This window comes from Streptomyces sp. MST-110588, from assembly GCF_022695595.1.
In the GTDB taxonomy this organism is placed as follows: domain Bacteria; phylum Actinomycetota; class Actinomycetes; order Streptomycetales; family Streptomycetaceae; genus Streptomyces.
Genome location: NZ_CP074380.1, coordinates 5973612 through 6029921 on the forward strand (window position 1 = coordinate 5973612; position 56310 = coordinate 6029921).

At 73.1% G+C, this 56310-nt stretch carries 49 protein-coding genes, 1 other RNA gene and 4 pseudogenes (2 of these 54 running past the window's edge); 28 read left to right on the forward strand and 26 right to left on the reverse strand.

What is annotated here, in order from left to right; translation table 11 throughout:
• The 4 genes from lanKC to KGS77_RS26190 all read left to right on the forward strand — a co-directional run.
• A protein-coding gene (gene lanKC, locus KGS77_RS26175) for a class III lanthionine synthetase LanKC (RefSeq protein WP_242585559.1) crosses the window boundary here: on the forward strand, nt 1–1921 show its 3' portion. 1160 nt of this gene lie to the left of the window's left edge; only the last 1921 of its 3081 coding nucleotides appear in the window; its start codon lies off the left edge, out of view; the stop codon is at nt 1919–1921.
• Between the two features lie 17 nt (nt 1922–1938).
• Nucleotides 1939–2052, forward strand: a complete 114-nt coding sequence (locus KGS77_RS26180) for a SapB/AmfS family lanthipeptide (protein ID WP_242585561.1) — start codon at nt 1939–1941, stop codon at nt 2050–2052.
• Between the two features lie 297 nt (nt 2053–2349).
• On the forward strand, nt 2350–4128 hold the full coding sequence (locus tag KGS77_RS26185; RefSeq protein WP_242587691.1) for an ABC transporter ATP-binding protein: 1779 nt from the start codon (nt 2350–2352) through the stop codon (nt 4126–4128).
• On the forward strand, nt 4125–6137 hold the full coding sequence (locus tag KGS77_RS26190; RefSeq protein ID WP_242585562.1) for an ATP-binding cassette domain-containing protein: 2013 nt from the start codon (nt 4125–4127) through the stop codon (nt 6135–6137). Before KGS77_RS26185 ends, KGS77_RS26190 begins: the two co-directional genes overlap by 4 nt.
• Nucleotides 6138–6291: 154 nt before the next feature.
• On the opposite strand, the pseudogene KGS77_RS26195 reads toward KGS77_RS26190, so the two are convergent.
• Both KGS77_RS26195 and KGS77_RS26200 read right to left on the reverse strand, forming a co-directional pair.
• A pseudogene (locus KGS77_RS26195) lies at nt 6292–6989 on the reverse strand (response regulator transcription factor).
• Nucleotides 6990–7368: 379 nt separating this feature from the next.
• Complete coding sequence (locus KGS77_RS26200) at nt 7369–8037, reverse strand: TetR family transcriptional regulator (RefSeq protein ID WP_242585564.1); 669 nt, start codon at nt 8035–8037, stop codon at nt 7369–7371.
• 238 nt (nt 8038–8275) lie between these two features.
• Between KGS77_RS26200 and KGS77_RS26205 the strand changes: the two genes are divergently transcribed.
• From KGS77_RS26205 to KGS77_RS26220, 4 genes are all read left to right on the forward strand, one after another.
• The gene (locus KGS77_RS26205) at nt 8276–9661 is read left to right on the forward strand and encodes a glycosyltransferase family 4 protein (protein ID WP_242585566.1); all 1386 of its coding nucleotides are present in this window, start codon (nt 8276–8278) and stop codon (nt 9659–9661) included.
• Between the two features lie 67 nt (nt 9662–9728).
• Nucleotides 9729–10499, forward strand: coding sequence for a class I SAM-dependent methyltransferase (locus tag KGS77_RS26210; protein ID WP_242585568.1), 771 nt, complete (start codon nt 9729–9731; stop codon nt 10497–10499).
• On the forward strand, nt 10496–11566 hold the full coding sequence (locus KGS77_RS26215) for a prenyltransferase/squalene oxidase repeat-containing protein (RefSeq protein ID WP_242585570.1): 1071 nt from the start codon (nt 10496–10498) through the stop codon (nt 11564–11566). The genes KGS77_RS26210 and KGS77_RS26215 overlap by 4 nt, the downstream gene beginning before the upstream one ends.
• Nucleotides 11567–11714: 148 nt before the next feature.
• Nucleotides 11715–12326: a hypothetical protein gene (locus tag KGS77_RS26220; RefSeq protein WP_242585576.1), complete on the forward strand. Its 612-nt coding sequence runs from the start codon at nt 11715–11717 to the stop codon at nt 12324–12326.
• Nucleotides 12327–12400: 74 nt separating this feature from the next.
• On the opposite strand, the gene KGS77_RS26225 is transcribed toward KGS77_RS26220, so the two are convergent.
• Together KGS77_RS26225 and KGS77_RS26230 are read right to left on the reverse strand one after the other, a co-directional pair.
• On the reverse strand, nt 12401–13111 hold the full coding sequence (locus KGS77_RS26225) for a hypothetical protein (protein ID WP_242585578.1): 711 nt from the start codon (nt 13109–13111) through the stop codon (nt 12401–12403).
• Nucleotides 13112–13153: 42 nt separating this feature from the next.
• Entirely contained in the window at nt 13154–13453 is a 300-nt protein-coding gene (locus tag KGS77_RS26230; protein ID WP_242585580.1) for a hypothetical protein, read from the reverse strand.
• A 119-nt stretch (nt 13454–13572) separates the two neighbouring features.
• Here KGS77_RS26230 and KGS77_RS26235 point away from each other — a divergent pair, with 119 nt between their 5' ends.
• Nucleotides 13573–14376, forward strand: coding sequence for a maleylpyruvate isomerase family mycothiol-dependent enzyme (locus tag KGS77_RS26235; RefSeq protein ID WP_242585582.1), 804 nt, complete (start codon nt 13573–13575; stop codon nt 14374–14376).
• 113 nt (nt 14377–14489) lie between these two features.
• Here KGS77_RS26235 and KGS77_RS26240 read toward each other — a convergent pair whose 3' ends face one another.
• From KGS77_RS26240 to KGS77_RS26255, 4 genes and pseudogenes are all read right to left on the reverse strand, one after another.
• Nucleotides 14490–15500 (reverse strand): LLM class F420-dependent oxidoreductase, encoded by a 1011-nt coding sequence (locus KGS77_RS26240; protein WP_242585584.1) that lies wholly within the window; start codon nt 15498–15500, stop codon nt 14490–14492.
• 224 nt (nt 15501–15724) lie between these two features.
• Entirely contained in the window at nt 15725–16606 is an 882-nt protein-coding gene (locus KGS77_RS26245) for a DUF5336 domain-containing protein (protein ID WP_242585585.1), read from the reverse strand.
• Between the two features lie 189 nt (nt 16607–16795).
• Nucleotides 16796–17805 (reverse strand): annotated as a pseudogene (locus tag KGS77_RS26250) (N-acetylmuramoyl-L-alanine amidase).
• Nucleotides 17806–17825: 20 nt separating this feature from the next.
• Nucleotides 17826–18494: a class I SAM-dependent methyltransferase gene (locus KGS77_RS26255; protein ID WP_242585587.1), complete on the reverse strand. Its 669-nt coding sequence runs from the start codon at nt 18492–18494 to the stop codon at nt 17826–17828.
• Nucleotides 18495–19147: 653 nt separating this feature from the next.
• Here KGS77_RS26255 and KGS77_RS26260 point away from each other — a divergent pair.
• Both KGS77_RS26260 and KGS77_RS26265 read left to right on the forward strand, forming a co-directional pair.
• On the forward strand, nt 19148–20224 hold the full coding sequence (locus tag KGS77_RS26260; protein WP_242585588.1) for a hypothetical protein: 1077 nt from the start codon (nt 19148–19150) through the stop codon (nt 20222–20224).
• A gap of 231 nt (nt 20225–20455) precedes the next feature.
• Nucleotides 20456–21892, forward strand: coding sequence for an MFS transporter (locus tag KGS77_RS26265; protein WP_242585589.1), 1437 nt, complete (start codon nt 20456–20458; stop codon nt 21890–21892).
• 82 nt (nt 21893–21974) lie between these two features.
• On the opposite strand, the gene KGS77_RS26270 is transcribed toward KGS77_RS26265, so the two are convergent.
• Nucleotides 21975–22832 carry a maleylpyruvate isomerase family mycothiol-dependent enzyme gene (locus KGS77_RS26270; RefSeq protein ID WP_242585590.1) on the reverse strand — a complete coding sequence of 286 codons (858 nt, stop codon included), beginning with the start codon at nt 22830–22832 and terminating at the stop codon, nt 21975–21977.
• A gap of 107 nt (nt 22833–22939) precedes the next feature.
• Between KGS77_RS26270 and KGS77_RS26275 the strand changes: the two genes are divergently transcribed.
• On the forward strand, nt 22940–23881 hold the full coding sequence (locus KGS77_RS26275; RefSeq protein ID WP_242585592.1) for an NAD-dependent epimerase/dehydratase family protein: 942 nt from the start codon (nt 22940–22942) through the stop codon (nt 23879–23881).
• A gap of 67 nt (nt 23882–23948) precedes the next feature.
• Here KGS77_RS26275 and KGS77_RS26280 read toward each other — a convergent pair whose 3' ends face one another.
• On the reverse strand, nt 23949–24587 hold the full coding sequence (locus KGS77_RS26280; protein ID WP_242585594.1) for a response regulator transcription factor: 639 nt from the start codon (nt 24585–24587) through the stop codon (nt 23949–23951).
• Nucleotides 24588–24743: 156 nt separating this feature from the next.
• Complete coding sequence (locus tag KGS77_RS26285; RefSeq protein ID WP_242585595.1) at nt 24744–24947, reverse strand: hypothetical protein; 204 nt, start codon at nt 24945–24947, stop codon at nt 24744–24746.
• Between the two features lie 578 nt (nt 24948–25525).
• On the opposite strand from KGS77_RS26285, the gene KGS77_RS26290 reads away from it, so the two are divergent.
• The gene (locus KGS77_RS26290; RefSeq protein ID WP_242585597.1) at nt 25526–26365 is read left to right on the forward strand and encodes a helix-turn-helix transcriptional regulator; all 840 of its coding nucleotides are present in this window, start codon (nt 25526–25528) and stop codon (nt 26363–26365) included.
• Nucleotides 26337–26561 carry a DUF397 domain-containing protein gene (locus KGS77_RS26295; protein WP_242585599.1) on the forward strand — a complete coding sequence of 75 codons (225 nt, stop codon included), beginning with the start codon at nt 26337–26339 and terminating at the stop codon, nt 26559–26561. Before KGS77_RS26290 ends, KGS77_RS26295 begins: the two co-directional genes overlap by 29 nt.
• Nucleotide 26562: 1 nt before the next feature.
• Here KGS77_RS26295 and KGS77_RS26300 read toward each other — a convergent pair whose 3' ends face one another.
• The 4 genes from KGS77_RS26300 to KGS77_RS26315 all read right to left on the reverse strand — a co-directional run bounded on the left by KGS77_RS26300 (nt 26563) and on the right by KGS77_RS26315 (nt 30205).
• Nucleotides 26563–27000 carry a hypothetical protein gene (locus KGS77_RS26300; protein WP_242585601.1) on the reverse strand — a complete coding sequence of 146 codons (438 nt, stop codon included), beginning with the start codon at nt 26998–27000 and terminating at the stop codon, nt 26563–26565.
• Nucleotides 27001–27154: 154 nt separating this feature from the next.
• Entirely contained in the window at nt 27155–28306 is a 1152-nt protein-coding gene (locus KGS77_RS26305) for a histidine kinase (protein ID WP_242587692.1), read from the reverse strand.
• Nucleotides 28307–28541: 235 nt separating this feature from the next.
• Complete coding sequence (locus tag KGS77_RS26310) at nt 28542–29270, reverse strand: ABC transporter permease (protein ID WP_242585603.1); 729 nt, start codon at nt 29268–29270, stop codon at nt 28542–28544.
• Nucleotides 29270–30205, reverse strand: a complete 936-nt coding sequence (locus KGS77_RS26315) for an ABC transporter ATP-binding protein (RefSeq protein WP_242587693.1) — start codon at nt 30203–30205, stop codon at nt 29270–29272. Before KGS77_RS26315 ends, KGS77_RS26310 begins: the two co-directional genes overlap by 1 nt.
• Nucleotides 30206–30586: 381 nt before the next feature.
• Here KGS77_RS26315 and KGS77_RS26320 point away from each other — a divergent pair, with 381 nt between their 5' ends.
• The 3 genes and pseudogenes from KGS77_RS26320 (at nt 30587) to KGS77_RS26330 (ending at nt 33781) form a co-directional block, all read left to right on the forward strand.
• Nucleotides 30587–31465 (forward strand): MaoC/PaaZ C-terminal domain-containing protein, encoded by an 879-nt coding sequence (locus tag KGS77_RS26320; protein WP_242585604.1) that lies wholly within the window; start codon nt 30587–30589, stop codon nt 31463–31465.
• A gap of 166 nt (nt 31466–31631) precedes the next feature.
• Nucleotides 31632–32717, forward strand: a complete 1086-nt coding sequence (locus tag KGS77_RS26325) for a Zn-dependent alcohol dehydrogenase (RefSeq protein WP_242585605.1) — start codon at nt 31632–31634, stop codon at nt 32715–32717.
• Nucleotides 32718–32795: 78 nt separating this feature from the next.
• Nucleotides 32796–33781, forward strand: a pseudogene (locus KGS77_RS26330) (3-oxoacyl-ACP reductase).
• A 184-nt stretch (nt 33782–33965) separates the two neighbouring features.
• Here KGS77_RS26330 and KGS77_RS26335 read toward each other — a convergent pair.
• Together KGS77_RS26335 and KGS77_RS26340 are read right to left on the reverse strand one after the other, a co-directional pair.
• Entirely contained in the window at nt 33966–34133 is a 168-nt protein-coding gene (locus tag KGS77_RS26335; RefSeq protein ID WP_242585606.1) for a hypothetical protein, read from the reverse strand.
• Between the two features lie 150 nt (nt 34134–34283).
• Entirely contained in the window at nt 34284–35648 is a 1365-nt protein-coding gene (locus KGS77_RS26340; protein WP_242585610.1) for a hypothetical protein, read from the reverse strand.
• Nucleotides 35649–35915: 267 nt separating this feature from the next.
• Here KGS77_RS26340 and KGS77_RS26345 point away from each other — a divergent pair, with 267 nt between their 5' ends.
• The 4 genes from KGS77_RS26345 to KGS77_RS26360 all read left to right on the forward strand — a co-directional run bounded on the left by KGS77_RS26345 (nt 35916) and on the right by KGS77_RS26360 (nt 40031).
• Complete coding sequence (locus KGS77_RS26345; protein WP_242585612.1) at nt 35916–36950, forward strand: iron-siderophore ABC transporter substrate-binding protein; 1035 nt, start codon at nt 35916–35918, stop codon at nt 36948–36950.
• 215 nt (nt 36951–37165) lie between these two features.
• On the forward strand, nt 37166–38050 hold the full coding sequence (locus KGS77_RS26350) for a Nif3-like dinuclear metal center hexameric protein (RefSeq protein WP_242585619.1): 885 nt from the start codon (nt 37166–37168) through the stop codon (nt 38048–38050).
• Nucleotides 38047–38790 (forward strand): C4-type zinc ribbon domain-containing protein, encoded by a 744-nt coding sequence (locus KGS77_RS26355; RefSeq protein ID WP_242587694.1) that lies wholly within the window; start codon nt 38047–38049, stop codon nt 38788–38790. The genes KGS77_RS26350 and KGS77_RS26355 overlap by 4 nt, the downstream gene beginning before the upstream one ends.
• Before the next feature lie 2 nt (nt 38791–38792).
• Entirely contained in the window at nt 38793–40031 is a 1239-nt protein-coding gene (locus KGS77_RS26360) for a bifunctional RNase H/acid phosphatase (protein ID WP_242585621.1), read from the forward strand.
• A 178-nt stretch (nt 40032–40209) separates the two neighbouring features.
• Here the strand turns inward: KGS77_RS26360 and eda are convergent, their stop codons facing one another.
• On the reverse strand, nt 40210–40851 hold the full coding sequence (gene eda, locus KGS77_RS26365; protein ID WP_242585623.1) for a bifunctional 4-hydroxy-2-oxoglutarate aldolase/2-dehydro-3-deoxy-phosphogluconate aldolase: 642 nt from the start codon (nt 40849–40851) through the stop codon (nt 40210–40212).
• 153 nt (nt 40852–41004) lie between these two features.
• Nucleotides 41005–41226, reverse strand: a complete 222-nt coding sequence (locus tag KGS77_RS26370) for a hypothetical protein (RefSeq protein ID WP_242585625.1) — start codon at nt 41224–41226, stop codon at nt 41005–41007.
• Between the two features lie 254 nt (nt 41227–41480).
• Between KGS77_RS26370 and KGS77_RS26375 the strand changes: the two genes are divergently transcribed.
• On the forward strand, nt 41481–42098 hold the full coding sequence (locus tag KGS77_RS26375; protein WP_242585627.1) for a TetR/AcrR family transcriptional regulator: 618 nt from the start codon (nt 41481–41483) through the stop codon (nt 42096–42098).
• A gap of 116 nt (nt 42099–42214) precedes the next feature.
• Here KGS77_RS26375 and yaaA read toward each other — a convergent pair whose 3' ends face one another.
• Nucleotides 42215–43012 carry a peroxide stress protein YaaA gene (gene yaaA, locus KGS77_RS26380; RefSeq protein WP_242585629.1) on the reverse strand — a complete coding sequence of 266 codons (798 nt, stop codon included), beginning with the start codon at nt 43010–43012 and terminating at the stop codon, nt 42215–42217.
• Between the two features lie 175 nt (nt 43013–43187).
• On the opposite strand from yaaA, the gene KGS77_RS26385 reads away from it, so the two are divergent.
• Nucleotides 43188–44741, forward strand: coding sequence for an RNB domain-containing ribonuclease (locus KGS77_RS26385; RefSeq protein ID WP_242585631.1), 1554 nt, complete (start codon nt 43188–43190; stop codon nt 44739–44741).
• 19 nt (nt 44742–44760) lie between these two features.
• Here KGS77_RS26385 and KGS77_RS26390 read toward each other — a convergent pair whose 3' ends face one another.
• A complete protein-coding gene (locus tag KGS77_RS26390; protein ID WP_277994270.1) occupies nt 44761–45435 on the reverse strand; it encodes a hypothetical protein in 675 nt (224 codons plus the stop codon).
• Between the two features lie 23 nt (nt 45436–45458).
• Nucleotides 45459–45608, reverse strand: a pseudogene (locus KGS77_RS26395) (MerR family DNA-binding transcriptional regulator); the annotation flags it as partial.
• Nucleotides 45609–45716: 108 nt separating this feature from the next.
• On the opposite strand from KGS77_RS26395, the gene rnpB reads away from it, so the two are divergent.
• An RNA gene (rnpB, locus tag KGS77_RS26400) (RNase P RNA component class A) lies at nt 45717–46116 on the forward strand.
• Between the two features lie 694 nt (nt 46117–46810).
• On the opposite strand, the gene KGS77_RS26405 is transcribed toward rnpB, so the two are convergent.
• From KGS77_RS26405 to KGS77_RS26420, 4 genes are all read right to left on the reverse strand, one after another.
• Nucleotides 46811–46984 (reverse strand): CsbD family protein, encoded by a 174-nt coding sequence (locus KGS77_RS26405; RefSeq protein WP_242585633.1) that lies wholly within the window; start codon nt 46982–46984, stop codon nt 46811–46813.
• Between the two features lie 143 nt (nt 46985–47127).
• Nucleotides 47128–48162, reverse strand: a complete 1035-nt coding sequence (locus tag KGS77_RS26410) for a peptidase (protein WP_242587696.1) — start codon at nt 48160–48162, stop codon at nt 47128–47130.
• Nucleotides 48163–48589: 427 nt separating this feature from the next.
• On the reverse strand, nt 48590–49465 hold the full coding sequence (locus KGS77_RS26415) for a PhzF family phenazine biosynthesis isomerase (protein ID WP_242587697.1): 876 nt from the start codon (nt 49463–49465) through the stop codon (nt 48590–48592).
• 208 nt (nt 49466–49673) lie between these two features.
• Nucleotides 49674–50630, reverse strand: coding sequence for a DUF4429 domain-containing protein (locus KGS77_RS26420; protein ID WP_242585635.1), 957 nt, complete (start codon nt 50628–50630; stop codon nt 49674–49676).
• 309 nt (nt 50631–50939) lie between these two features.
• Here KGS77_RS26420 and KGS77_RS26425 point away from each other — a divergent pair, with 309 nt between their 5' ends.
• The 4 genes from KGS77_RS26425 to KGS77_RS26440 form a co-directional block, all read left to right on the forward strand.
• Nucleotides 50940–52589: an alkaline phosphatase D family protein gene (locus KGS77_RS26425; protein WP_242585637.1), complete on the forward strand. Its 1650-nt coding sequence runs from the start codon at nt 50940–50942 to the stop codon at nt 52587–52589.
• Between the two features lie 170 nt (nt 52590–52759).
• Nucleotides 52760–54199, forward strand: a complete 1440-nt coding sequence (locus tag KGS77_RS26430) for a multidrug effflux MFS transporter (protein ID WP_242585639.1) — start codon at nt 52760–52762, stop codon at nt 54197–54199.
• A gap of 38 nt (nt 54200–54237) precedes the next feature.
• Nucleotides 54238–55368, forward strand: coding sequence for a serine hydrolase domain-containing protein (locus KGS77_RS26435; RefSeq protein ID WP_242585641.1), 1131 nt, complete (start codon nt 54238–54240; stop codon nt 55366–55368).
• 36 nt (nt 55369–55404) lie between these two features.
• Nucleotides 55405–56310 carry the 5' portion of a small ribosomal subunit Rsm22 family protein gene (locus tag KGS77_RS26440; protein WP_242585643.1) on the forward strand. 123 nt of this gene lie beyond the right edge of the window, so only the first 906 of its 1029 coding nucleotides appear in the window; the start codon lies at nt 55405–55407; its stop codon lies beyond the right edge, outside the window.

Sequence of the window (56310 nt, forward strand, 5' to 3'; positions counted from 1 at the left end):
CCACGCCGCCGTCCAGGAGACCGTCGCCGCCGTGCACAGCCGGGGCGTGGTCTTCAACGACCTGCACATGTTCAACATCATGGTGGCGCCGGACGAGCGGAGCGTGCGGCTGCTGGACTTCGAGGCCGCCGCGGACATCGGCGAAAACCACCGCCAGGCGCTGGCCCACCCGGGTTTCATCGCCCCGGCGGACCGCTCGGGCTTCGACGTCGACCACTACGCCCTGGCGTGTCTGCGCCTGGCGCTGTTCCTGCCGATGACGACGCTGCTCGTCATCGACCGCGCCAAGGCGGCGCATCTCGCGGAGATCATCGGCGAACAGTTCCCGGACGTGCCGCGGGACTTCCTCGCGGAGGCGGTACGGGTCATCTGCGCGCCGGGTCGTACGGAGACGCCAGGTCGTACGGAGACGGCGGGGCGCAGCGAACCGGTGGCGCGTACGGAACCGGTGGCGCGTGCGGAGGGTGCGCAGCGCTCGGTACGGACCGGGCCGGCGGGGCGGCGCGAGCGGCGCCCGTACCTGCCCTGCGAGCCCGGCGACTGGCCGCGCAGCCGCGACTCCATGGTCCGCGGCATCCTCGCCGCCGCCTCGCCCGGCCGCGGCGACCGGCTCTTCCCCGGAGACATCGCGCAGTTCACCACCGGCGGCGGACTGGGCGTCGCCCACGGCGCGGCCGGTGTGCTGTACGCGTTCGCCGAGACCGGCGCCGGACGGTACGAGGAGGGCGAGGAGTGGCTGCTGCGGCACACCGCCCCGCCGCCCTCCGGCACCCCCCTGGGCTTCTACGACGGACTGACGGGCGTGGCCTGCGTACTGGACCGGCTGGGCCATCGCGAGCGCGCGCGGCAACTGATCGACCTCGTCCTCGCCGAGAAGTGGCAGCGGCTGGCGCCCGACCTGCACGGCGGCCTGTCCGGACTCGGCCTGGCGCTGGACCACCTGGCGCGTGCCTGGGACGAACCGGAGCTGCGCGAGCGGGCGGGGGAAGCGGCGCGGCACACGGCCGACCGGCTCGACGCGGACGGCGGCAAGGACAGCGGCAGCATGACGGCGGGCGGAACGGCGAGCGGGAGGGGGAGCGGCGGCAAGGGCGGGGGCAGGCGCGTCGGCCTGCTGCGTGGCGCTACCGGGCCCGCACTGCTCTTCCTGCGGCTGTACGAGTCCACCGGCGACACCGGGCTCCTGGACCTGGCCGCCGGGGCGCTGCGGCGCGATCTCGCGCGGTGCGTACGGGACGCGAGCGGCGCCCTGGTCGTGGACGAGGGCTGGCGCACCATGCCGTACCTGGGGGCGGGCAGCGTCGGTATCGCGGCCGTCCTGGACGACTACCTCGCGCACCGGGCCGACGAGGAGTTCGAACAGGCGCGGGCCGCCATCCTGCCGGCCGCCACCTCGCGCTACTACGCCCAGCCCGGCCTCTTCCGTGGACGCGCCGGGATGATCTGGCACCTGGCCCGTACGACGGCCCGTACGACGACTCCCGTGCCCGGCGCGGAGGGCAGGCAGGGCACGCAGGACAGGCGGCAGGGCACGGAGGACAGGCAGGACACGGAGGGTACGGGCGAAGGCGGCGGAGCCGGAGCCGGGGCCGCGCCGCAGAGGCCGCAGGGAGCCGGTACGGGCGAGGCCGCCCTGGCCGCGCAGATCAGGTACCTGGGGTGGTACGCCGTGCCGTACCGGCAGCACCTGGCCTACCCCGGAGACCAGATGCTGCGGCTGTCGACGGACCTGGCCACCGGCGCCGCCGGCTGTCTGCTGGCGCTCGGCGCGGCCCTCCACGACCGGCCCGTCGAACTGCCCTTCCTCCCGCCGCCGGTGCACGGCACCGGTGGCCACCGAGCCGGCCCCGGCCACCGTGCCGGAGCCGTAGCAGGAGAAACAACCGGAATTCCGGAAACCGCACAACACGTCCCCGAATGAGTGGAAAGGACAGTGACATGGCACTTCTCGACCTGCAGATGATGGAGTCCTCCGAATACGGCGGTGGCGGCGGCAGCGTCATCAGCCTCCTCCTCTGCAACAGCCACGCGAGCGTCACCCTGTGCCTGTGACCGGTCCTTGGACGATCGGTCCCGGCACGTCGCAGCCGGACGCCGTGATCCGGGCGGCATGACCCGGTGGCGCGGCCGGCCCGGGCGTCATGAACCGGGCGCCGCGATCCGGGAGCCCTGATCCGGCATTCGCGAACCGGCCGTGCGTGCGGTCCCTCCGGGGGCCGCACGCACTCCGTATGGGAGCCTTCGTTGACCGCCCGCCCCCCGTTGACCACCCAGCCCGCCACGTCCCCGTCTCCGCGCCCCCGGCCCCGGCCCGGAGGTCGCCGTCTCCTCCCGGGAGGCGACCGGCTGCTGCTCGGCGCGCTGCGCCACAGCGCGGCACAGGCCGCCGCCGTCCTCCTGCTCGGCGTCGCCTCCACCGGCCTGAACCTGGCGCTGCCCGCCCTCCTGGCACACACCCTCGACCTGCTGCTGGCCCACCGTCCGGCCGCCGCCTGGCTCGCCGCCTGCGCGGCCCTGACCACCGCGCTGGTGGTCTGCGACGCACTGGAGGGGCTGTTCTCCGGCACCACCGACGCCCGGGCCGGCGCCTGGCTGCGGCGGCGGCTGCTGCACCACGTCCTCGCCGCCGGGCCGCGCGCGGCCGGCCGGTACGACACCGGCGACCTGGTCTCCCGGATCGTGGGGAACGCGGCCCAGGCAGGCGGGGCGCCCATCGCGCTGGCGGCCACCGGCGCCGCGGTCCTCACCCCCCTCGGCGCCCTGGCCGCCCTGGCCGTCCTGGACCCGTGGACCGCCGGCGCGTTCCTGCTGGGCATGCCGCTGCTGGCCCTGCTGCTGCGCGCCTTCGTACGGGATACCGGTGACTGCGTGGCCCGGTACCAGGAGCACCAAGGGGAGATGGCCGGTCGGCTCGTCGAGGCGGTCGGCGGGGCCCGTACGATCGCGGCGGCGGGCACCGGACGGCGCGAGACGGCCCGGGTGCTGGCCCCGCTGCCCGGACTCTCCCGCCAGGGCCACCGGATGTGGCACGTCCAGGGACGGTCCACCGCGCAGGCCGCCGTGCTCGTACCGCTGCTCCAGATCGCGGTGCTGACCGTGGCCGGAATTCGACTGTCCTACGGCGCGCTGACCGTCGGCGAACTGCTGGCCGTCTCCCGCTACGCCACACTGGCCACCGGAGTCGGCCAGCTCGTGGGACACCTCAACGGCCTCGTGCGCAGCAGGGCCGCCGCCCGCCGGCTCGCCGAGGTCCTCCAACTGCCCGCGGTACGTTACGGGCGCCGCCAACTGCCGCCCGGTGGCGGTGCGTTGTCCCTGCGCGGGGTCACCGTGCGGCACGGTGACCGCGCCGTCCTGAGCGGTCTGGACCTGACCGTGCCCGGCGGGAGGACCGTGGCGGTCGTCGGGCGCTCCGGCGCCGGCAAGACCGCGCTGGCCGCGCTGGCCGGACGGCTGGCCGACCCCGACGCGGGCAGCGTCACCCTCGACGGGGTCCCGCTGCCCGAACTGGACCACGACGCGCTGCGCCGCGCGGTCGGCTACGCCTTCGAGCGGCCCGCGCTCCTCGGCGGCACGATCCACGGCACGCTGGCCCTGGGAGCGTATGAACCGGGCCGTACGGAGGTGGTGGCCGCGGCCCGCGCCGCCTGCGCCGACCCCTTCGTCCGCCGCCTCCCGCAGGGGTACCGGACGCCGTGCGCGGCGGCCCCGCTCTCCGGCGGCGAAGCCCAACGCCTGGGCCTGGCCCGTGCGTTCGCCCACGCCGAGCGGCTGCTCGTGCTGGACGACGCCACCTCCAGCCTGGACACGGTCACGGAACTGAGCGTCGGCCGGGCCCTGGTGCGCGACGTACGGGCCACCACGCGCCTGATCGTCGCCCACCGCGCCTCGACGGCGGCCCGGGCCGATCTCGTCGCCTGGCTCGATGCCGGCCGCGTACGGGCGCTGGCGCCGCACGCGGAGCTGTGGCGAGTGCCGGAGTACCGCGCGCTGTTCGGCGCTCCGGGGGACGCCGGCGATGCGGCGGAGAGTGCGGCGGGCGGATCGGCGGACGGGGTGCCGGGTGACGGGCCTCAGGTGCCGGGTGACGGACCTGGCGACGTGCCGCGGAGGGGAGCCGCGTCATGACCGGCGGCCGTGCCGCTCGCGAAGTGACGGACGGTACGCGGGAGCGCGCGTCCGCCCGTACGGCGGTCCCGGCGGCCCCCGTACCGGACGTGCCGGACGCCACAGAAGCCCCACCCCGCCCCCGGCCGCCCGTACGGCTGCGGTCCGCGGGCGTGCGTTTCCTCCTGCGCCGGCGCCGGGTGCTGGCACGGCTGGCCGCATGGTCCGTGGTGGAGACCGGGCAGACCTTCGTCCTGGGCTACGCGCTGGCCCGCGCCCTGGACGACGGGTTCCTGCGCGGCGCGCCCGGCGTCGGCGCGGCCTGGCTGGCGGCTGCCGCCGTCTCCGTCGTCGCCGGGGCGTACGGCACGGGGCGGGTGTACCGGGCGGTGGCGGGTCTCGTGGAGCCGCTGCGGGACGTCCTGGTGCGCCGGGTCGTGGAACGGGGGCTGCGGGCGGCCGACGGCGCCGCAGTCTCCCGGCTGACGCACCAGGTGGAGATCGCCCGGGACACCTCCGCCGGTCTGGTGCTGGTCTCCCGGTCCTTCGTCTTCGTCGCGGCCGGCGCGCTGGCCGGGCTGCTGTCGCTGGCGCCCGTACTGCTGCTGGTGGTGCTGCCGCCGCTGGTGCTGGGGGTCGCGCTGTTCCTGGCGACGCTGGGGCCGATGGCCCGCCGCCAGGAGACCTTCCTCGCCGCGGACGAGGCCATCTCGCGCGAGACGGAAGGGCTGATCGGCGGCCTGCGGGACATCACCGCAGGCGGGGCCGAACGGTGGGCGGCCCGGACGGCGGGGGAGCGGTTCGACGCCGAACTGCGGGCGGCGCGCTCGCTCGCCCGCTGGAGCGTGTGGCGGGTGCTGGCCCTGGCCGTGAGCGGGCACCTGCCGCTCGTCCTGCTGCTGGTGACCGCGCCGTGGCTGCTGGAGCGGGGGGTGACGGCGGGCGCGTTGGTGGGGGCGCTGGCTTATCTGTCGCAGTCGCTGCTGCCCGCGCTGCACAGCCTGATGCACGGCCTGGGCACCTCGGGCACCCGCCTGGGGGTGGTCCTGCGCCGCCTCCTGGCCGCTGACAGCCCAACGGATGTACGGACTTCTGCTGGTATGTACGGTGATACCGGCCCCACATCCAGCCGCACATCCGACCCCACAACCAGCCGCACATCCGATCCCGCATCCGGCCCCGCGTCCCACCCCGCATCCGGTCCCGCGCCTGCCTCTGCTCCCGCTCCCGCTCCCGCCCCCGGGGTCGCCGTGGAGCTGCGGAACGTCAGCTTCGCGTACGGCCCGCACGCCGAGCCGGTCGTCCGCGACCTGGACCTGATCCTGCCGGCCGGCGCCCATCTGGCCGTGGTCGGCCCGAGCGGGATCGGCAAGTCCACCCTGGCCGCTCTGATGGCGGGCCTGCTGCCGCCCGGCCGGGGTGAGATCCGCACCGCTTTCCCGGGCCCGCGGGCGCGGGTGCTGCTGCCGCAGGAGGCGTACGTCTTCTCCGGGACCGTACGGGAGAACCTGCTGTACCTGTGCCCGGACACCTGGGGGTCACCCCCGCAGACGGACGCGGGGACGGACACCGACGCCGACACGGATGCGGACACCGGCGCAGGCGCCGACGCCGGCCTATGGGCCGCCGCCGAAGCCGTCGGCGCGGACCGGCTCATGGAGCGGCTGGGGGGACCGGCCGCGCGGGTCGTGCCCGCCGAACTGTCCGCCGGAGAACGGCAGTTGATCGCCCTGGCCCGTGCCTACCTCGCGCCCGCCCGGCTGGCGATCCTGGACGAGGCCACCTGTCACCTGGACCCGGCGGCCGAGGCGCGTGCCGAGCACGCCTTCGCCGGGCGTCCCGGCGGCACCCTCGTCGTCATCGCCCACCGCGTCAGCTCGGCGCTGCGTGCGAAGGAGGTGCTGATCATGGACGGCACCCACGCGCTGCACGGCCGGCACGACGAACTGCTGCGGCGCTCCCCGCTCTACCGCGACCTGGCAGGCAACTGGGCGGCCGGGGGCGCGCTGCCGCACGCCCGGCGCGCATAGGGCTGCCGCACGCCCGGCGCGCATAGGGCTGCCGCACGCCCGTCCGCACGCCTCTGCCTGTACGTACGCTCCCGTACGCGCCCCCAGGCCCCAGGCTCAGCCCCCAGGCAGCGGAGAACACCGAGCTTCGCCTGCGAGGTCGTAACCGGGCCCGTCATAGCCAGCCCTCCCCCTGGGAGATGCGGATGGCGTCGATACGGTTGCGGGCGCCGGTTTTACGGGTGATGGCGGACATGTAGTTGCGTACGGTGCCGGTGGCCAGATGGAGGATGGCCGCGATCTCCGGTACGGATGCGCCTTCCGCCGCCAGCGAGAGCACGGTCAGCTCCCTGCGCGTCAGCGGGATCTCCGCGGCCTGGAGGAAGCCGAAGCCCAGCGAGCCGTCGACGAAGCGTTTGCCCTCGGCGACCTGGCGGATGCCGGCGGTCAACTGTTCCGGGGGCCTTCCTTGTCGACGAAGCCCATGGCGTCGGCGTCGAAAGCCCTGCGCAGCGGGCCCGGTCTGCGGGCCGAACCCAGGACCAGGAGGGCCGGGCCATGGTGGCGCACCGGGGCCCGGCCGTCCTGCCCGGCGCGCGCGGCATCCGGGGCCCAAGGGACACGGGTGGTCCAGGAGGTCCGTGCGGGCCGGGCGATCCGGGACATCCGTGAGAGCTGGCGCAGCACGCCGAGCCCCACGGTGTCCGTACATTCCACATCCACCACACAGACGTCGGGCCGTAACGCCCGAGCCCGTTCCGGTGCTTTACGGGGCGTGGTCGCGGCCACTTCGATGTCGCTCTCCTTGCCCAGCACCTCTGACAGCGCCCATCGGAACAGACGGGTGTCGTGCACCAGCAGTACCCGGATCATCTCGCTCCTCCAGTCCCCCGTGTACCGGTTCCGTTCCCCCGTTCGCGCCCCAGCGGCCCCAGAGCCCTAGCAGTCCTTGCACCCCTGGCAGCTCCCTGGCAGCTCCCCGTCAAAGGTCTGTTCCTCGATTCATAGCGGGATTGCCGAGGGCACGGACCCGGAGAACTGGCCAACAGGGGGTGCGGGGGCGCACGCCAGCGCACTGTGCGCCCCGTACGCGCTGCGCGCTGTTCCGCACTGTGCGCGCTGCCCCAGGTACCCGCGATCCGGCGCGAGCAACGGGGACCGTACGGAAAGGGGCGCGCGGCGAAGCCCGTACGCAACGGCCGCGAACAGCGGGACCGATGTGTCTTCCGGTGAACGGGTACCGCGCCGGAACTCAGGCGTCGTGGCGGGGAGCGGTGATGTCGACGAGCCGGCAGGCCGTCTCGATGTCGATCTTCACCTGGGCGATGGAGGCTCGCCCGGACAGCCAGGTGATCAGGGCGGAGTGCCAGGTGTGCTCGATGACCCGGACCGCCGAGAGCTGCTCGGGGGTCGGCGCGGCCGGGCGCGCCGACTCCTGCGCGGGACGGCCGGCGGCGGGCGGCGCCATCGCGTCCAGGATGATCGCGGTCGTCAGCCGGGAGACGGTGTCCACCTCCGGGCTCACCGACCGGTCGGCGAACGTCAGGGCGCGCACCATGGCGTCCGCGAGCTGCGGCTCGCGCTGGAGCGCGCGGAAGGCGCGCATCAGGGTCTGTGCGACCCGTGCGCCGGGGGCCGGCGCGGTCGGCGGGCGCTTGCGCAGCGTCTCGTGCATGCGCTGGAGCTGGTCCTGCATGGTCGCGACGAGAAGGTGCACCTTGGAGGGGAAGTACCGGTAGAGCGTGCCGAGCGCGACATCCGAGGACTCGGCGACCGCACGCATCTGTACGGCGTCGAAGCCGCCCCGCCCGGCCAACTGGGCGGTGGTGTGCAGGATGCGGCGCCGCCGCGCCTCCTGACGCTCGGTCAGGGGAGGACTGGCGGGAAGCGCCGGCCCGGCCGCTCTGGGTTCCGTAGTCATATGTCCCGTTCCGTGGCAGTCCATCCGCGATGCGACGCGTACCGGTGGTGTGGTCGGCACAGCATGGCAGGGGCCGGGTCGTGGCGCGAATCACCTGGTGCGGCTCTTTTCGCCCGGTCCCCGGCCGGTAGATTCAAGGCTCCTCGAACTGATCGGTAGCCGATTGGTTCTGAAACTTGTTCTAGATTAGCGCCGGCGGTTACGCTCCGGCGAAAGTCCAGTCCGAAAGGGGCCGAGAGTGTCCGCCGAGGCCGTACAGGCAGCCGCGTCTCGCCCCTCCGGGGCCCCGCCGGCTCCCGCGGAGGCGAGCGGGGACCGCCCCCTGCGCATCGCGCTGCTGACGTACAAGGGCAACCCGTTCTGCGGCGGCCAGGGCGTCTACGTACGTCATCTCTCCCGGGAACTGGCCAAGCTCGGCCACCACGTCGAGGTCATCGGCGCACAGCCGTACCCGGTGCTGGACGAGGGCGTGCAGCTCACCGAACTCCCCAGCCTGGACCTGTACCGGCAGCCCGACCCCTTCCGCACCCCCAAGCGCGGCGAGTACCGGGACTGGATCGACGCCGTCGAGGTCGCCACGATGTGGACCGGCGGCTTCCCCGAGCCGCTCACCTTCTCACTGCGCGCCCGCCGCCACCTCGCCGCCCGGCGCGGCGAGTTCGACGTCGTCCACGACAACCAGACCCTCGGCTACGGGCTGCTGTCCGACCTGGGCGCGCCACTGGTCACGACCATTCACCACCCCATCACCGTCGACCGGCAACTGGACCTGGACGCCGCCGAGGGCTGGCAGCGCCGCGCCTCGGTCCGCCGCTGGTACGGCTTCACCCGGATGCAGAAGCGGGTCGCCCGCCGGCTGCCGTCCGTGCTGACCGTCTCCGGCTCCTCCCGCCAGGAGATCGTCGACCACCTGGGGGTGCGCCCGGACCGCATCCACGTCGTCCACATCGGCGCCGACACCGACCTCTTCTCGCCGGACCCGGCGGTCCCCGAGACCGAGGGCCGGATCGTGACCACCTCCAGCGCCGACGTCCCCCTCAAGGGCCTGATCCACCTCATCGAGGCGCTGGCCAAGGTCCGTACGGAGAACCCGCGGGCGCACCTGGTGGTGGTCGGCAAGCGCGCCGAGGACGGTCCGGTCGCCGCCGCCATCAGGCGCCACGGGCTCGGCGACGCGGTGGAATTCGTCAAGGGCATCAGTGACGCCGAACTCGTCGATCTGGTGCGCGGCGCCCAGGTCGCCTGCGTCCCCTCCCTGTACGAGGGCTTCTCGCTGCCCGCCGCCGAGGCCATGGCCACCGGCACCCCGCTGCTGGCCACCACCGGCGGCGCGATCCCCGAGGTCGCCGGGCCCGACGGCGAGACCTGTCTGGCCGTGCCCCCGGGGGACGCGGACGCGCTGGCCGCCGGGCTCATCCGGCTGCTGGGCGACGCCGACCTGCGCCGCCGGCTCGGCGCGGCGGGCCGGGAACGCGTACTGACCCGCTTCACCTGGCGCCAGGCCGCCATCGGTACCGCCGAGCGCTACCGGCAGGCCATCGCCCGCCGGGCCTCCACCGGCGGCACCGTCCGCGCCCGCTCCTCGGCCGCCGCGGTGGCGCGGACCCCGGCCGGACGCCCGTAGTGCACCACCGCCATGACCCGCCGCCCGCCCCCGGCGCGCGGACCCCCAGGACGAAAGCAGAGAGAACGTGCTGACCGTCGACTTTTCCCGATTCCCGCTGGCGCCGGGCGACCGCGTCCTCGACCTGGGCTGCGGCGCGGGCCGGCACGCCTTCGAGTGTTACCGGCGCGGCGCGCGGGTCGTCGCCCTCGACCGCAACGGCGAGGAGATCCGCGAGGTCGCCAAGTGGTTCGCCGCGATGAAGGAGGCGGGGGAGGCCCCGGCGGGTGCGAGCGCCACCGCCATGGAGGGGGACGCACTGGCCCTGCCTTTCCCCGACGAGAGCTTCGACGTCGTCATCATCTCCGAGGTCATGGAGCACATCCCTGACGACAAGGGCGTACTGGCGGAAATGGTACGAGTGCTGCGTCCCGGCGGCCGGATCGCGGTGACCGTGCCCCGTTACGGGCCCGAGAAGGTCTGCTGGGCGCTGAGTGACGCGTACCACGAGGTCGAGGGCGGCCACATCCGCATCTACAAGGCCGAGGAACTGCTCGCCAGGATGCGCGAGGCGGGCCTGAAGCCGTACGGCACCCACCACGCCCACGGCCTGCACAGCCCCTACTGGTGGCTCAAGTGCGCGTTCGGCGTCGACAACGACAAGGCGCTGCCGGTCAAGGCGTACCACAAGCTCCTGGTCTGGGACATCATGAAGAAACCGCTGGCCACCCGGCTGGCCGAGCGGGCCCTGAACCCGCTCATCGGCAAGAGCTTCGTCGCCTACGCCACCAAGCCGCACCTGCCGGCGCAGGCCGCGGCCACCCAGGTTCCCTCCGCCGCTGCCGAGGGCGCCAAGTGACGAGCCCGGGGCGTACCGAACGCCTGGTCCTGCCCGGCGTCCTGACCGCCGAACAAGCCGCCCGGACCGTCGCGGGCATCCTGGCCACCCAGCGCGAGGACGGCGCGATCCCCTGGTTCCGCGGCCACCACCTCGACCCGTGGGACCACACCGAGGCCGCCATGGCCCTGGACGCGGCCGGCGAGCACGAACGCGCCGAGGCCGCGTACGACTGGCTGGTGCGCCACCAGAACCCGGACGGCTCCTGGTACGCGGCGTACGCCGACGGGGACGCCGCCGTGCCCACCGACCGCGGGCGCGAGACGAACTTCTGCGCGTACATCGCCGTCGGCGTCTGGCACCACTACCTCTCCACCGGCGACGACACCTTCCTGGACCGCATGTGGCCCGCCGTGTACGCGGCCATCGAGTACGTGCTGGACCTCCAGCAGCCCGGCGGTGAGATCGGCTGGAAGCGCGAGGACGACGGGACGCCGCTCACCGAGGCCCTGCTGACCGGCTCCTCCTCCGTCCACCAGGCACTGCGCTGCGCCCTGGCCATGGCCGAACAGCGCGAGGAGCCGCAGCCCGACTGGGAACTGGCGCTGGGGCGGCTCGGCCACGCCATTCGCAGCCACCCCGAACGCTTCCTGGACAAGTCCCGCTACTCGATGGACTGGTACTACCCGGTCCTGGGCGGCGCGGTGCGCGGCCCGCAGGCCAAGGAGCGGATCGAGGCGGACTGGGACCGCTTCGTGGTGCCGGGCCTGGGCGTGCGCTGCGTGCTGCCCAACCCCTGGGTCACCGGGGGCGAGAGCGCCGAACTGGCGTTGGCGCTGTGGGCGATGGGCGAGTCCGAGCGCGCCGTACAGATCCTCAAATGGGTGCAGCACCTGCGCGCCGAGGACGGCATGTACTGGACCGGCTACGTCTTCGAGGACGACGCCGTCTGGCCGCGCGAGCTGACCTCCTGGACGGCGGGATCGATCCTGCTGGCCGTGGCGGCGCTCGGCGGCGACGAGGCCACCACGACCGTCTTCGGCGGCGACCGGCTGCCGGTGGGACTGGACCCGGACTGCTGCCGCTGACCGCCGGCCGGCGGGGCCGCCAGGGGTCCCGCCGGCCGGCGTGTCCGCTCCATATGGCGTACTCGGCCGTGCCCACGGCCGTCGGTGATGAGGTACTGGCCGGGTGGACCGACCGACCTGATCCCCGACGCCCCCGTAGGAGACCGCCATGCTCCCGCGCACGCCCTCTCGCCGTGGCGGCCGTACGCCGGCCGCCGTGGCCATCACTGCCACCGCCACTGCCGTCGTCGCCGTGACCGCCGTCGCTGCCCCCGCCCCTACCCCCGCCGCCGTACGGGCGAAGCCCGCGGTGAACGTCTCCTGCCGGGCCGGCGGCAGCGCCGCGTTCACCCCCGGCCTGCTGCCCGCCCCGGCCCCCCGGAACACGCGCGTACGGTTCGACGGCAGCTGTCACCCCTGCACCGGTGCCACCCCCACCGGCCGGCAGCTCACCGGCGCCCGGTTCACCGCCTCGTACAGCGCGCCGATGTCCTGCACGGTCGGCGGCTCCCGCAGACCGTCCACCGGCTCGGGAACCATCGAATGGCGGACCAGAGCCGGCCGGGTCCTGACGAGCACCCTGTCCCTGACCGTCACCGGCCCGCTGTTCCACACCGCCACGGTCAACGGCAAGGTGACCCGGGGCGCTTACACCGGCGGCACGCTGCACGGCGAGTTCGAGGCCGAAATCGTCAAGCAGGGCATCAACTGCCGGGCCCAGAGCCCCGGCGGCGGCCTGCGCGGGGCCGGCTACACCGGCCACTTCACCTTCAGGAAGTGACCGCGTTCAAGCGCTGACCGCATGCAAGCGCTGAACGCGTTCAGGCGGTGACCGTGTCCAGGCGGTGACCGTGTTCAGGCGCCCAGCACGCCGAGGGCGAGCTTGCGGGTGCGCACGGCCGCCTCGTCGACCGGTACGTGTGCTCCCGCCGGCGGGAAGAAGTCGACCACGCCGATCGCGCCGTAGTCGGCCCAGAAGCAGGTGGTCATGGGGAAGGTGTCGGTGACGTTCTGCTGGCACTTGAGCATCAGGTCGGCGGTGGTGAAGCTCTGCGGCGTACCGACCGGGTTACGGCCGTAGCCCTGGGCCAGGTGCATGGTCCGGGCGAAGACCTTGTCCAGGGCGCGGGCCGGGTCGGCGACCTTCCGGTACAGGGTCGTACGGGACGTCAGGTGCGGGACGGTCGCCCGCATGCCGCCCTTGCTGAGCGTGATGCGTGACGCGCCGAAGCACGAGATCTGGTCCTCTTCGGAGGTCTTGACCTGGGGAAGGCCGTCGTCACCGGCCACCATCAGGTCGCGGTCGCTGCCGAAGCGGAAGCCGCCGTCGCCCTTGTCGCACGTCATGCCGTCCAGTTGGGGCACCTTGAGGCTCGTGTACCGTTTGCCCGGGTCGGCGGCGAGCTTGTCCGCCGTGGGCAGGGCGGGGCCGGAAGCGGCCTTCTTGCCCTCGGTCCTGCTCCCGGATCCGCCGTCGGAGCCGGAATCGGAACCGCAGCCCGTGACGAGCACGCCGATGGCGGCGGTGGCCGCCAGAAAACGCCATTTGTTCATGTCTGTCGACATCCCCCGTGCTTTTGATCAAGACCAGGAGATCCTATACGGGGGTCAGCGCTCGATGTGGCGGACGCGGGCGGCGACCGCATGGCCGACGACCAGGTAAACGATCGCCGGAAGGCCGTAATTGAGCAGCGTGCGCAGCCATTCCGTCTCGAAAGTGAAGAGGTTGTAGGACCAGCCCGCCAGCCAGTGGGCCGCGTCATGGATGAAGCTCACCAGGGCGTTGGCGGGATTGGCGTCGAGGATGGACATCACGATCCACAGGCCGAGGATCACGGCCGCCGCGTCCGCGGCGACGACCACGGCTGTCGCCACGTAGCTGCTCGCGTACCGGTGTCTCTTGGGCATGCCGGCCGAGTAGCCTCAACCGGCGTCCGCAAACAGGTGGTTGGTGACGGTCTGCGGAGCCGGGTGCGGAATCCGGGAAAGGGGAGGCCGGGCGGCGGGCCGCTCATTACGCTGCGGCCATGACTTTCGACGGCTCGCTGTCGCACGACCGCTACTGCGCCGAGATCCTCGCGCAGACCACCGCGTTCAGACAGACCCTGCGCGGCGCCGACCTGACGGTGACCGTACCGACGTGTCCCGACTGGACGCTGGCGCGGCTCGCCCGCCATGTCGGTGGCGCACACCGCTGGGCGGGCACGATCGTGGCGACCAGGGCGGAGCGGAACGTGCCCGAGGCGGACGTGCCCGGGCTGCCCGGCCCCGAGGAGGACGATCCGGACGCGCTGGACATGTGGCTGGAGGAGGGCGCGCGGATGTGCGCGGACGCGCTGCGCGAGGCGGGGCCGGACACGCGGGTGTGGTGCTGGGCGCCGGGACAGCCGGCCGGGTTCTGGGCCCGGCGGATGACGCACGAGACCGTGGTCCACCGGGCCGACGCGGCGCGCGCGGCGGGCGTGGAGTTCCGGGTCGAGGCCGAGGTCGCGGCGGACACCGTGGAGGAATGGCTCCAACTGGTCCGGATGTCGCAGACCACCGGGCACCGGCCCGGACTGGAACGGCTCCTGGAGGGCGGCGGAACGATCCTGCTGCGTGCCACCGATACCCCGCCCGGCCTGGCGGCCACCTGGTTGATCGACCTGAACGGCGAGGCGGTCACCTACCGGCGCGCCGCCCGCGAGGACGCCGACGCCGAGCTGCGCGGCCCGCTCGCCGACGTCCTGCGGGTCTTCTACCGCAGGCTGCCCGCGGACAGCGGCCGGGTGGCGGTCCGCGGCGACCGGGCGCTCCTGGACCGCTGGCTGGAGCTGGTGTCCTTCGAGTGACGGGGCGGCCGGGCGGTGGGTCGGCCGAGTGGCGGGCCGGCCGGGTGATGAGCCGGCAGCTCCACGGCTCGGCGTGCCCTGGAGGCCCGTCGGGCAGCGTGGCGCCCGGTGCTTCAGGAGTTGAGTTCCGCCAGGACCCGCAGCGTGTGCGGGTCCGGGGCGGTGACCAGGAGGTCGGTGACCGGGCCCCGGCGCCACGCCGCCAGCCGTTCCGCGATGCGTTCGCGCGGCCCGACCAGGGAGATCTCATCGGCGAAGGCGTCGGGGACGGCGCGTACCGCTTCTTCCCTGCGGCCCTGGCGGAAGAGGTCCTGGACGCGCCGCGCCGCCTCCTCGTACCCCATGCGGGCCATCAGATCGGCGTGGAAGTTACGGGCCGCATGGCCCATGCCGCCGATGTAGAAGCCGAGCATCGCCTTGACCGGCAACAGCCCCTCGGCGACGTCCCGGCAGACCGTGGCACGGGCCATCGGCGCCACGAGGAAACCGGGCGCAGCCGCCTCCAGGGCGGCTGCGTGGAGATCGCTGCGGGCCGGGGACCAGTACAGGGGCAGCCAGCCGTCGGCGATGCGGGCCGTCTGCGCGATGTTCTTGGGGCCCTCGGCGCCGAGCAGTACGGGGAGACCGGTGCGCAGGGGGTGGGTGATGGACTTCAGGGGCCTGCCCAGGCCCGTACCGTCCTCGCCCCGGTAGGGCAGCGGGTGGAAGCGGCCGTCGCAGGTCACCGGCTCCTCGCGGCGCAGGACTTGGCGGACGATGTCGACGTACTCACGGGTCGCGGTCAGCGGGCTGCGGGGGAACGGACGGCCGTACCAGCCCTCGACGACCTGCGGCCCCGACAGGCCGAGCCCCAGCAGTACCCGGCCGCCGGAGAGGTGGTCCAGGGTGAGCGCGTGCATCGCGGTGGCGGCCGGGGTGCGGGCGGCCATCTGCGCGACGGCGGTGCCCAGTTTGATCCGTGAGGTGTGGGCGGCGATCCAGGTCAGCGTGGTGAAGGCGTCGGAGCCCCATGCCTCGCCGGTCCATACGGAGTCATAGCCCAGTTGTTCTGCCGTACGGACGAGTTCGAGGTGCCGGGGGTCGGGGCCGCGCCCCCAGTAACCGAGCACCAAGCCGAGCCGCATGCGCTCTCACCCGCCCCTGTTCCGTCCTCACCGCCTGACGACACCTGCCTGACGTCACCTGCCTGACGTGACCTGTCTGACGGCTCGTCAGGTCGGTGACGGGGAACTGTACGGGCCGGAGGCGGGTACGGCAACGGCCCCTCGCCCGGGGAGGACGAGGGGCCGTACGGCCTGAAGATGCCGACCGTGGAGTCCGGACCGTGCGGCGGCGCCGGGCCGCGGGGTCAGCCGCGCTGGATACCGGTGGTGTCCTGGAGGACGCCGCGACGGCCGTCCTGCGTCTGCGCGATCAGGGCCTGGCCGCGCTGCTCCACCGCCAGGTACCACGTGCCGGGCGCCAGCTCGGCGATCGGCGCCGGAGAGCCGTCCTCGCCGTACAGCGGGCGGGCGACCGGCACCGCGAACCAGAACGGCGCGAACTCCGCGCCGCCGCCGGCCGCCGGCGTCGCCGCCTGCTGGCCCGCACCGCCGGATGTACCGCCGGAGGCGTCCGCCGTGGCGCCCGCCTGGCCGCCGTAGGACTGCGGACCGGGCTGACCGCCCTGGCCCGGCTGCGCGGAGCCGCCCGGGTAGCCGTAGCCCTGGCCCGGCTGCTGCGCGCCCGGGTAGCCGTAGCCGCCGGGGGTCGGTCCGCCACCGTACGGGGACGGGGCCTGCGGACGCGGGGCGCCCACGAGGCCGACCTTCAGGGCCGGGACGAGCGGGGTGGCGATGGCCGCGCCCGCCAGGATCAGGGCGGCGATCAGGCCGAGGATCAGCCCGGCCGACGCGCCGGTCGCCTGGATGATCGTCCAGAAGGCGCTCCACGCGGCGAAGAAGGCGAAGGCGACGCCGAACTGGCCGACGTCGATGCCGGCGATCCGGCGCTGCTGCGGCAGGGCCCGGGACACGACGATCAGAGCAGCCGCGATCACACCGGACAGATAGATGGTCATCAGGATGCTGAGCGAGTCCCAGGCATTGGGATTGGCCATCTTGGGCGGGCAGTACCGGCCGACGCATTCGTCGACGCCGGAGGAGGTGAGATCGAGGAACGAGGCGATGAACAGCAACACCGCTGCTCCGATCACCACGCCGTCGCCTCTAGTGAGGGAGCGGATGTTCACGTAAGGGTCCTTTGTCGGTTCCGGTGTTTGGGTCTCGCTGTCGCTGGTGCGCGCGCGGTGTGAGGCACGGGGGCGGCCCCTATCGTAAAGGGGAACCTACCGTCGTTCCGGGCGGGTCGTCCTGTCGGTATCGCGTCGGTATCACGTCTGTATCACTTCTGTGCCGCAGCCCGGACACCGTCGGCCGGGCTACCTCGTCAAGAAGTCCGTAATGCCCTCGGTGATCCCGCGAGCCGCCTTTTCCCGCCACTTCGTATCGGTCAATTGCGCGGCATCCTGCGGATCGCGCATATTGCCGCATTCGATGAACACCTTCGGAACGGTGGAGAGGTTGAGGCCGCCGAGATCGGAGCGTACGTCCAGTCCCGTACCGCCGCCGATGTAATTGGACCGCGGGCTTCCGGTCGCCGCCGCGAAACGGCGCGCCAGGCCCTCGCCGAGCTGCCGGGAGGAGCCGGTGACGGCGGAGGTGTCCGCCGCGCCCGAGGCGACGCGCGCGGGAGGATGACGTGGAAGCCGCGGTGCCCCACCGACGAACCGTCGGCGTGGACGGAGACCACCGCGTCCGCGTGGGCCCGGTTGCCGGCCCTGGCCCGCTCGTCCACGCAGGGGCCGTACGGGCGGTCGCCGTCCTGGGTGAGGAGGACCGTGGCGCCGCGGGCCCGCAGCAGGGCACGGGCGCGGCGCGCCACGTCGAGGGTGAAGGACGCCTCGGCGTAGCCGGAGCCGGTGGCGGTGCCGGTGGTGTCGCACTCCTTGCGGCCGGTGCCGATGTCCACGGTCCGGGCGATGTCGCGGGTGTGGTCGCGGTTGCGGGGATTGTGCCCCGGGTCGATGACGACGACCTTTCCCTTCAGGTCGGTGCCGGTGCCGGTTCCCGTATCGGCGCCGGGGCCGGTGCTCTTGTCCGTACCCGTTCCATGGCCGCCCGGTGTGGCGCCGCCCGTCCGGCCGTCCGTACCGGCACTGCCGCTGCCGTCCTTGCCGCCGCCGTCGCCGTGCGGGCCGGCGGCGGCCCGTGGCGGCCGGCCGTCGTTCCCATGGGCGCCGCCCTCACCGCTCATGGAGCGCCAGACCAGCCACCCCGCGCCGCAGACCGACGCCAGCACCGCCAGTACGCCGAGGACAGCGAGTACGCCGAGCACGCCGCGCGGGCGGCGGCGGGCGGGCCGGGGAGGAAAAGTGCTGCCGTTGGACACGTGGCGATCGTAGTGGGGTGTCAGATGCCCTGGCCCGTACGGCGCAGGACGTGCAGCGAGCCGTGCGCGGAGACCTCGGTGAAGGCGCCGGACTCCAGGGCACGCCGGTAGACGCGGTACGGGGCCTGGCCGCCGTCCGCCGGGTCGGCGAAGACGTCGTGGATGACCAGCAGGCCGCCGGGCGCGAGGTGCGGGGCCCAGCCCTCGTAGTCGGCGGTGGCGTGCTCGTCGGTGTGGCCGCCGTCGACGAAGACCAGGCCGACCGGGGTGTTCCACAGCGCGGCGGCCTGCGGGGAACGGCCCACCAGCGCCAGGACGTGCTCTTCGAGGCCGGCGGCGTGCAGGGTGCGGCGGAAGACGGGGAGAGTGTCCATCCGGCCGGCCTCCGGGTCCACCAGGGTCGGGTCGTGGTACTCCCAGCCGGGCTGCTGCTCCTCGCTGCCCCGGTGGTGGTCGACGGTCACAGCGGTGACACCGGCGGCGCGCGCGGCGTCGGCGAGCAGGATCGTGGAGCGCCCGCAGTACGTACCGACCTCGACGAGCGGCAGCCCCAGGGCCGCTGCGGCGCTCGCGGCCTCATAGAGGGCCAGCCCCTCGTCCACGGGCATGAAGCCCTTCGCGGCCTCGAACGCGGCCAGGATCTCCGGCGCGGGAACGGGCGTGGTGGCGGGTGCTTCGGGAGCGGCCATGGCTTCCTCCAGGTCTGCGGCTTCCCGCTCATCGTGCCGTACGGGGCGGCGCGTGGCGTGTGCGGGGAGGCCGATACGATCACCGATCGGATCGGCCGCCGGGGCCGCCGTGCCCGACAGCGGGACGGGGCGCCCCGGTTGATCACTTGGGGGGCGGGGTCGGGGACAGGGGATGGGAAAGCGCGGACGCCGGAGGGGAATTCCCGGCGGAGTGGTGGCCGGGCCGCCGACCGCGACCGGACACGTACGACGAACGACCGGTTCCCGGCCTTTTGCAGGGCAATACCGCCGGGGTGCCCGGCCGGTGACAGCGGCTCGTACTTCTTGGGCGACAAGGCGCCGGAAGGCGGCAATGCCGGGGGCGAGAGCCGTGAATTCCCGTGCGGCCGACGACGACTTGGTGCCGTCGCGGGAATTCGGGAACCGGGTCACCGGCGAATACGGAGTCGGCGCCCGGTACACCGGCGGGCGGCGGGCGATTTTCCACGTACACACCAAAGGGGAGGGAACCGCACGATGACGGAGAAGACGGCGGGCGAGGCGGAAGTTCCGGCGGGCCAGACGGAGGTCCCGGCGGCGGACACCGAGGCTTTGGCGGCGGACGCGGAGACCCCGGAGGCGGACGCGGAGACTCCGGCGGCCCCGAAGCGCCGGTGGTTCCGGCGCCTGGCCCCCGTACTGGCGCCCGCCCTCGCCGGCGCGCTGGTGGGCGCGGGCGTGGTCGCCTGGCGGACGGACACGCTGCCGTTCTTCAGGAGCGCCCCTGCTGGGGCTCGCTGGAGGATGACGCGCTCTTCGCCCTTTTCAGGAAGACCGAGCCCAAGGTCCAGGAAATAGCCCCGGGGCACGACCCGCTGGGGGACCTCGGTCCGCGCGGACAGTGCCGTATCCAGGGCCTCGACGACGACCGGGTCCAGTGGCAGGTGGAGTTCGCCGTCCACCAGCTCGACGGCCTGCGGGGCCAGGACGACGGCCGGTGGCCGAACGAGTTCCTCAGCCCGGCGATGGTGCCGCTGGGCGGCGGCCTGAACGGCATGGTGTCGGAGAACCGGGCCTGGGTCGCGCTGCCGCCAAGCTGCCTCGGCCGGCCGGGCGAATTCGACGGCCCCACGGTCGTGGACGCCTCCGTCGGCAACAAGGACGTCGAGTTGGGCGGCGAGCGGGGAGAACGCGACCGGACGGCGCTGGCCCGCGCGGTCGTACGGGTCGCCAACGGCACCCTGCGCCAACTGGGCTGCAAGGACTCGCTCGCCGACCCGGGGAAGCTGCCGCCGGTCTCCAGGACCACCCCGACGCAGATGGACGCCCTGTGCGGGATCAAGGGCCTGAAGGCGCCGGACGCGGAGCGCGAGTCACTGCGCCGGACGCGGGTCACCAGCGGTCAGGGAGGCCCGGTGCGCACCTGCGACCTGACCCACAGCGGGCGGCCCTGGTCTACTTCCGTGCGGTTCATGACCGTCGAGGACCCCCAGCTCGCCAAGATCTTCTCCATGGCCGCGATGACCGGGGGACCGCGGATCAAGGGCACCAAGGGCTACGGCACCCTGACCCCCTCACGCGCGGTCTACGAGCGGACCTGCCGGACGGGACGCGCCGTCTTCCTCGTGGAGCAGCGCCAGTCCGACCGCGGTTACACCCTTCCCCGGGAACTGCTGCCCGCCTATGCCGAGAGCGAGGCCGGACGGCTCGGATGCGGGCCGGTGGAGATGAAGATGCCGGCCGGCTCCTGAGCCCGGGGCCGGGCGCGTTCGCCCGCCGCGGCCGGCCCGGGTACAGCCTGCGCCCGGCCCGCGCCCGCCCCGGGTTCGCCTCCGCCCTTTCCGGCCCCGTGCCCGAAGGAGCCACGTGGCCAGGACTTTCGTATGGTCTTCCGGGGCGGATGGGCCTAGGACCAGCGGAAGTCGTCTCCCGGGACGATATCCCGATGCGTGTACCGGAGCGCCGGTGCGACGATGGGACCCATGCCGTCGACCACTTCTCCCGTCATGCTGCCCGAAACGACCCGCCGCGCCTCCCCGCCCCCCTGGCTGGTGATGCTGCTGGTCTGCGCGGGACAGTTCCTGGTGGTCCTCGACGTCTCGGTGGTCAACGTGGCGCTGCCCGCCATGCGCACCGGGCTGGGCCTGAGCGAGCTGGGCCTCCAGTGGATCGTCAACGCCTACGTGATCACCTTCGCCGGCTTCATGCTGCTCGGCGGCCGGGCGGCCGACATATTCGGCCGCAAGCGGGTCTTCGTCGCCGGGCTCGCGCTCTTCACGCTCGCCAGCGCGGCGGGCGGGCTGGCGCAGGAGCCCTGGCAGTTGATCGCGGCCCGGACGATCCAGGGCGTGGGCGCGGCCGTGCTCTCCCCGGCCACCCTCACCATCTTGACCACGTCCTTCCCCAGCGGCCCGGCCCGTACGCGTGCCATCGCCACGTGGACGGCGGTCGGCGCGGGCGGCGGCGCGGCCGGCGGCCTGGTCGGCGGCCTGCTGACCGAATACCTCTCGTGGCGCTGGGTGTTGCTGATCAACGTGCCGGTCGGCGCGCTGGTGCTGATCGGCGCGGTGCTCTGGCTCCGGGAGAGCGGCCGGGGCGACGGCCGGCGGCTGGACGTCCCCGGCGCGCTGCTGGTCACCGGCGGCCTGGGGCTGGTCGCGTACGGCATCGTGCAGACCGAGACCGACGGCTGGGGGGCGCCGAGCGCACTGGTGCCGCTGGCCGCCGGACTGCTGGTGCTGGGCGCGTTCGTGGCCGTCGAGGCCCGTACGACCGCTCCGCTGATGCCGCTCGGGCTCTTCCGGCTGCGCTCGGTCTCGGCGGCGAACACGGCGATGCTGCTGGCCGGTGCCGCGATGTTCTCGATGTGGTACTTCCTCTCCCTCTACACGCAGAACGTCCTGGACTACACGCCGCTGCAGGCCGGGCTGTCCTTCCTGCCGCACTCCCTGAGCATCGTGCTCGGCTCGAAGATCGCCCCGCGTCTGATGCACCACGTCGGCGCCAAGACGCTGGCCGTCGCCGGAGCGCTGATATCCGCCGCCGGAATGATCTGGCAGAGCACGATGAGCGCCGACGGCACCTACCTCGGCACGCTGCTGGGCCCCGGCATCCTCATGGCCTTCGGCGCCGGACTGACCGCGACGCCGGTCGCCTCGATCGCCACCTCCGGCGCCGCCCCCTCCGAGCAGGGGCTGGTCTCCGGCCTGATCAACACCTCCCGCCAGATGGGCGGGGCGCTGGGCCTGTCCGTCCTGTCCACCGTCGCCGCGACCCGCGTCGGGGCGGGCGGCGGCCCCGATGACCTGGCGAGCGGCTACGGGCTGGCCTTCCGGGTCGGCTCGGTGATCCTGCTGGCGGCCGTACTGCTGATGATCGTCACCCTCCCGCGCCGCCGCGAGGACTCCGCACCGTCCTGAACCCTGGGCGCCCGCCCGTCCGCCGGCCGTACGGCCTCAGGCGTCAACAGCGGCCGGCAGCCGGTTCAGCCGGCCGCGGCCGTCAGTGAATGATGGACACGATCCGGCAGGCCGCCGCGGCCAGTTCGCGGTCACCCTCGACGTGGGCGCGGGCGAGCGCGGTGGCGGGCCCAATCCCGCGGGTGCACAGGCGCCAGGCGGTCTCCGCGTCCAGCCGTACCAGGGCGGCGGGCCGCCCGGCGTCCGGCTCGGCCAGTGACCACCGGTCCGCGGTGGCGGTGACGGTCCAGGTGCCGCCGGCCGGACCGTCCACGACCAGTCGGACCTGCTCGCCGACGGGCGCGGCGACATCGCGCAGGGTGTGCGGCAGGGCTCGCATGAAGGTGTCCAGGACCACGGACAGGAACCGCGGGTCGGGGTCGGTGTCCTGGCCGGTGGCGTGGCGGATCTGCTGGCGGTGGGTCCAGAACTCGGTGAGGTCGCGGGCGGTGTCCAGCCACATCGGCGCCGGGTCCGCGCCGGCCCAGGAGACCCCGAGCGACGGGGCGTCGGGGCCGGTGGTCTCGAAGTGGCGGGCGACCTGCCCGCCGATCAGGTCCAGGGTGTCCAGGAGCGCGGCCGGGCTCACCCGGGCACAGGCGTCGACCCATTCCTGGTTGACGCGGTGGATGAACGCCTCCAGCGTCTCGCCCGGCGCGGGGCCGGGCCCCTCCCGGTGCCCGTCGCGGTCCCGGGCCAGCCGTCCGTAGTAGTCGCCGAGGAGGTGCGCGGCGAGGTCGCGTACGCTCCAGCCCGGCACCGCCTGCGCGCCCCAGTCGGCGGGCGCCAGAGCGCGCAGCGTGGCCGTCAGCGCCGCGTGCTCGGGCGCGAAGAGGGGACGGGCGTCGATCGGGGTGCCGAGCCGGGCCCAGCCGGAGACGTCATCGCGTTGCGCGTTCATGGGGCGAGCCTGCCAGCCGTACGCCCACGTCATCCACCGGATATTCCGTACGGGGGCAGGTCCGCCTCGCCCGGGGAGGCGATCCGCACTCGCGCTAGTGTGCGGGCGTGAGCCATTACGTCATCGTGGGATTCGGGCCCGCCGGGGCGGCCACCGCCCGGCTGCTGGCCGAGCGGGGGCACTCGGTACGGGTCGTCACCAAGTCAGGCCGGGACCCGGAGCCCGGCATCGAGCACATCGCGCTGGACGCGTCGGACAGCGGGCGGCTGACCGAGGCGTCGCGGGGCGCGACCGCGATCTTCGGCTGCGCCGCACCGCCGTACCACCGCTGGGCGGATCAGTGGCCGCCGCTGGCCTCGTCGCTGTGCGCGGCGGCCGAGGCGACCGGGGCCGTCCTGGTCATGCTGGGCAACCTCTACGGCTACGGACCGGTGGACGGCCCCCTGACCGAGGAGCTGCCGCTCGCGGCGACCGGCACCAAGGGCAGGGTGCGCGCCGCCGTCTGGGAGCAGGCGCGGGCCCTGCACGACCAGGGCCGTATCAAGGCGGTCGAGGTACGGGCCTCGGACTTCTTCGGGCCCGGCGTGACCGACGGCGGGCACCTGGCCGCACGGGTCATGCCGCGGCTGCTGCGCGGCAAGCCGGTCTCCGTGCTCGGCGACCCGGACGCCCCGCACAGTTGGAGCTATCTCCCCGACGTGGCCAGGGCCCTGGCCGAGGTCGCGGACGAGGAGCGGGCCTGGGGACGGGCCTGGCACGTGCCGACGGAGCCCGCGCGCTCCATGCGGGAGATGGTCGGCCGCCTCGCCGACCGGGCGGGAACCGGGCCGGTCGCGGTGCGCCGGCTCCCGCCCGCCGTACTGGGCGTGGCGTCGGTCTTCTCCCCGCTGATCCGCGAACTGAAGGAAGTCCGCTACCAGTTCGACCGCCCGTTCGTCATGGACTCCGGCGCGTACGAAGCCGCGTTCACGGTACGGGCCACCCCCGTCGAGGAGCAGGTCGGGGCGACGGTGGACTGGTGGCGCGGGAGACCGGCCGCCGCGGGATGACATCCGCGACCAGGCGCAAGGACTGGCCGGCCGGAGAACCGGTTGGTCCTTGCGCCTGGTCACCCCGTCACAGCCAGCCGTTCTGGCGCGCGGTGCGCACCGCCTCCATGCGGTTACGGGTCCCGGTCTTGCCGATGGCCGCCGAGAGGTAGTTGCGGACCGTGGCCTGGGACAGGTGCAGCTTGCCCGCGATGTCGGCGACGGTCGCGCCGTCCACCGCCGCGGTCAGCACATCGCGCTCCCGCTGGGTGAGCGGATTGGGGCCCGCGCTCAGCGCCGCCGCGGCCAGCCCCGGGTCGATCACCCGCTCCCCGGCCAGCACCCGCCGGATCGCCGCCGCCAGATCCTCCACCGGGCCGTCCTTGACCAGGAAGCCGGACGCCCCGGCCTCCATCGCCCGCCGCAGATACCCGGGCCGGCCGAAGGTCGTCACGATCAGCACCTTGCAGGAGGGCAGTTGCCCGCGCAGCTCGGCGGCGGCGTCCAGACCGCTCATCCCCGGCAGTTCGATGTCCAGCAGCGCGATGTCGGGCCGGACCTCCAGCGCCGTGGGCACCACCTTGTCGCCCGCCGCGACCTGCGCGACGACCTCCATGTCGTCCTCAAGTCCGAGCAGGAGCGCCAGCGCTCCCCGCATCATCCCCTGGTCTTCGGCGAGAAGAACTCTTGTACATGTTGCGGGGTGCCCGCCGAGTGAGTCAGTCATAGAACCAGACTAGACAGCGACACCCCCGCCCGGTCACACCGAACGGGGCTTCATCGTTGCTGGTCAGCCACAGAACGACGACCTCACGGCGATCACGGTCCGCGCCGCCTGGTCGTCCGTGAAGGCCCGGGACGGTCCCGCGGTGGGCATCGGTGGTCACTGCGTCCGCTCCAGCCGGTGCAGTGCCGCGGGGCTGGTGGTCCATTCGCGTCCGCCGCCGACCGGGCCCACGAACACCACGAACTCGGTCTTACCTGTGCTCGGGTCCGTCCAGTCGCCTGCCTCCCGAAGGGTGCCGCGCCTTCCGGTGTCGTCTTCGACCAGTACGCCGACCGATGCCTGTGCTTCTTCCTCCGTCATGGGTGCACCTCTTCATTTTCATTGCGGACTCTGCGCGTGCCCACGGCCGGTTGCCGGGGCTTGTGACCCGCCCCCGGCCGGGTGTCATGACAGGGGGAGCCATGTGTGCCTGCGGCCGGGGACGGGGACTCAGGAGCGGTACGCGCGCGGTTGAGCGCCCGCTTCGGGGACGACGTCGAACCCGGAGTGTTCATGCCGCGTGAAACTCGTGTGCCCGGTAGCTGTCGTATGCCGGCGTGCCCAGTCCTGCGGGGGGACGAGGGCCCCCCAGGTCGGGGACGCGGCACCGCACACCATGTCCCCGACACGGCTCACGCACTCGGCGGTGATCGCTTTTACGCCCGTGATGCGGACGGCGAGGCGTTCGCTCTCTTGGAGGGCGCTATCGGGGTTCGGCACGTCTCCGCCTTCCGTTGCAGGGTGAGGGTGAGGGTGAGGACGTGGAGCATCGGACGCCGGGGGCGGACGCGTGTGACTCTGAGGCATGGTCGCTCCTCTCCGTAGTGGTTCCACTACCAGCGGCGTTCAGACTGGCCTACAGTCGCCCTGTCTTCAACGTTCGGAAAACGGAGGGCACGTTGGTAAATCTCAAGCAGTTGAACCCGGACGCCTCTCCTCAAGCGGCCTACGGCGCCCGTTTGCGCAGCGTGCGGGAAGCTCACGGTTGGAGGCAGGACGAGCTGGCCAAACGGGTGGGCTACTCGGGACGGCACATCTCGGCAGTCGAAACCTGTTGCAAGCCGCCATCTCGCCGTTTCTCGCACGCTGTAGACGCTGCTCTTGGGCTCGCCGGTACCGCAGAGTCGTTCGAGCGTGAGTGGGCGCAGATCAAGAACGGTAGTTTGCTGGAGGGGTTCTCGGAGTACGTCGGGTACGAGGGCCGGGCGGTGGAGATTCGACAGTTTGAGATCGGAATCATCCCTGGCCTGTTGCAGACACCGGAGTACGCACGCGTGTTGGCAAACAGCGCCGTACGTCGCGGTGCCATTACACCCGAACAAGCAGATGAACGAGTCGCGTTCCTGGCTGCGCGACAAGCGGCGCTCGAACGGCCCCAGCCACCCATGCTGTTCGTGACCATGGACGAAAGCTGTATCCGGCGTCCTGTCGGCGGGTGGTCCGTCATGGACGCTCAGTTGAGGCACCTGGTGGAGTTCGCCGAGCGGCCAGACACACTGTTGCAAGTTGCACCGTTTGACATCGGCGAGCGTCGCACGCTCAACTACCCCGTCAACCTCCTGATGATGGCGGACCGGACTCTGGTCGCCTACGCAGAGTCCCAAAGTCAGGGGCACCTGGACCGAGAGATCTCGTCCGTGATGCCCATACTGAAGGCATACCATCAGTTGCAGGCCGAAGCGCTCTCCCAAGCGGCGTCCGTGGCCATGATTGAGCAGTTGCGAAAGGGCACATCGTGACTACCGAACCCCCCGTTGGTACAAGTCCTCATACAGCGACAATGGCGGCACGTGCGTGGAAGTCGCTGCAAACCTCGCCATGTCACACGGCGTGGTACCCGTACGGGACTCCAAGGACCCGAACGGTCCAGTCCTGACGTTCACCCTCACCGCCTTCACCGGACTGGTCGAGTTCGCCCGGCAAGCCGCCATCTGACCTACGCGGCCGGCCCGCCCACGAGCCCCGCCACCCCCAACGGGGCGGCGGGGTCCGACGACTCAAGCGCCCGACGCAACTCCTCGTCCAACGACGGGGGCCAGGCATACCCGTACTCCTCGGCGCACTCCCGGTCGCCCCCGCAGACGACCGCACCGGCCAGGGGGTGCGGTTGCCTGAGAGCGGCGAGGATGCGTTCGGCCTGGATGCCGGGGCTTTCCCCGGTCACCGGGAATCCGATCCGCAGTTGGACGGCCAGTTGGGCGTTGACGCGCGGCACGTGCAGGGAGACGAGCACCTGCCCGGGGTCCGAGTCACAGACGGAGACCCAGAACGGATCGCTGTTCCAGGCGGCCAGCGGATTCGGCAGGACGTGCAGCCGCTCGTCCACCAGGTCCGCGACGTCCCATGCCTTCGAAGGCCGCGCTGCCAGCCCCATCGTTCCCCTCGTGTGTACGTTCGGCGCCCGACCAGTTCGTGGGCGCCGGTGATCGCCCGATCATAACGACGGCCGTCGCCTCTCCCGCACGTACGCATCGCGTACGCATCGCGTACGAGTGCGGGTACCCCGGCGCCGCATCCCCCTCCCGTACCTACTCGGCCCGGCCTTCCGGTGACACCAGATCGTCCGCGTTGACCGGGAGTTCGGCGGTGAGGCGGAAGCCGCGGCGCGGGGCCGGGCCGGTGGTCAGGGTGCCGCCGGCGGTGGCGAGGCGTTCGGCCAGGCCCTTCAGGCCGGTGCCGCCGACGCGGGGGGCGGGGGCGGCCGGGTCCTCGGGGGCGGGGCCGTGGCCGTCGTCCGTGATGGTCAGGTGGGCGCGGGCGCCGCCGGGGTCGACCCGGACCTCGATCTCGCACTGCTGCGCCCCGCTGTGACGCACCGCGTTGGTGACCCCTTCGCGTACGACCCAGCCGAGCAGCGCCCCGGCCTGCGGGGGCAGCGGCGGGCCGGACTGGCGGACCACCGGCTCGATGCCGGCCGCCTCCAGTGCCGAGCGCGCCCGGTCCAGTTCGGTGCCCAGACTGCCCTCGCGGTAGCCGGTGACGGCCTCGCGGACCTCGGTCAGGGCCTGGCGGCCGACGCTCTCGATGTCGGCGGCCTGGGCGAGGGCCGCGTCCAGGTTGCGGGGGGCCAGCCGCCGTACGGCCTCGGCCTTGACCACGACGACCGACAGGGTGTGGCCGAGGAGGTCGTGCAGATCGCGGGAGAAGCGCAGCCGCTCCTTCTCCACGGCGGCACGGGCCAGCTCCTGCCGGGTGGCGCGGAGTTCGACGACGGTGTCGGAGAGCTTGAGGACGGTGTGGGTCACCATGCCGGAGATGAAGGTGCCGTAGCCGATGGACCCGGCGTCCGAGGTGTCGGTCAGGCTCGTCACGTACCCCGCGATGCCGCTCAGGCTGACCAGTCCGAAGGCCAGCGCTTTGCCGCGCAGCTTGCGTACGGTGCCCGCGGCCAGCGAGAGCAGCGGGAAGAACGTCAGCCAGGCCCCGCCGTACCCGAGGGTGACCGCGAAGGTGATTGCGGCGAGGAGGCCCAGGGCGCACAGCGGGATACGGGAGTCGCGCAGGCGCGGGTTGAAGGAGGTCAGGACGACGGTGACGTACAGGGAGTTGAAGGCGAGGAGGGCGGCGCCGGCCACCCAGGGGTTGCCCTCCTTGCCCTCGATGACGTTGGAGAAGGCGCCCGCGCCCAGGATCAGCCAGGGAAGGAAGGCGAAGGCGGGGGGTCCCTTGTCGGTGATCACCGGGTCACCGTCTGCCCGGCCGGCCTTCTTTTCCCGCTTCACCCGGCCGAAGAGGCGACCACCGCCGCAGTCCCAGTCGTCCTCGCCTGCCCGGCCCGCCCTGCCGGTCAGGCCGGGCAGGCCACCGCGGCCGGCCTGGTCCACCGTGCCGTCCGCGGTCTTCCGTTCTTGCACCGTCACTCCCGTTCTCGTTCACGCCCGCGCGTTCACGCCGTGAACATGTCCATGCTCATGTTCACACCGTGCGTGCCGCCCGACGGTACGCGTGCACCGCGTAGCCGCCGAACACGGCCAGCCACGCCACCAGCACGCCCACCGTGACCAGCCCCGGCGCATGGCGCTCCGTCACGCTCCAGCCGAGCTCGGCGAAGCGGTGGGCGGGCGTCCACTGGGACAGCGAGCGCAGCCAGCCGGGGAAGGACTCGGCCGGGAACCACAGGCCGCCGACGATCGCCAGCAGCACCATGCACCCGGTGTTGACCAGGCCGGTGGTCTGGGCGGAGAGCCGGTAGCCGTTGCCCAGGCCCAGGAGGGTGAAGGGCGCGGTGCCGAGCCACAGGAGGACCACCAGCGCGGCCCACTGCCACCCGGCCATCTCGACGCCGTTGACGACCGCCCCTACGAGCAGCACCGTCACGATAGCGGGCAGCACCGTCACCGAGCCGGTCAGGGCGCGCCCGAGGACGGCCTGACCTGGGCTCATCGGCATCGTACGGAGCTGCCGCAGCCAGCCCAGCCCCTTGTCCTCGGCGACGCCGGCGCCGGTGGCCAGGGCCGCGCCCAGTGCCCCGTACGCGGCCATCGCGACCATCGAGGAGATCTTCCACTGCGCCGCGGAGCCCGCCGCGCCGGTGCCCAGGTTGGTGAACATCAGATACATCAGGACCGGCATGCCGATGCCGAAGATCACATAGGTCTTGTCGCGCAGGGTGCGGCGGACTTCCAGCCCGACGTAGGCGAGCATCACAGCGTTCCTCCGGTGATGTGGGAGCGGGCGGGGAAGCGGTCGGCGGACCCGGCGCCGCCCTTGGTGCCGGCGCCGGTCAGGGTGAGGAAGGCGTCCTCCAAGCTGGCCGGGGCCACCCGCAGACCGCGCACCAGGCCCTGCCCGGCGAGCGCGATCACCGTCGCGTCGGAGTCCGAGGAGCGCAGCAGGGCGCGGTCGCCGCGCACCTCCAGCGCGGTCACGCCGGGCAGCAGCGCCAGGCTCTCGGTCGGCCTGCCGGCCAGGTCGAAGGAGATCAGCGTCCCGTTGACCGCGGCCTTGATCGACTCGCTGCTGCCGTCGGCCACCACCTGCCCGCGGTCCACGACGACGATCCGGTCGGCGTTCTCGTCCGCCTCCTCCAGGTAGTGGGTGGAGAACAGGACCGTGTTGCCGCGCTGCGCGTAGGCCCGCATGGAGTGCCAGAAGGCGCGGCGCGCCTCGACGTCCAGGGCCGCCGTGGGCTCGTCCAGGACCAGCAGGTCGGGGTTGCCGGCCAGCGCCACCGCGAATCGCACCCGCTGGGCCTGCCCGCCGGAGAGCTTGTCCACCCGCCGCCCGGCCAGTTCGCCGATGTCCGCCAGCTCCAGGGCTTCCTGGACCGGCATCGGGCGCGGGTAGCCGGCGGCGACGAAGGTGATCAGCTCGCGCACCGTCACGCGGGGGATCGGCTTGCCGTCCTGGAGCATCGCCCCGACCCGTCCCCGGCGTACGGCCCTCTCGGGATCCTCGCCGTACAGGCGCACCGTGCCGGAGGTGGGCGGCAGCAGTCCCAGCAGCATGCTGATGGTGGTGGACTTGCCCGCGCCGTTGCGGCCGAGCAGGGCCACGGTCTCGCCCCGCCGTATCTCCAGGTCCAGCCCGTCCACGGCCCGCACGTCCCCGTAGGTCCGTACGGCTCCGCGGAAGGACACCGCGACCGCCGCGCCTGCCGCGGCCGTCGTCGTCCCCGCTGCCGGGCCGCTTCCCGTCGTTGTCGTCGTCATGTCTGCGACTCTATGAAGATGGCCGCTGACCTGGGCAGATACGAATGTGGGCGGCTGTGGGGGACAAATGTCACCGGTGGCCCGCCCGGTCCGCGACTGGTCTCACCGCCGCCCGGCTCGTCGCACTCCTGACACCGCGTCAGGACCCTTCCGGCTGTCCGGCGGATCGGCTATACATGACTGCCATCGGTTAGAACGCGTTCTAGAACGGGGAACGGGTGCGGCCGACCCAGATGCGACCCCGGCGCGGCCGACGGTGCGGACGGCCGGGCCGGGGTCTTCCCGCCGTGGTGAAGGAGCAGCAGCCCCATGCCCATCGACGCCGCCAAGGCCACCGCCGCCGAACCGCGGACCACCGAACTGACCTGGGACCACAAGGACGTCCAGCTCTACCACCTCGGCATCGGCGCCGGCGTGCCCGCCACCGACCCCGGCGAACTGCGCTACACCCTGGAGGACCGGCTGCACGTCCTACCCAGCTTCGCGACCGTGGCGGGCGGCGGTATGGCACTGGCCGGCGGCCTGTCCGCGCCCGGCATCGACGTCGACCTCACCGCCGTCCTGCACGGCGGCCAGACCGTCACGGTGCACCGCCCCCTCCCCGTCAAGGGCAGCGCCGTCCAGACCGCCACCGTCCCGGCCGTCTACGACAAGGGGAAGGCCGCCGTCATCCTCCTGCGCGCCGAAGTCGCCGACACCGACGGCCCGTTGTGGACCTGCGACACCCAGATCTTCGTACGCGGCGAGGGCGGCTTCGGCGGCGAGCGCGGCCCCTCCGGGCGCCTGGCCCTCCCCGACCGGGCGCCCGACAAGACGGTCGAGCGGCCTCTGCGCGAGGACCAGGCGCTGCTCTACCGCCTCAACGGCGACTGGAACCCGCTGCACGCCGACCCCGAGTTCGCCGCGCGGGCCGGTTTCGACCGGCCGATCCTGCACGGGCTGTGCACGTACGGCGTCACGCTCAAGGCCGTGGTGGACACGGTCCTGGGCGGGGACGTCGGGCGGGTGCGCTCGTACGCGACCCGCTTCGCGGGCGTGGTCTTCCCGGGGGAGACACTGCGCGTACGGATGTGGCGGGACGCCCCGGAGCCCGGCCGCGTGCAGGTGGCGGTCACGGCCGCCGACCGCGACGACGCGCCCGTCCTGGCCGACACGGTGATCGAGCACGGGCAGGCCGGACCTGTGTGAGCCGCAGGACCCGTACGAGCTGCCCCCAGGGGTTCGTACGAGTCGTCCCGGGTGTCGTCCGGGCGGGTCCGTACGGCATGTGCCCGAGTGATTCCTGCGCGTACCCGAGTGATTCCCGTGTGAGTCCGTGTGAGTCCCCGTGAGTCCGTACGAGAGGAGCCGCGCCGTGCGCGCAGCCGTACAGCACGCGACAGGACAGGACAAGCTCGACGTCCTGGACGACGTCGAGACGGTGGGCTTCGGCCCCGGCAAGGTCAGGATCGGTGTCAGGGCCACCGGACTGTGCCACTCCGACCTCTCGGCGATGAGCGGTGTGCTTCCGCAGCCCGCGCCCTTCGTCCCCGGACACGAGGGCGCGGGGCAGGTCCTGGACGTCGGTGACGGGGTGACGGAGCTGCGGCCGGGCGACCGGGTGCTGGTGTGCTGGCTGCCGGCCTGCGGGACCTGTGCCTCCTGCAAGCGGGGACAGACCCACCTGTGCCTGGCCGGATTCATGAGCGCCGGTACGCCCAACTTCCGGCGGACCGGCGCCCGCCCCACCGAGTTGTACGGGTTCGCCGGGACCGGCACCTTCGCCGAGGAGGTCGTGGTCGCCGCCCCCTGCGCCGTCCCCATCCCGGACGACCTCCCGTACGAGATCGCGGCGCTGATCGGCTGCGGGGTGACCACCGGCCTCGGCGCGGCCCTGAACACCGCGCGGGTGGCAGCCGGTTCGTCGGTCGCGGTCATCGGCTGCGGCGGCGTGGGCATCTCGGTCATCCAAGGCGCGCGGTTGAGCGGCGCCGCCCAGATCGTCGCGGTGGACCCGGTCGCCTTCCGGCGCGATGCGGCGCTGCGCTTCGGCGCGACCGAGGCCGCGGCGCCCGACGCCCTCGACGACGCCCGGCAGCGGATCACCGCGGGCGAGGGCTTCGACTACGTCTTCGAGGCCGTCGGCAGGTCCGCCACCACCCGTACCGCGTACGACATGACCCGGCGCGGCGGCACCCTGTGCGTCGTGGGCGCGGGGGCGGTCGACGACTTCCTCCAGCTCAGCATGTTCGAGCTGTTCTTCGACGAGAAGCGCGTCCTGCCCTCCCTGTACGGAGGCGGCGACGTACTGCGGTCCTACCAGCGGACCATCGCCCTGTGGCGGGCCGGCCGGATCGACCTCGAAGGGCTGATCACCCACCGGGTACGGCTCGGTGAGATCAACGAGGCGCTGGACCAGATGCGTACGGGCGTCGCGCTGCGCACCTGCGTGGAGATCTGAGGGCCCGAGGACCCGGGGAGCCGAAGAGCTGAGGACCCGGCCAGCACAGGCGAGAACCGACCCGAGAGGACCGCGAGAATGGTGCGCACCGATCCTGCTCCGTCATCTGATCCGTCACCTGTTCCGTCCCTGCCGCTGGAGGGGCTGTCCGCCCTCGTCACGGGCGCGGGCCGGGGCCTGGGCCGCGCGGAGGCGCTCGAACTCGCCCGCCTGGGCGCGAGCGTCGTCGTCAACGACTACGGCCGGCCGGGCCGGGACGGCTCTGGCGCGGGCTCCGCGGCCCCGGCCGAGGAGACCGCCGCGGCGATCCGCGCGGCGGGCGGCCGGGCGGTCGCGCACACCGGTGACGTCGCCGAGTTCGAGGCGGCGCGGGACATGGTCCGCCTGGCCGTGGAGAGCCACGGGAAGCTGGACATCCTGGTCAACAACGCGGGCATCCTGCGGGACCGCATGGTCTTCTCGATGAGCGAGGACGAGTGGGACCAGGTGATCCGCGTCCATCTCAAAGGCCACTTCAACACCACGCGTTTTGCCGCCGCCCACTGGCGCGAACGCTCCAAGGCCGCCGGCTCCCCGGTGTACGGGCGGATCGTGAACACCTCGTCGGAGGCGTTCGTGGCGGGCTCGGCGGGCCAGCCCAACTACGCGGCGGCCAAAGGCGGCATCGTCGGGCTCACCACCTCGACGGCCCTGGCCCTGGCCAAGTACGGCGTGCGGACCAACGTGATCTGCCCGCGTGCCCGGACCCGGATGACCGAGGACGTCTTCGCGGACTTCGCGGTGCCGGGGGAGGGCGAGTTCGACCCGCTGGCCCCGAGCACGTGGCGCCCCTGGTCGGCTACCTGGCCTCCCCGGCGGCTGAGCGGGTCAACGGGCAGCTCTTCGTCGTCCACGGCGGGCTGGTGGCGATCGTCCAACGGCCGCAGGTGGCCGCCCGGTTCGACACGGAGAAGGACGTCTTCACCTACGAGGAGCTGGACGGGCTGCTCACCCCGTACTACGCGGAACGCCCGCTGCAGGAGACCTTCGCGGCGTCCGAGATCCTGGGGCTCAAGCACGTATGACACGGACGCATGACATGGCACATGTGGCACGGCACATAGGGCGCGGCACGTATGTCATGACATGTATGGCGCAGCACGTGGACGCGGCGGGTACGACGCGGGTCCGAACGGCACCGCCGCCGCCCGGTCGGACCGGACGGCGGCGGAAAGGCGGTGCGGCCGGTGGGCCGGAAGACCTCGGACGTCAGGCGTCCTGCGGCTCCTTCTCCCGGCGGTGCCTGCCGTTGGGGGACGTCCCGGCGTCCTCCCGTGCGGCCGGGCCGCGGTGCCTGCCTGCGCCTTCCGCCGTGGCGGCCTGGGCGGATGCCTCGTACGGGCGCGCCTCGGTCGTGTCGGTCCGGGCTTCGGACATGGGTTGAGTCACTCCGTCAGATAGCTTGCAGTACGCGTCGGGACCTCGTCGGCCGGCGCCGGGAAGTCACCCCGGACACCACCCTCGACGGCCGGGTCAACCGGCTGCGCAGCCCCCGCCCGGAATCCTAACCGGGGGGTCGATCTTGCACTACCGGGCTTCCCGGACCGCCAGCGGGGCCTGCTGGAGCGGTACCGGTCTGCACGGTGAAGGATGCGCGGGCGCGCTGTCCGGTTCCTTGATCACGGATTCCGGTTGTGTGGATGTGGATGATGTGCGGCCGGAGCCGTCCGCCGGTGGTGAACCGGGGCCGGAGCCGGAATCGGGACCGGAGCCGGGACCGGCTCCCGCCGCCGGGTCCGCTGCCGGCCCGTGGTCCGCTTCCCGCTCGGGATCCGTTCCCGGCTCGGGCCCCGTTCCCGTCGCGGAGCCCGTACCCACCGCGGTTTCCGTCCCCTCCCGCCACTCGGGCGGCGCGGTCATCCGGGCCACCCCGCACGGCACCTCCCGTGTCGTGTACGGCAGCCGCAGCTCGCCGTCCGCCGTCCACAGTCCGGCCCCGGCCAGCCACCCCGGCGGCGCCGGAATCTGCCGCAGCCGTCGGTCCACGGGCCGCCACAGCCCCAGCCACGTCCCGGCCGCGCCGTCGATCCGGAACGCCACCGCGCAGCTCTCCGGCAGCAGCATCCGCCCCGGCTGCGCGGCGAACGGCAGCAGCGCGGCGTCCGCGAGCCGCAGGCAGTCCGGGAAGCGCACCGGCCGCGCGCTGCCGAGCACGCCCCAGCCCAGCCGCTCGTGGCCCGGGGCGTCGGAGCGCACGACCAGCAGCCCGCTGTCCGGGTCGGCCAGCAGCAGCCGGTCGTTGCTCTCCTCGGTGATCTGGAGCAGCGGGCTGGTCTCGCCGTCCCGCCCGAGGTCCACCACCACGGTCTTCGTGCGGCCCTCCCGCTCCCGGTCCAGTGCCAGCAGCCGGCCCGTACGGTCCAGCCAGACGCCGCCCGAGCAGCGCCCGGGGACCTCGGCGACATTCCGGCAGGCGGCCTTCGGCGTCCCGTCCGGACCGGGCCCGGAGTCCGGGCCGTACACCAGCCACACCGCCGTCGAGCGCTCGCCGGGCGCCAGCGCATAGGCGACGGCGCCGCCCGGTGTGGGCGGCAGCAGCGTCAGCTCCGGTGCCTGTACGGCGCCCAGCGGCAGCTCGCCGGTCCCCGGCCCGGCCGGGTAGAGCAGGCTGACCGCGAAGCGGTCGGCGACCCGCCGCAGGATCAGCACCCGGCCGTCGGCGAGCGGCAGCAGTTCGCTGTCCGGCTCCTCGGGCTGGCTGCCGGGCAGCGGTACGGCGTACGGGACCGCGTACGGACCGGAGCCGCCCAGCGTCCAGCGCTCGGGGAACCAGCTTCCGCTCTCCTCGTGGCGCGCGAGCCGGGCGGCGTACGAGCCGTCCGCGGCGACGGTGAGCGCCGCGGGGGGCGGGCTGCCGAGCGCGGCGGAGTCCTCGGTGGCACAGACCGTCATCGGGTGGTCACCTCCAGTCAATGACCGAAGCTAGTTTTCGTACTTCCAGTCGATCAACGGGAGTCGGGGCACTTCACGCATAAGGGTGGCGATTGTTCGATTCGGGTGTTTCGGGAGGGGTGGGTGTGCCGCCGGTGTCAAGGACGCTTAAGGTAAGGCGTACCTAACTTTCCCCTCCCGGGCCGGTGTGACGGCTGCCTCTGTGTGCGTGCGAACGCCCGCACACAGAGGAGAACCGCCGCGGCTCGGTCTTCCTTGGAGTGCGTGATGTCCCTACGCCGCCGTGGCGCCGCCGCCACCGCCCTCGCCGCCGTCTGCGCGCTGTCCCTGGCAGCCTGCGGATCCGCCGGTTCCGACGGCGGGAAGGACGGGAACGGGGCCGGCTCCAAGGCCGTCGCCCAGGGCGGCAAGGACTTCGGGAAGGCCGCCGAGGAGACGGCGAAGATGGGCACGGACGCCGCGCCCGGCCACTTCCCCAGGACCGTCCGGCACGCCATGGGGAACACCACGCTCAAGGCCGCGCCCCGGCGGGTGGTCGTCCTGGACGTCGGCGAGCTGGACAACGTCGTCTCGCTGGGCGTCAAGCCGGTCGGCTACGCCCCCACCGAAGGCGACGGCGGCATCCCGGACTACCTCAAGAAGGACGCCGGGAACCCCAAGAGCGTCGGCACGGTCAACAGCCTCAACCTGGAGGCCGTCCACCAGCTCAAGCCCGACCTGATCCTCGGCAGCAAACTGCGCGCCGAGAAGCAGTACGAGCAGCTCTCCAAGATCGCCCCGACCGTCTTCTCCATCCGGCCCGGCTTCACCTGGAAGCAGAACTACCTCCTGAACGCCGCCGCACTGGACCGGACCGGCCAGGCCAGGGCGAAGCTGGCCGCGTACACCGCGAAGGCCGGGAAACTCGGCGCGGACATCGGCCCGGACAAGCCCACCATCAGCATGCTGCGCTACATGCCGCAGTTCACCCGCCTGTACGCCCAGCAGTCCTTCATCGGCACCATCCTCAAGGACGCCGGCCTGCCCCGGCCCAAGAACCAGCAGGTCAAGGATCTGGCGGTGGAGGTGAGCCCGGAGAACATCAACCAGGCCGACGCCGACTGGATCTTCACCGGCGTCTACGGCGACCCGAAGTCCACCAAGCGGGACGTGGCCGAGAACAACCCGCTGTGGAAGAAGCTGCAGGCGGTACGGGACGGCCACGCCAAGGACGTACCGGACGAGACCTGGTACCTGGGGCTGGGGGTCACCGCCGCCGACAGCGTCCTGGACGACCTGCGGGCCGCACTCGTCCACTCATAGGGCCATCCCCCGCCCATGGGGGCCCCTTTCCGCACGGCCCGAGCACCGGTCCGCCGGGCAGCGCGTCCAGGGACGCATACGAGGGGCGCATACGAGGGACGCGTACGTGAGACGCGTATGACAGGCGCGTACGAGAGGCGGTCCGGCAACGCATCCGGCAGTGCGTCCAGGAGCGGCCCGTCATCCGGGCGCGGGTGAGAGGTAACCTTCCACCCGTGCCCGCACTGTCTGAAGTCCTGACCGCGCTCGACGCCCTGTGGCCCCCCGAGCGGGCCGAACAGTGGGACGCCGTCGGCACGGTCTGCGGCGACCCCGATGCCCCCGTCGGCCGTGTGCTGTTCGCCGTCGACCCCGTCCAGGAGATCGCCGACGAGGCCGTACGGCTCGGCGCCGACCTGCTCGTCACCCACCACCCGCTCTATCTGCGCGGGACGACGACGGTGGCGGCCGGCACCTTCAAGGGGCGGGTCGTGCACACCCTGATCAAGCACGACATCGCGCTGCACGTCGCCCACACCAACGCCGACACCGCCGACCCGGGTGTCTCCGACGCCCTGGCCGGAGCCCTGGACCTGCGCGTCCTGGGCCCGCTGGTCCCGGACGCGAGCGACCCGGAAGGGCGCCGTGGTCTGGGCCGCGTCTGCGAGCTGACCCATCCGATGAAGCTGTCCGAGTTCGGCCCGTACGCCGCCGCCCGGCTGCCCGCCACCGCGCAGGGCGTCCGGATCGCCGGCGACCCGGACCGGGTGATCCGCAAGGTCGCCGTCTCCGGCGGCTCGGGCGACAGCCTCTTCGATCACGTACGGGCCGCGGAGGTGGACGCCTTCCTGACCGCCGACCTGCGCCACCACCCGGCCTCCGAAGCCACCCAGACGGCCCGCCCGGCCGAAGCGATCCCGCCGGCGCTGCTGGACGCGGCCCACTGGGCCACCGAATGGCCGTGGTGCGAACAGGCCGCGGCCCAACTGGACGAGATCTCCGACCGGCACGGCTGGGGCCTGCGCACCTACGTCTCCCGTACGGTCACCGACCCCTGGACCGCCCACGCGGCGTCCGCCACCGACTTCACCCCGACGAACACAACAGGAGCCCCACGCTGAACGCCGCGCCCGCCGACCAGATCCGCCTCCTCGACGTCCAGTCCCTGGACGTCCGGCTCACGCAGCTCGCGCACAAGCGCAAGAACCTGCCCGAGCTCGCCGAGATCCAGACCCTGGAGGCCGACCTCACCCAGCAGCGCGACCTGCTCGTCGCCGCGCAGACCGAGGAGAGCGACACCGCCCGCGAGCAGACCAAGGCGGAGCAGGACGTGGACCAGGTGCGCCAGCGCGCCGCCCGCGACCAGCAGCGCCTGGACTCCGGCGCCGTCACCTCCCCCAAGGACCTGGAGAACCTCCAGCGCGAGATCGCCTCGCTGGCCAAGCGCCAGGCCGACCTGGAGGACGTCGTCCTGGAGGTCATGGAGCGCCGCGAGAGCGCCCAGGAGCGGGCCAGGGAGCTGACCGAGCGCGTGGCGGCCGTCCAGGCCAAGGTCAACGACGCCGTCGCGCGCCGGGACGCCGCGTACGCCGAGATCGACACCGAGGCCGCCACGGTCACCAAGGAGCGTGAGCTGACGGTCGCCGACATCCCGGCCGACCTCCTCAAGCTCTACGACAAGCTGCGCGCGCAGCAGGGCGGGGTCGGTGCCGCCCGCCTCTACCAGCGCCGCTGCGAGGGCTGCCGCCTGGAGCTGAACATCACCGAGATCAACGACGTGCGGGCCGCCGCCGCCGACAAGGTCCTGCGCTGCGAGAACTGCGGTCGCATCCTGGTCCGTACGCCCGACTCGGGCCTGTAGGCATGCCCCGTAGCCTCACCGGCCTCACGAGCCTCGTCGTCGAGGCGGACGGCGGGTCCCGGGGAAACCCGGGGCCCGCGGGCTACGGCGCGGTCGTCATCGACCCGGAAACCGGACAGACGCTGGCCGAGGCCGCCGCGTACATCGGCACGGCGACCAACAACGTCGCCGAGTACAAGGGGCTGCTGGCCGGGCTGCGGGCCGCCCGCGATCTGGCCCCGGAGGCGACCGTACGGGTCCGCATGGACTCCAAACTCGTCGTGGAACAGATGTCGGGCCGCTGGAAGATCAAGCACCCCGACATGCAGCCGCTCGCCGCCGAGGCCCGCACCGTCTTCCCGCCGTCCCAGGTGACGTACGAGTGGATCCCGCGCGAGCGCAACAAGCACGCGGACCGGCTCGCCAACGAGGCCATGGACGCCGGCGCGCTGGGCCGGCAGTGGGAGCCGCGCCTGTCCACGGCCGAAGTGGCTGTTCAGGCGGCCGGCGCAGGCATGGCCGCCGAGGTGGCCGGTCAGGCGGCCGGTACGGGCGAGGCCGCCCAGGTGGCCGGTCCCACGGAGACCACTGATGTGGCCGCCGCGTCCGCGGGCGCCGCCGCTGCCGACCTCGGCACGCCCACCACCCTCGTACTGCTGCGGCACGGCGAGACCCCGCTGACGCCCCAGAAACGGTTCTCCGGCAGCGGCGGCTCCGATCCCGGGCTCTCACCCGCCGGCGAGCGGCAGGCCGCCGCGGTGGCCGCGGCCCTGGCCGCGCGCGGCACGGTGCAGGCCGTGGTCAGCTCACCGCTCAAGCGCTGCCGGGAGACGGCCGGGACGGTGGCCCGGCGGCTCGGGCTGGAGGTCCACATCGAAGAGGGCCTGCGCGAGACCGACTTCGGGGCCTGGGAAGGGCTGACGTTCGCCGAGGTGCGGGAGCGCTTCCCGGCCGACCTGGACGCCTGGCTCGGCTCCGCGCGGGCCGCCCCCACGGGCGGCGGCGAGTCCTTCGCCACGGTCGCCCGCCGGGTCGCCGCCGCCCGCGACAAGCTGCTGGCGCGCCACGCGGGCCGTACGGTGCTGCTGGTCAGCCATGTCACCCCGGTCAAGACGCTGGTACGGCTGGCGCTGGGCGCCCCGCCGGAGTCGCTGTTCCGTATGGAGCTGGCGGCGGCGTCGCTTTCGGCAATCGCCTATTACGCCGACGGGAACGCCTCACTGCGGCTGCTGAACGACACCTCGCACCTGCGCCGGCCCTGACGCCACCGCCGGGAGAATGGAGTCCCCGAAGCGCGGACCCGGGAGCACGGAGCCTGCGCCCACAGCCGGAGCACGGAGCCTGATGCCCACAGCCGGGGCACGCAGCGGCCCGGAGTCCGCAGCCGCGCCCGGGGTGGCCCGTCGGCCGTCCGGCGGGCCACGCTCCCCGCCGTGGACTTCAGGCGGCCAGCGCGGCAGCCTCACGGGCCAGCCGCGTCACCCGGCCCCAGTCCTTCGCGCGCAGCGCGTCCGCCGGCAGCATCCACGTACCACCGACGCAGCCCACGTTCGGCAGGCGCAGGTACGAGGGCGCCGACGCGGCCGTGATGCCGCCCGTCGGGCAGAAGCGGGCCCGGGGCAGGGGCCCGGCCAGCGACTTCAGGTAGGCCGTACCGCCCGCCGCCTCCGCCGGGAAGAACTTCAGCTCCGTGACGCCCTCCTCCAGCAGCGTCACGACCTCCGAGGCCGTCGAGACACCGGGGAGGAACGGCACTCCGGACGCCTGGAAGGCATCCAGCAGCCGCGGTGAGCAGCCCGGACTGACCAGAAAGCGGGCGCCTGCCGTGACGGCCGCGGTCACCTGTACGGGGGTGAGCACCGTGCCGGCGCCGACCACCGCCTCCGGCACCTGCTCGGCGACGGCCCGTATCGCCTCCAGCGCGCCGCCCGTACGCAGCGTCACCTCGATCGCGGGCAGGCCGCCCGCCAGGAGCGCACGGGCCAGCGGAACCGCGTCGGCGGGGTCCTCCAGGACGACGACCGGGACGACGGGGGAGAGCCCCAGGACCGACGGGGCGGCGGATGCTTCGGCGCTGGTCACGCGCTCATAGTGCGCGTGATCGACGACCTCCGCAACGATCGTTGCAGGTCATGCAACGCAGGGGCGCCGCCCGGCCAGGAGGCCGCACGTCATGACTGTTTGACGTCGCGATTGTTTGGCGTCACGACTTTTTGCCGTCACGACTGCTTGACGTCACGACTGCTTCGCGAGCCGCTTGCGGCGGCTGTCGGCCCATCCCGCGAGCGCGATGCCGATGCCGACGGCGGCCAGGTGGCCGGTCAGATGGGCCCCGAAGCCTCCGGGGGCCCAGCCGAGCAGCCCGTAGTTGCCGTGGTCGAACAGCAGCCGAATGGCGCCCTGGGCGCCCAGCACCGTCAGGGCCATGCCGACGACCTGCCACACGCTGTACTTCATGAGCACTGACCACCTTCCAGAGGGAACGGGGGCTTATCGCGCACGTTCGCGAGCCGGGCCGTCGCCTGCCTGACGCAGGGCGGCCCGGCGTCGCCCCCCTTATTGATACGATCGAACCATAACACTGGGTGCGATGGAACCGGGCGCGAGAATCGAGCACGGACAGCACCGCGAGAATCAGCATGAGAACCAGCACGAGAACCGGACGCGACGGAACCGGTGCCAAGCACGACAGGTGAGTGAGGAAAGAACGCATGCCCCGACAGGCCGATCACGACCAGCGCCGCCGCCAGATCGCCGAAGCCGTCTGGCGGCTGGCCTGCCGGCGCGGCCTGGAAGACGTCACCCTGCGGCAGGTGGCGGCCGAGGCCGAAGTCTCCGTACGCCTGGTCCAGTACTACTTCGGCAACCGCGACGGGCTGCTGCTGACCTCGCTGGAAATCCTCAACGCCGACGCCGGGAAGCAGGCCCGTGAGCGCATCGAAGCCGCCGAGGACGAGCCGACCCCGTACACGCTCGTTCGGGGAGTCCTGCTGGAGATGCTGCCGCTGGACGAGGAGCGGCGGACCCGGCATCTGGTCTACGCCGCGTACTTCGTACGTTTCCTGACCGACGAGAACCTCGCCGCGGTGGCCCGGGACGCCCCGCCCGAGATGGAGAGGCTGGTCGCCGGCCTGATCGTCCAAGGCCAGGAGGCGGGCCAGGTGCCGCCGGAGATCGACCCGGAGCCCGAGGCCGAACTGCTGCTGGCCGCCGCCGAGGGCCTGCAGACCGGCGTCCTGCTCGGCCAGCGGACTCCTGAGCAGGCCGTGGCGCTGCTCGACCACCAGCTCGACCGGGTCTTTCCGGGCGTACGGGCGGCCGGCGGATAGGGGCGGGTGTCCTCATGGGCGGGGCGCCGTCATGGGCGGGGCGAGCGCCGTCATGGGCGGGGCGGGTCGCCTCATCGGGTGAGCGGCCCCGCCCGCCGCCTACCCGCCGTGGCCGCTCACAGCTCGCGCACCACCACGTCCAGCGCCCACGCCTTGCCGCTCTTGCCCGGGGCCTGCGCCTCCACCACGTAACCCAGCTCGCGCAGCGCCTCCACCAGCTCGGCCGGTCCGGCCGGCGTGCACCCCGCCGTCAGCAGGTCACGCACCAGCCGCCCCTTGGTCGCCTTGTTGAAGTGGCTGACCACCGAGCGCTTCTCCACCCCGTCCACGGTCCTGGCGTGCAGCACCCGCACCGTCGCCGTACGCCCCGCGACCTCGCCCTTGGGCTTCCAGGCCGTCGCGTACGCCGCCGACCGCAGGTCCAGCACCAGCCCGGACCCGGCGGCCCGCGGCATCACCTCGGCCATCGGCGTCCGCCAGTACGCGCCCAGCGCACCCAGACCCGGCAGCTTCACACCCATCGAGCACCGGTAGGAGGGGATCCGGTCCGTGATCCGTACCGCGCCCCACAGCCCGGAGAAGACCAGCAGCGAGGCTTCGGCCAGGTGCCGCGCCTTGGCGTCCAGCGTCGCGAGCCCCAGCGCGTCGTAGAGCACCCCCGTGTAGATCTCCCCGGCCGGCCGCGTCCCGGCCTCGCGCAGCGCGGCGTTCTTGGCGACCTCGCCCCTGAGCCCCTCGCTCAGCCCGAGGACCTCACGCGCCTTGGACTCGTCCGCCGCACACAGCTCGACCAGCTCCGCCAGCACCGTCTCGCGAGCCGGCGTCAGGTCCGGCAGCGACAGCGAGCCCGTGTCCAGCGGGGCGCCGGCCCCTCCGGCGGCCTTCCCTTCGGACGGCGGCAGCAGCACGAGCACGGTGGTTCTCCTTCATGGCGGTACGGAACGGGGGCGGGGCCGGGACGACCGGGGCGGCCCCACCGAACCCTACGACCTGCCCGGCGCCCCCACGTGCCCGTACCCCGTGTCCCGTCCGTACCCCCTGCCCCGCCGCCACCGTGCCGGTCGCCGCCGCCCGTCCTAGGCTCGGTCCATGCCCCGTCGTCATATCCATGTGACCGACGCAGCCGAGGCCCCCCTGAGCGCGGCGCTGCGCCGGCTGCGCATGAGACTGGACGTGCACGGGGAGTTCCCGGCCACGGCACGGGCCGAGGCCGAGAGCGCCGCCCACCACCCGCGCCTCCCCACGGCCGGGGCCGCCCACGCACCGGACACCACCCACGCACCCGCCGCCACCCCCCACATCCCCGCCGCCTCCCGCGCCCCCGAGATCCCACACGCCGCGGAGACCGCCGACGCCACCGACCTCCCCTTCTTCACCATCGATCCCCCCGGCTCGATGGACCTGGACCAGGCGATGTTCCTCTGCCGGCGCCCCGGCGGCGGCTTCCGCGTGCACTACGCCATCGCCGACGTCGCCGCCTTCGTCACCCCGGGCGGCGCCCTGGACGCCGAGGCCCACCACCGCGTACGGACCCTGTACTTCCCCGACGAGCGCGTGCCGCTGCACCCCCAGGTCCTGAGCGAGGACGCCGCCAGTCTGCTGCCCGACCAGGACCGTCCGGCCGTCCTGTGGCAGCTCGACCTGGACGCGTACGGAGCGCTGCAAGCCACCTCCGTACGCCGCGCCCTCGTACGCTCCCGGGCCCGGCTGGACTACGCGGGCGTACAGCGGGCCCTGGACTCCGGGAGGGCGGAGGAGCCGCTGGCCCTGCTGCGCACCATCGGCCTCTTCCGCGAGGAGCTGGAGGTGGCCCGGGGCGGCATCTCGCTCAACGTGCCCGAACAGGAGATCATCGAGCACAACGGCGGCTACACGCTCGAATACCGCGCCCCGCTCCCCGCCGAGGGCTGGAACGCGCAGATCTCCCTCCTGACCGGCATGGCCGCCGCCGAACTCATGCTGGCCTCCGGCACCGGCATCCTGCGTACGCTGCCCACCGCCCCGGACGGCGCGGTCGCCCGGCTGCGCCGTACCGCCCACGCCCTGGGCATCGACTGGCCTCCGCACACCTCCTACGCCGCCCTGATCCGCACCCTGAACCCGCGCGGCGCGGCCCATGCCGCCTTCCTCCAGGAGTGCACCACCTTGCTGCGCGGCGCCGGCTACACCGTCTTCGACGGCACCCCGCCCGCCCCCGCCGACGCCCTGCACGCCGCGGTCGCCGCCCCCTACGCCCACACCACCGCTCCGCTGCGGCGCCTGGTGGACCGCTACACCGGTGAACTGTGCCTGGCCGCCTCGGCCGGCACCGAGCCGCCGCAGTGGGTCCGCGGCGCGCTGCCCGGGCTGCCCGCCGAGATGGCGGCGGGCGACCGGCTGGCCGGCCAGGTCGAGCGGGAGTGCGTCGACCTGGTCGAGGCCGCGCTGATGAGGGACCGTGTCGGGGAGCTCTTCGACGCGTACGTCATCGACGTACAGGAGAAGAATCCGGGCCACGGAACGGTCCACATCGACAACCCCGCCGTCGTCGGCCGCCTCGAAGCCGACCCCGCCGGACCGCCGCTGCCGCTGGGCCACCGTCTGCGCGTACGCCTGGCCGCCGCCGACCCCGGCTACGCCCCGGTCCGCTTCATCCCGGCCTGACCCGCCCCGGCCCTCCCCGCTACCCCGTCACCCCCGCTATCCCGTCACCCCCGCTGCCCCACCACCGGCCGCACCCCTCCCTGAACTCCCTCCCGAGTCGCCTCCCGGATCGCCGCGACCGCCCCCGCGCGTCATCCGCGTGGAACCGCACCGTACGCACTTCCTCTTCCTGCCCCAACAGCCGTACCGCAACGACCGGTTCGGCCAGTTCGACCGTCACGGACGTCTGCCCGGCGACCGCCAGCTCCAGTACGCCTTCCCCCGCCGCGCCCCGCCCGTCCTTCGAGAACCGCAGGTCGTACCGTACGGACGCGATCCGCTCCAGCGGTATCCACAGATCCATCCGGGCCCCTTGGCGGATCCGCAGCCCGTCCGCCGTCAGCACATGCGGCCGGGTGACGGCGGCGGCATGTACTCCCAGCACCATCAGCACCGTGTACACGTCCAGTACGAGCATCACCAGATGCACCACCGGCATCTCGGCGAGCAGAACCGCCATCCCCACCGTCTCCACGACGCACACGAACGTCATCCCGTACAGCAAGACCGCCTGCGTCCCCGCGTACCGGATGGCGTGATCCCCTTCACCCACCCCGTGCCGCCGCCGCACCAGCCACAGCGCCAGACTCGCCAGCCACCGCCCCTCGTGCGCGAGCAGCCGCCGCCCCGCGCCCCCGTCACCCCGTCCGCTCACCAAAACCACCGTCCTTCCCACCACACCCGCGCCCGCGCCACCGCGTCAGCCATCCCGTACTCCCGGTAACCGTTGGCGCGTCGCTCGGGCTCCGGCAGCAGCCCCAGGTGGTGGTAGTGCCGTACGGCACGCGTACTGACCCCGGCCGGCGCCGCCAGCTCCCCGATCCTCATGACGACCTCCCGCGGACCAGTAGAAACCTTGTCGCTACGACAAGGTCAACCCTCCGCCCGGGCGGCTGAGCCCCCGCTCCCGCCAGGTACCATGGTCCATACGGCGGACGAGCCGGCCGGGCGGTCGCGTGGGGATCATTCGATCCCCCCGAGGAACGTCCGGGCTCCACAGGGCAGGGTGGTGGGTAACGCCCACCCGGGGTGACCCGCGGGACAGTGCCACAGAAAACAGACCGCCGGGGCCGCAAGGCTCCGGTAAGGGTGAAACGGTGGTGTAAGAGACCACCAGCCTCCGAGGTGACTCGGAGGGCTAGGTAAACCCCACCTGGAGCAAGGTCAAAAGGGGGCACCCCGGTGCTCCTGCGCGGACGTTCGAGGGCTGCCCGCCCGAGTCCGCGGGTAGACCGCACGAGGCTGCCGGCAACGACAGCCCTAGATGGATGGCCGCCTCCCCTGGGCCCGCAAGGCCCCAGGGAGACAGAACCCGGCGTACAGGCCGACTCGTCCGCCACTATGGCCCTGACCAGGCAAAACACCCTGGGAGGGGCCACTGTGCGTCGTCTGGCCATTCCCTCCCCGACCTGCGGTTTTCCCGCGACTTCCCGCGCGATTGTGCACTGGTTGTGCGCGCTGTCCCTCGGGGCGTCGGGGCGCGCCGTACGCCGTCGGGCTGTGAGCGGCGCGGGCGGGAGCCCTCGGCACAGCACCGAAACATGGGAACGGGGACACCGCGCGTCAGCGGGACGTTGAGGGAGCTCTTCTGGCGCCGTGGCAGTGGGGCGGTGTTATCGGAGGCCGTGGCGGTCGAGGCGCTGGATGAGGCCGGTGCGGCGTCGATGGTCCTCGCGCAGGCGCGCCAGGCGCTGGTCGAAGTCGGCGGGCCGTCCGGTGTGGGCGCAGGCGTCGCGCAGTTCCGCGAGGAGGGCGGCGGCCACTTGGCTGGGGGCAATGTCCGGCTGGCTTGTTCTGGTGGTGGGTCGGTTGGTGCGAGGGGCGACTCAAGTGGTGGGGTGGGGGCGCGGCCGTGGAGGGTGCGGCGGGTGGTGAGGGGGTTCGTAGGTGTGAGGGTGTGGGCGGGTGAGGGGTGGACGCGCGCGGCCCGGCGGGACGGGGTGTCCTGCCGGGCCGCTGTCGGAGGCGTCGGTTGCCGGTCGGCGCTTGAACTCAGCGCTCGAACTCAGCGCTTGAATCAGCGCTCGGATCTAGTGCTTGAAGGCGTCCTTGGCCTTTTCGGCGGCCTGGCGCAGATTGCCCTTGGCCTTCTCGGCACGCCCCTCGGCGGTCCGGCTCTCGTTGCCGACCGCGCGTCCGGCGGCTTCCTTCGCGGCGCCCTTGGCCTGCTCGGTCTTGGCGGCGGCCTTGTGCTGCCCGGTCATGGTGTCACTCCTCAAAGGTCGAGGTGTTCCTTGACAAGGGTCCGCCTCCCCGGCAGCCGCGCGGGCAAACCTCCCTTTTCGGAAGATGTCCTGGCTTGGGTCCCGACTTGGGTCCGGGCTTTTGTCCGGGCTTTTGTTCCGGTTCAGGAGGACTGGGCCTCGTTGTAGAGGTTCTTCGCGTCGTCACCGAAGTACGGCCCGAACATCCTGTTGGGCAGGAAGGTGTAGCCGAAGCTGTTCACCGAGGACTGCAGGCCCGCACCGGCGGACTCGTCGAAGTCCGTGAACCAGGGGCCGCCGCTGGAGCCGCCGGTCATGTTGCAGGCCATGCCGTGGTCGGTGGAGAACAGCGGGTCCTTCATGGTGTTGCCGCTGCAGTAGATCAGCTTGGTGCCGTCGTACGGGGCCGCGGCCGGGTAACCGAAGGCGTACATCGGCTTGTTGTAGCCGGTGTTGAACGCCACGCCCTGGCCGCCGACGACATCGGTCAGCCGGTTGCCGCCGGCCGGGGCGACGACGGCCGCGCCGATGTCGTAGTTGATGTTCTCGCTCGCCGTCCACTGGGGCGTGCTCAGGGTTTTGCTCGCCGTCCACCTGCCGTACGGGGCCTGGCCGTCGTGGTACCCGGGGACGAAGACCCAGTCGGTGTGCCAGGAGCCGTTGAGTTTCACGCAGTGCCCGGCGGTGAGCACGGTGCTCTTGTTGGCGCTGGTGACCGCGTCACCGGAGCAGGAGGCCGTACGCCCCTGATAGGTGAAGAACACCCGGCCGACGGTGTACTCGACCGCTCCGTCATCGGTCCAGGGCCCGCCCGGCTGCGGGAAGGAGGCGGCTTTGGAGGAGGTGGAGCGTGCGGGGCGTGTGGGGCCAGAGGTGAGCGGGGTGCCTCGGGGGACGCGTTCCCGGGTGGCCTCGGGGGTCACGGTGAGCAGGTCCAGGGGCGTGGCCCGGCGCATCCGCTCGGCGGTCCAGAAGGCGGCGGCCCGGGACCGGTCGGCAGGGGAGAACGTATGGGACGGCGCGGTGGCGGCCGGGGGAGTGGCACCCGCGGCCCCGGCGCTCCCGGTGGCCGAGGAGGCGGTCGCGGCGCCGGCCGTGCCGGTCTGGAGGGCCGCGACGAGCAGGGTGCCGGTGGCCAGCAGGGCTCCGAGGGCCGTACGGGACGCGGCGCGCCGCAGACGCGGGCGCGCGCGGTGGCCGGAGCCTTCGCGGGCGGCACGGGAAGCACCGGGAGAACGAGAAGCGCGGAAAGTACGGGAAGCGCGGGAAGCAGCGGTTCGTATCACGCGTAACTCCTTCTGCGATGACCGCGCGGTGTGCCACACGGCCGTGAGGAACGTGGCCGCGGGTTCGGCGGCCCGGCAGATGAGCGGTGCGGACGGAACGTGCGAAGGGGCGTGCGGATCGGAACGTGCGGAGGAACGTGTGGGGACGGGCCGGCGCTGGGGTGGTGAGGGCGGTGCGGGCGTCGTGTGAGGAAGGGTGCCACCGGATGCGTGCACTGTCAGGAGCGCGTCATCAGGAAGCCCTGAGAAGTCCGGAAACATATCCCTGAGGGCGGGCCGGGGCCCGCCCTCACCCCCGTGCGCTGTATCCCGCTCGCCGTTACGCGGCGTCCGGGATGGCGGTGGCGGTTCCGCTCACGTGCGAGCGCGGATCGCCGTCGCGCAGCTCGACGGTGAGCAGCCCCGGCCGGCCGAGGTCGTGGCCCTGGTGGACGGTGAGCGTGGCCGGCGCGGTGACCAGGCCCAGCGTCCTGGCGTACGCGCCGAGCGCCGCTGCCGCCGCGCCGGTGGCCGGGTCCTCGACCACCCCGCCGACCGGGAACGGGTCGCGGGCGTGGAAGATGAACTCGCTCTCCCGCCAGACCAGTTGGAGGGTGGTCAGGTCCAGTCGGCGCATCAGGGCGGCGAGCCGGTCGAAGTCGTAGTCGAGGTCGGCCAGGCGCTCGCGGGTGGCGGCGGCCAGGACCAGGTGCCGGGCGCCCGCGTAGGCGATACGGGGCGGCAGCGCCGGGTCCAGGTCGGCGACGGACCAGTCAAGGGCGGCCAGCGCCTCGGTGAGGTCGGCGCGCGAGACGTCCTCGATGCGCGGTTCGACGCTGGTGAGGGTGGCGCGCAGGGCGCCGTCCCGCTGCTCCACCGTCACCGGTACGGTCCCCACGCGGGTGGCGAGGAGCAGATCGCCCGGGCCGGTCCGCTCGGCCAGCGCGACGGAGGCGGCGACCGTGGCGTGCCCGCAGAAGGACACCTCGGCCAGCGGGCTGAAGTAGCGCACCGTGAAGGCGCGGCCGGGCTCGCCCAGGCCCTCCGGGGGTGCCGTGAGGAAGGCGGTCTCGGAGTAGCCGAGGCGGGCGGCCACGGCCGTCATGGCGGCGTCGTCCAGGCCGGTGGCGTCCAGGACGACACCGGCCGGGTTCCCGCCCGCGGGGTCGTCGGAGAAGGCGGTGTAGCGCAGGATCTCGACGTCCGGGGCGGTCATGGTCTGAGCGCCGGCACGCGGGGCGCCTTGTGTGGCGGCGTCGTGTACGGCGGTGTTCTGCGGGGCGGCGTCCGTGCCGGGGTTCTTGATCGTCACGGCCGGGACAACTCGCTGGACGCGCCGGGCTATTCCCGTGCCCGTGCGGTGCCGACGTCTGCGGCGCCTGGGAGGTCTGTCATGACTGCGGGGTCTGTCATGACTGCGACGCCTACGGGGTGTGGAACCGTTTGAGGACGGCGGACTTGGCGGAAGCGAACTCCTCGGCGGTCAGAATGCCGTCGCGGTGCAGCTCACCCAGCTCCCGCAGCCGGCGCAGCAGCGCGTCGTGATCCTCGCCGCCACCAGTGCCGCCCCCGCTACCACTGGAATCATCGTCCGCATCGGTGGCTTTGCTCAACACGGGCGCCGGCCGGGAACCGGCCACGGCGTCCGTACCCGCGTCCGTACCGGTACCCGCCTTCCCCGACGGGTGCGGCAGCCGTGCCGCGACCGCCGCCGCCAGCAGCGCGGTGGTGCCGCTCTCCTTCTTGAAGCCCCACAGTTCGATGCTGTTGGGATCGTGCTCCGGCTCGGGATGGGGTGCCACGCCCTTCGGACGGAAGCGCAGAAAGCCGGACTCCAGCCCGACGGCGGCCCGCCACTCCACCCCCTCCAGCTCGGCGAGCGTGAAGTCCCGGGCGCCCGCCTGCTTCTTGGCCTCGCTGGTGTACCATCGCCAGTCGATGTGGACCCGGTCGCCGTCGAAGGTCGCTGTCCCGTCCACCCCGGTGGCCAGCAGCGGCACGGCGGGCCCGGGCAGCAGGTAGCGGTCGGCCGGCCCGTCCGGCACCTGCCCGATCGCCAGTGCCTGCCGCACCTCGTCGGCGAAGTACTCCGCGACGCCGGAGCGCCCGGGGTCCACGGCCACCTGGTACGGGTTGGCGTCAGCCGGCAGCCCGCCGCCGGTGACGTACAGCAGGGGGTCCGCGCCGTCCCGCAGGCGCAGCCGCAGCCGGCCTCCCTTGCGGGCCGGTTCGTAGGCGATGCCGGCCAGGGCCGCCAGTGGTACGGACACCTCGCCGAGGTCCTGCCGCAGCCGGTGCACCCCGCGCTCCCGGCCGGGGACGATCCGTACGACGTCGCCGTCGAAGACCCATGTGCCGTCGCGCACCATCAGTTCCGCCATGCGGCGCATCCTACGGAACCGTACGGAGGCCGCCCCGCCCCGGCACCGCTCACCACCGGAGCGCAACCGGTCCGGCACCGGCACCAGCGCCGATCCCGGTGGGGCACCGACGCCGATCCCGGTCCCGGTGCCGGCCTCAGTCCCGGTGCCGGCTTCGGCCCCGGTGCCGTGATTGTCCCGGGGCGTCCGTTGCGGGCGCAGTCCTCATCCGTTTGTCATGCATGCGACGTGTACGGGTCGGCCCGGCGCCGCCCGCCGCCACTGCAATCGCCCACGACAGGGCGACAACACCAGCCAGTGGAGGGCCGGATGACCCACAGAGGTCGGCACGCACAGGACGCACCCCATGACCAGCAGCTCCGGGCCGCCGCCGCACACCTGGGCCGCCGCCGCTTCCTGACCGTCACCGGCGCCGCGGCCACCCTCGCCTTCGCCACCAACCTGCCGGGCACCGGCACCGCGTACGCCGCCGAGGCCGACCCCAGGAAGATCGTCCGCAACCCCTTCACGCTCGGAGTCGCCTCCGGCGATCCGCTGCCCGGCTCCGTCGTCCTGTGGACCCGGCTGGCCCCGAGCCCGTACGAGCCGGGCAACGGCATGCCGGACGCACCGGTCGCCGTCCGCTGGGAGATCGCCCACGACGAGCGCTTCCGGCGGCTCGCGGGGCGCGGAGTGGCCCGTGCGCACCCGGAGTTCAACCACAGCGTGCATGTCGAGGCCACCGGCCTGGCCCCCGGACGCGCGTACCACTACCGCTTCCGGGCCGGTGACTGGACCAGCCCCGTCGGCCGTACCCGCACCGCGCCCGCGCCCGGCGCCCGGCCCGCCGGGATGAAGCTGGCGGCCGTCTCCTGCCAGGCGTACCACGACGGGTATTTCACCGCCTACCGGCACCTGGCGCAGGAGGACGTCGATGTCGTCTTCCACCTCGGCGACTATCTGTACGAGTACCCGGTGAACTCCGCCGGCGGCGCCCGGAAGTACACCGACCGCGTACTGCCCGGCCACTTCAACCGGGAGACCGTCACGCTGGAGGACTACCGGCTGCGCTACGCGCTCTACAAGTCCGACCCCGACCTGCGGGCCGCGCACGCCGCCCACCCCTTCGTCGTCACCTGGGACGACCACGAGGTCGAGAACAACTACGCGGGTGACATCAGCGAGGACGGCCTGCCGCCCGCCGAGTTCCTGGTCCGCAGGGCCGCCGCCTACCGCGCGTACTGGGAGAACCAGCCGCTGCGCCGCCCGCAGCGCCCGCACGGGCCGAACCTGCGGCTCCACCGGCGCATCCACTACGGGCGGCTGGCGCAGTTCGACATCCTGGACACCCGGCAGTACCGCTCCGACCAGGCGTACGGCGACGGCTGGCACGCGCCGGGACCGGAGTCGGACAACCCGGCGCGCACGATGACCGGCGCCGCACAGGAGCGCTGGCTGATCGAGGGCTGGCGCGGCTCGCGGGCGCTGTGGAACGTCCTGCCGCAGCAGGTCACCTTCGCACAGCGGCGGGACTCCACCGGGCCCGGGTACCAGGTCAGCATGGATGCCTGGGACGGCTATCCGGCCTCCCGCGCACGGGTCCTGGCGGGCGCGCGGGCCGCCGGGGCGGACAACCTCGTCGTCCTCACCGGGGATGTGCACGTCCATTACGCCATGGACATCAAGCGGGACTTCAGGGAGGAGAAGTCGGCCGTCGCAGGCGTCGAGTTCGTCACCACCTCGATCGCCAGCGGCAAGGACGGGGCCGACCGGCCGGCCAACTGGGGCAAGCTCATGGCGGCCAACCCGCACATGAAGTTCTACAACGGGCGCCGCGGCTATGTGACCGTCACGCTCGACCGGGAGAAGGCCCGTGCCGACTACCGGACCGTTCCCTTCGTCACCCGGCCCGGCGCGCCGGTCACCACCGCCGCCTCGTTCGTCACCGAGGCCGGCGCCCCGGGACTGAAACCCGCGTGAGGGCATGACGGTGCGGGGCATGACGGTGCGGGGCAAGGCTGTGCAGGACATGGCTGTGCAGGACATGGCTGTGCGGGGCAAGACGATGTGATGGGCGCGAATAACTCCGTGATGCGGGTGGTGCTCACGTGACAACATGGTGTCGCCATCAATGAAACATGGAGACACTCATGACGGACCCCGGCTCCCGCCCGGCCGAGCCCCAGGACAGCCCTCCGATAGTTGAGCGGGAGGCGGCAGCCGCGCCCTCGCCCCCCGCGCCCTCACCCTCCGCGCCCGCCGCCCGCCGTACGAGCCTCCTGGTCACCTTCGCCCTCGGCGGCCTGAGCGCGGTACCGCCGCTCTCCATGGACATGTACCTCCCGGCCCTGCCGGAGGTCACCACCGCGCTGCACAGCCCGGCCGCCACCGTCCAGCTCACCCTGACCACCTGCCTGGCGGGCATGGCGCTGGGTCAGATGATCGTCGGCCCGATGAGCGACAAGTGGGGGCGCCGCCGCCCGCTGCTCGCCGGCATGGTGATCTATGTGCTGGCCACCGCCCTGTGCGCACTGGCCCCCAACGCCGAACTCCTCATCGCCTGCCGTCTCGCGCAGGGCCTGGCGGGCGCCGCCGGCATCGTCATCGCGCGGGCGGTGGTCCGCGACCTGTACGACGGCGTGGCGATGGCCCGCTTCTTCTCCACCCTCATGCTCATCTCCGGCGTCGCGCCCGTCGTGGCACCGCTGATCGGCGGTCAGATCCTCCAGGTCACCGACTGGCGCGGCGTCTTCGTCGTCCTGACCGTGGTCGGGGTGCTGCTCACCCTCCTGGTCTGGCGCACGCTGGAGGAGACCCTGCCGCCCGGGCGACGGCAGTCCGGCGGGCTGGGCGGGACCCTGCGCACCATGCGCGACCTGCTCGCCGACCGTGCCTTCGCCGGCTATCTGCTCGTCGGTGCCTTCGCCTTCGCCGCGCTCTTCGCGTACATCGCCGCCTCGCCCTTCGTGATGCAGGAGATCTACGGGGCCTCACCGCAGGTCTTCAGCCTGCTCTTCGGCATCAACTCGGTCGGGCTGGTGGTCGTCGGGCAGATCAACGGCAAGGTGCTGGTGGGCCGGGTGAGCCTGGACCGGGTGCTGGGCATCGGGCTGGTGGTCATCACGGTTGCGGCGGTGGCCCTGCTGCTGATGGCCTCGGGCGTCTTCGGCACGGTCGGGCTGGTGCCCATGGCGGCCGGGCTGTTCGTCCTGATGGCCGCGATGGGCCTGGTCATGCCCAGTACGAACACCCTGGCACTGCTGCGTACGCCGCACGCGGCCGGGTCCGCCTCGGCGCTCCTGGGTACCTCCACCTTCCTGTTGGGCTCGGTCGCCTCCCCGCTCGTGGGCATCGCGGGCGAGGACACCGCCGTGCCGATGGCGCTGGTGCAGCTCGCGTGCGGCGTGTTGGCGCTGGTGTGCTTCCTGGGGATGTGCCGTCCGTGGCAGCGTGGCGAGTCCGCCATGGACGAGCAGGCCACGGACGAGCGGATCACGGACGAGCCGGCCCCGGTCGAGCCCGCCACGGACGGGCCGGCCGCGGACAAGCAGCCCGCGGGACAACAGGCCACGGAGAGGACCAGGAGCTGAACCCCCCGGAGCACGCCGCCACCGTCCCGCCCGCACCCGTGCTGCGCGACGGCACTCCGGCCGAGGCCGGGCTGGATCCGCTCTGGACCGACCGGCTCGTACGGGGCGTACGCGAACTGCCCGAGGGGCGGGACCCCTGGTGCGCGGGCGTGGTCGTCCTGGCCGGGCGGGGCCCGGTGGTGGCGGTCCAGGAGGCGGCGGGCCGGGCGGTGCGCTACGAGAGGTACGACCCGGGCGCCGGGCGCGGGGTGGAGCTGCCGCCCAAGGAACAGGAGCCCACGCGGGTCGGCACCGTCTTCGACCTGGCCTCGCTGACCAAGCTGTGCACCGCCGTCGCCGCCCTCCAGCAGGCCGAGCGGGGGACGCTCGGGCTGGACTCCGAGGTCGCCGGGTGGCTGCCGGCCGTCGCCCCGGGGATCACGGTCCGCCACCTGCTCACCCACACCTCCGGCCTCCGCCCCGAGCTGCCCTTCTACGCACACCCCGGCCGCCGGAACCAGCTCGCGCTGCTGTGGCGGGAGACGGCGGCCCCCCAGGTGCCGCCCGGCGGCCCGTACCTCTACTCCGACCTCAACCTCATCGTCCTGCAACTGGTGCTGGAGAAGATCACCGGGCGGCGGCTGGACCGTCTCGTCCGCGAGGGGATCACCGGCCCGCTGGGCATGGACCATACGGCGTACGGGCCGCTGGCCCCGGCCGGGGTGGCCGCGACCGAGGACCAGCGGCGGCCCTGGGCGAAGGCGGACCGCGGCCCGCTGCGCGGCGAGGTGCACGACGAGAACGCCTGGGCGCTGGGCGGCGTCGCCGGGCACGCCGGGCTGTTCTCCACGGCCCGGGACCTGGCGGTGCTGTGCCGGGCGCTGCTCAACGGCGGCACGTACGGCACGGCGCGCATCCTCGGGCCGCGGTCGGTGGCGGCGCTGCTGGACCCGCCGGGCCTGGGCTTCCGGGTCGACCAGCCGTCCTTCATGGGTGAGTTGGCCGGGCGCGGCGCGGCGGGGCACACCGGGTTCACCGGGACGAGCCTGGTGCTGGACCGGGCGACGGACACCTTCCTGGTGCTGCTCGCCAACACGGTGCACCCCCGGCGCGGAAGCGGTGACAGCACACCTCGGGCCGCGGCGGCCACCCGGCTGGCCAGGGCGGCGGGCATCCGTACGGCCCGGTAACCGGGGCCCGCCGCGCGGGGCCGTAAAATTGCCCGAATGCACGACGAACTGCGCGCCGCCCTGGCCGGCCTGCTCGACGGCCTGCCGCCCAAGCAGGCCGCGCAGGCCGTCGACCGCCTCATCGCCAACTACCGGGGCCGTACCCCCACCGACGCCCCGGTGCTCAGGGACCGCGCGGACGTCGCCGCGTACGCCGCCTACCGCATGCCCGCGACCTTCGAGGCCGCCCGCAGCGCGCTGACCGCCTTCGCCGTACGGGTGCCGGGCTGGACGCCCGCGGCCCACGTGGACATCGGCGGCGGTACGGGCGCGGCGACCTGGGCCGCGGCGGCCACCTGGACGGGCCACCGCAGCACCGTCCTGGACTGGGCCGGACCCGCGCTGGAACTGGGCCGGGAGCTGGCGCAAGGCGTGCTGCCGGACACCCGGTGGCAGCGGCAGGTCATCGGCGAGGGGATGACCGTCCCGGAGGGCACCGACCTGGTCACCGTCTCCTACGTGCTGGGGGAGCTGCGTGAGGAGGCCCGGCGGGCGGTCGTGGACGCGGCGGCCGGCGCCCGCGCCGCCGTCCTGATCGAGCCCGGCACCCCGGACGGCTATCTGCGCATCCGGGAGGCCAGGGAGCAGCTCGTCGCCGCCGGACTGCGGATCCTCGCCCCGTGCCCGCACAGCGGCCGGTGCCCGATCGTGCCGGGTGAGGACTGGTGCCACTTCGCGGCCCGGGTGAGCCGTTCGTCGCTGCACCGGCAGGTCAAGGGCGGTTCGCTGCCGTACGAGGACGAGAAGTTCAGCTACGTCGCGGCGGTCCGGCCACAGGTGGCGGAACAGGCGCAGCCGCAGGCCACGGCTGCCGACGCCGCTGGATCCGACGCCGTTCCCGGCGCCACCGGGTCCGGCGCCGCGCCCGCCCCCTCCCGCATCGTCCGCAGGCCGCAGCTCCGC

Excerpts from the sequence above, each read along its gene's own strand:
- KGS77_RS26235 (WP_242585582.1), top strand. The coding sequence starts at position 13,573 with ATGACTTTCGACGGCTCGCTGTCGCACGACCGCTACTGCGCCGAGATC.
- KGS77_RS26270 (WP_242585590.1), bottom strand. The coding sequence starts at position 22,832 with ATGAACGCGCAACGCGATGACGTCTCCGGCTGGGCCCGGCTCGGCACC.
- KGS77_RS26225 (WP_242585578.1), bottom strand. The coding sequence starts at position 13,111 with ATGTCGACAGACATGAACAAATGGCGTTTTCTGGCGGCCACCGCCGCC.
- KGS77_RS26255 (WP_242585587.1), bottom strand. The coding sequence starts at position 18,494 with ATGGCCGCTCCCGAAGCACCCGCCACCACGCCCGTTCCCGCGCCGGAG.
- KGS77_RS26190 (WP_242585562.1), top strand. The coding sequence starts at position 4,125 with ATGACCGGCGGCCGTGCCGCTCGCGAAGTGACGGACGGTACGCGGGAG.
- KGS77_RS26180 (WP_242585561.1), top strand. The coding sequence starts at position 1,939 with ATGGCACTTCTCGACCTGCAGATGATGGAGTCCTCCGAATACGGCGGT.
- KGS77_RS26280 (WP_242585594.1), bottom strand. The coding sequence starts at position 24,587 with ATGACTGACTCACTCGGCGGGCACCCCGCAACATGTACAAGAGTTCTT.
- KGS77_RS26200 (WP_242585564.1), bottom strand. The coding sequence starts at position 8,037 with ATGACTACGGAACCCAGAGCGGCCGGGCCGGCGCTTCCCGCCAGTCCT.
- KGS77_RS26230 (WP_242585580.1), bottom strand. The coding sequence starts at position 13,453 with ATGCCCAAGAGACACCGGTACGCGAGCAGCTACGTGGCGACAGCCGTG.
- KGS77_RS26340 (WP_242585610.1), bottom strand. The coding sequence starts at position 35,648 with ATGACGGTCTGTGCCACCGAGGACTCCGCCGCGCTCGGCAGCCCGCCC.
- KGS77_RS26430 (WP_242585639.1), top strand. The coding sequence starts at position 52,760 with ATGACGGACCCCGGCTCCCGCCCGGCCGAGCCCCAGGACAGCCCTCCG.
- KGS77_RS26420 (WP_242585635.1), bottom strand. The coding sequence starts at position 50,630 with ATGGCGGAACTGATGGTGCGCGACGGCACATGGGTCTTCGACGGCGAC.
- KGS77_RS26405 (WP_242585633.1), bottom strand. The coding sequence starts at position 46,984 with ATGACCGGGCAGCACAAGGCCGCCGCCAAGACCGAGCAGGCCAAGGGC.
- KGS77_RS26345 (WP_242585612.1), top strand. The coding sequence starts at position 35,916 with ATGTCCCTACGCCGCCGTGGCGCCGCCGCCACCGCCCTCGCCGCCGTC.
- KGS77_RS26385 (WP_242585631.1), top strand. The coding sequence starts at position 43,188 with ATGCCCCGTCGTCATATCCATGTGACCGACGCAGCCGAGGCCCCCCTG.
- KGS77_RS26370 (WP_242585625.1), bottom strand. The coding sequence starts at position 41,226 with ATGAAGTACAGCGTGTGGCAGGTCGTCGGCATGGCCCTGACGGTGCTG.
- KGS77_RS26300 (WP_242585601.1), bottom strand. The coding sequence starts at position 27,000 with ATGGGGCTGGCAGCGCGGCCTTCGAAGGCATGGGACGTCGCGGACCTG.
- KGS77_RS26285 (WP_242585595.1), bottom strand. The coding sequence starts at position 24,947 with ATGACGGAGGAAGAAGCACAGGCATCGGTCGGCGTACTGGTCGAAGAC.
- KGS77_RS26375 (WP_242585627.1), top strand. The coding sequence starts at position 41,481 with ATGCCCCGACAGGCCGATCACGACCAGCGCCGCCGCCAGATCGCCGAA.
- KGS77_RS26415 (WP_242587697.1), bottom strand. The coding sequence starts at position 49,465 with ATGACCGCCCCGGACGTCGAGATCCTGCGCTACACCGCCTTCTCCGAC.
- KGS77_RS26320 (WP_242585604.1), top strand. The coding sequence starts at position 30,587 with ATGCCCATCGACGCCGCCAAGGCCACCGCCGCCGAACCGCGGACCACC.
- KGS77_RS26265 (WP_242585589.1), top strand. The coding sequence starts at position 20,456 with ATGCCGTCGACCACTTCTCCCGTCATGCTGCCCGAAACGACCCGCCGC.
- KGS77_RS26360 (WP_242585621.1), top strand. The coding sequence starts at position 38,793 with ATGCCCCGTAGCCTCACCGGCCTCACGAGCCTCGTCGTCGAGGCGGAC.
- KGS77_RS26240 (WP_242585584.1), bottom strand. The coding sequence starts at position 15,500 with ATGCGGCTCGGCTTGGTGCTCGGTTACTGGGGGCGCGGCCCCGACCCC.
- KGS77_RS26335 (WP_242585606.1), bottom strand. The coding sequence starts at position 34,133 with ATGTCCGAAGCCCGGACCGACACGACCGAGGCGCGCCCGTACGAGGCA.
- KGS77_RS26310 (WP_242585603.1), bottom strand. The coding sequence starts at position 29,270 with ATGCTCGCCTACGTCGGGCTGGAAGTCCGCCGCACCCTGCGCGACAAG.
- KGS77_RS26425 (WP_242585637.1), top strand. The coding sequence starts at position 50,940 with ATGACCCACAGAGGTCGGCACGCACAGGACGCACCCCATGACCAGCAG.
- KGS77_RS26220 (WP_242585576.1), top strand. The coding sequence starts at position 11,715 with ATGCTCCCGCGCACGCCCTCTCGCCGTGGCGGCCGTACGCCGGCCGCC.